The organism is Mycobacterium sp. (genome assembly GCF_052145595.1).
Taxonomy (GTDB): Bacteria; Actinomycetota; Actinomycetes; order Mycobacteriales; family Mycobacteriaceae; genus Mycobacterium.
In genome coordinates this window covers 1-48599 of record NZ_JBKQOI010000032.1, presented here as the reverse complement: position 1 = coordinate 48599, position 48599 = coordinate 1, and the positions used below count along the sequence as shown (strand labels likewise).

The window sequence follows — 48599 nt, the reverse complement described above, 5'->3', positions numbered from 1 at the left end:
CGACTCAGCGGGTGCGACTGGGCACGTCGGTGGTCCAGCTTTCCGCCCGCACCCCCACCGCGTGCGCGATGGCCGCGCTGACGCTCGACCACCTCAGCGGAGGCCGGCACATTCTCGGGCTCGGGGTATCCGGGCCGCAGGTCGTGGAGGGCTGGTACGGGCAATCGTTTCCCAAGCCGCTGGCCCGCACCCGCGAATACATCGACATCATCCGGCAGGTGTGGGCTCGGGAAGCGCCGGTGACCAGCGACGGGCCGCACTATCCGCTGCCGCGGACCGGCGAGGGCACCACGGGCCTGGGCAAGCCGCTCAAGCCCATCACCCACCCGCTGCGCGCCGACATCCCGATCATGCTGGGCGCCGAGGGACCCAAGAACGTCGCGCTGGCCGGTGAGATCTGCGACGGCTGGCTGCCCATCTTCTACACGCCGCGGATGGCCGACACCTACAACGAATGGCTCGATGAAGGGTTCGCGCGCCCCGGCGCGCGCCGCAGCCGCGAGGACTTCGAGATCTGCGCGACGGCCACCGTCGTCATCACCGACGACCGGGCCGCCACATTCACGGCCATGAAGCCCTATCTGGCCCTCTACATGGGCGGCATGGGCGCAGAGGACACCAACTTCCACGCCGACGTCTATCGCCGGATGGGCTATTCGGAAGTGGTCGACGATGTGACGAAGCTGTTCCGCAGCAACCAGAAGGACAAGGCCGCAACGGTCATTCCCGACGAGCTTGTCGACGACGCCGCGATCGTCGGCGACATGGACTACGTGCGTAAGCAGGTCAAGGTCTGGGAGGCCGCCGGTGTCACGATGATGGTTGTGAACGGGCGCAATGCTGAGCAGATCCGCGAGCTCGCGACGCTGGTTTAAGCCCTCCTTGCCAGGGCATTAGAACGCGTTCTAGATTGGCCCGATGACAGCCTCGCAGCACACCATCGCGGGCACGGTGATCACGATGCCGGTGCAGATCCGCTCGGCAAATCAGCACATGGCGATGTTCTCCGTCGACGCCGACGCCGCGCAGCACCTGATCGACTACAGCGCCCTGCAGGTCTGCCGTTACCTGCCCGGGCGCGCGATCGTGGTGCTGATGCTGATGCACTACATCGATGGCGACCTGGGTCAGTACTACGAATTCGGCACCAGCGTGATGGTCAACCCGCCAGGGTCGAACGCGAGCGGGCCGCGGTCGCTGCAGTCAGCCGGCGCCTTCATCCACCACCTGCCCGTCGACCAGGCCTTCACGCTGGAGGCGGGAACCAAGATCTGGGGCTACCCGAAAGTGATGGCGGACTTCACCGTTCGAGAGGGTCGTCAGTTTGGTTTCGACTGCAGCGTTGACGGGCAACTGGTCATCGGCATGGAATTCCGCCCCGGCCTGCCCTTCCGGCTGACCCCGCGCCAGCAAGCGCAGCGCAGCTATTCGCATCGCGATGGCGTCACCCGCGAAACGGCCTTCGAACACACGCTGGACGGTGTGCGCACCCGATTCGGTGGGGTACGTGTCAAACTGGGCGATCATCCCTACGCGAAAGAATTGGCATCGCTGGGCCTTCCGAAACGCGCGATGTTGTCCAGTTCTGCCGAGCACGTACAAATGACGTTCGGCGATGCCCAGGAGATCTCATGACAGTGACTTCAACGACCAGACCCGACGTGGATCTGACCGACGGCACGTTCTACGCGGGTGACTCCCGGGCCGTGTACCGCTGGATGCGGGAGAACGAGCCGGTGTTCCGGGATCGCAACGGGCTGGCCGCCGCGTCGACATACCAGGCGGTCATTGAGGCCGAGCGCAAACCCGAGCTGTTCTCCAACGCCGGCGGCATCCGGCCCGACCAGCCCGGCGTCGAGATGATGATCGAGATGGACGACCCGCAACACCTGTTGCGGCGCAAGCTCGTCAACTACGGCTTCACCCGCAAGCGCGTGAAAGATCTGGAATCCAAGATCAATTCGCTATGCGACACGCTGATCGACGCGGTATGCGAACGCGGCGAGTGTGACTTCGTCTGGGACCTGGCCGCGCCGCTGCCGATGGCGGTCATCGGCGACATGCTCGGTGTGCGTCCGGAAGAACGCGAGATGTTCCTGAAGTGGTCCGACGATCTGGTCAGTTCGTTGAGCAGCACTGCTGCCGAAGCGGATATCCAGGTCACCATGGATGCCTTCGCCGCTTACAGCGGATACATGATGGGGATGATCGAGGCCCGCAAGTCGGAGCCGACCGACGATCTGGTCAGCGTCCTGGTGCACGCGGAGGTCGAAGGATCGAAGCTAGAGGACCACCAGATCGTCACCGAGGTGTTGCTCTTGCTGATCGGCGGCGACGAGACCACCCGTCACACGCTTTCCGGCGGAACACGGCAGCTGCTGCTGCACCCCGATCAGCACCGGCGTCTGGTCGACGACCTTGGGCTGCTTCCCAACGCGATCGAGGAGATGTTGCGCTGGACCGCGCCGGTGAAGAACATGGCGCGCACGATCATCGCCGACACCGAATTCCACGGCACCGCTTTGCACCAGGGCGAAAAGATGATCCTGCTGTTCGAGTCGGCGAACTTCGACGAGAAGGTGTTCGAGGACCCGGAGAGCTTCAACATCGAGCGCTACCCGAATAACCACCTCGCGTTCGGCTTTGGGACGCACTTCTGCCTGGGCAACCAGCTGGCCCGGCTGGAGCTGTCGATCATGCAGACCCGCCTCCTGCAACGCATTCCGGACATGCGGCTGGTGTCGGATGCCGCGCTGCCGCTGCGGCCGGCGAACTTCGTGTCCGGCCTCGAGAAAATGCCGGTGGTCTTCACCCCGAGCGCGCCTCTCGGCTAGCTCTTGCCGCGACCGTAACGCCACGGCGAAAATCCGGCCGCGAAAATTCGCAGTAGCGTTACGCTCGCGGCGAAAAGAGGTGAAGAAGCGCGGCTAGCGGTTCTGGAAGTTGGGCTTGCGCTTCTCGGCGAACGCCCGTGGGCCTTCCTTGGCGTCGTCGGACAGGAACACCTTGATACCGATCTGGGTGTCGATCTTGAAGGCGTCGTTTTCGGCCAAGCCCTCGGTTTCGCGGATCGCCCGCAGGATCGCCTGCACGGCCAGCGGTCCGTTGTTCTCGATGATTTCCGCGATCTCGAGCGCCTTGGTCAGCGCCCGCCCGTCGGGGACGACATATCCGATGAGCCCCATCTCCTTGGCCTCGGCTGCGGTGATGTGCCGGCCGGTGAGCAGCAGGTCGCAGGCGACCGTGTAGGGGATCTGCCGCACCAGTCGCACGGCCGATCCGCCCATCGGGTACAGGCTCCATTTGGCCTCCGAGATGCCGAATTTGGCGCTCTCGCCGGCGACCCGGATGTCGGTGCCCTGCAGGATCTCGGTGCCGCCGGCGATCGCGGGTCCTTCGACGGCCGCGATCAGCGGTTTGCTCAGCCGGCGACCCTTCAGCAAGGCGTCGATCCGCGACGGGTCGTAGCTACCGTCCTTGAATGATTCACCCGGCGGCTTCTTGGTTGCCGCTTTCAGGTCCATGCCGGCGCAGAAGTAGCCACCGGCCCCGGTCAGGATGCAGCATCGGATGTCTGGATCGTTGTCGACGCGATCCCAGGCCTGCACCATGATTTCCATCATTTCGGTGCTCAGGGCGTTGCGGGCGTGTGGCCGGTTCAACGTGACGATGAGAGTGTGACCGCGCTGGTCAACCAGCGCGTCAGGCCCCGGTTGTTCGTTTGCTGACGCCTCGACCACGGCTACCGCCTTTCCCTCGATAACGAGCACGAGCTTGTCAAGAAATGTAACACGTTCTAGTTTGGTGGCCGTGGCCCTGAATATTGCCGATCTCGCCGAGCACGCCATCGACGCTGTGCCTGACCGTGTCGCCTTGATCTGCGGCGACGAGAAGTTGACCTACGCCGAACTTGAGGAGAAGGCCAACCGCCTCGCGCACTACCTGATCGATCAGGGCGTGAAGAAGGACGACAAGGTCGGACTGTACTGCCGCAACCGCAACGAGATCGTCATCGCGATGCTCGGCATCGTGAAGGCGGGCGCCATCCTGGTGAACGTCAACTTCCGCTACGTCGAGGGCGAACTTCGTTACCTGTTCGACAACTCCGACATGGTCGCGCTGGTGCACGAACGCCAGTACTCAGACCGGGTCGCCAACGTGCTACCGGACACCCCCGAGGTCAAGACGATCCTCGTCATCGAGGACGGGAGCGACAAGGACTCTCAGGACTACGCGCGCTACGGCGGCGTCGAGTTCTACTCGGCGATCGCACAGGGCTCACCCGAGCGCGACTTCGGCGAGCTTCTAGGTGAGCGGAGCGCCGACGACATCTACCTGCTTTACACCGGCGGCACCACAGGCTTCCCCAAGGGAGTGATGTGGCGGCACGAGGACATCTACCGGGTGCTGTTCGGCGGAACCGATTTTGCGACAGGCGAATTCGTCAAGGACGAGTACGACCTGGCCAAGGCCGCCGCGCAGAACCCGCCGATGATCCGCTATCCGATCCCGCCAATGATCCACGGCGCCACGCAGTCGTCCACCTGGATGTCGATCTTCGCGGGCCAAACCACTCTGCTCGCACCGGAATTCGACGCCGACCAGGTGTGGCGGACGATTCACGATCACAAGGTGAACCTGCTGTTCTTCACCGGCGACGCCATGGCGCGGCCGTTGCTTGACGCGCTGGACAAGGACCACGACTACGACCTGTCGTCGCTGTTCCTGCTCGCCAGCACGGCGGCGTTGTTCTCGCCGAGTATCAAGGAGAGGCTGCTCGAGCTGCTGCCGAATCGGGTCATCACGGACTCAATCGGCTCCTCCGAGACCGGGTTTGGCGGCACCAGCGTCGTCGCTGCGGGTGCGCCGCACAGCGGCGGACCACGCGTGGCCATCGACCATCGCACCGTCGTCCTCGACGACGAGGGCAACGAGGTGCAACCGGGCTCGGGCGTGCGCGGCTTCATCGCCAAGAAGGGCAACATTCCGGTCGGCTACTACAAAGACGAGAAGAAGACGGCCGAGACCTTCCGCACCATCAACGGTGTGCGCTACGCCATCCCCGGTGACTACGCAGTGGTCGAGGCCGACGGGACCGTCACCATGCTGGGCCGCGGTTCGGTGTCGATCAACAGCGGCGGGGAGAAGATCTACCCCGAGGAGGTCGAGGCCGCGCTGAAGGGCCATCCCGACGTCTTCGACGCCTTGGTGGTCGGTGTGCCCGATCCCCGTTACGGGCAGCACGTGGCCGCCGTCGTGCAGCCCCGCGCGGGGTGCCGGCCGTCGCTGGCGGAGCTGGACAGCTTTGTGCGTTCCGAGATCGCGGGATACAAAGTGCCGCGCAGCCTTTGGCTGGTCGACGAGGTAAAGCGTTCGCCCGCAGGCAAACCCGACTACCGGTGGGCAAAGGAACAGACCGAGTTGCGGGCCGCCGACGACGTGCATGCAAGCCACGTGACGGCCTGATGCGCTCCGAGGTGTAGGCCGGTCGCGGGGTGACCGACTTCGTCAAGCACCACCCCGGCGCGCCCACCGGCTTCTTCGCTTGGGAAGCGGCAGGGTTGCGATGGCTTTCAAGTGTCGACGGCGGCGCGCCTTGCGCGCAGGTTGTTTTCGTTGGCGCGACGAGCCTGACCCTGCGGCGGCTTGATTCGGTGGCTCCGAGCTCCGAGGCGGCGTACACGTTCGGCAGCCAACTGGCCGTCACGCACGACGCGGGTGCCGCGGCGTTCGGCGCGGGGCCCGCCGGGTGGAACGGGCCCGGGTTCTTCGGGCCGTTATCGCAGCCTTTGCCGATGTCGCTGCGGCCGCACCGGCGCTGGGGCGATTTTTACGCCGAAGAGCGGCTGGTCCCAATGGCCGAGCTCGCGGCGGCGCAACTCGACGCTTCCACCCGTGCCGCGATCGACGCCGTCGCGGCACGATGCCGCGCGGGTGACTTCGACGACGATGACCAGCCGGCCCGGCTGCACGGCGATTTGTGGAGCGGCAACGTGATGTGGACGCCCGACGGGGTGGTGCTGATCGACCCGGCTGCGCACGGCGGTCACCGTGAGACCGACCTGGCGATGCTCGCGCTGTTCGGCTGCCCGCACTACGACGCCGTCCTCGCGGGTTACCAGCGGATGAGAACGCTGACACCCGGCTGGCGCAGCCGCATCGGGCTGCACCAACTCTTCCCGCTGCTGGCGCATGTCGTGTTATTTGGCGGCGGGTACGCGCGGCAGACGGAAGCCGCCGCTCGCGCCGCGCTGGCCGCCTAACCGGCATCGCCGACGGCCCCGGCGGGGCGTCTACTTTCCAATTGCCGGCCTTCTCCTCCCGCCGCTTCGCGGCGCGCTAGTGTCGAAGCGCGATGACGATCGATGCCTGGATGCAGCATCCGACCCAACGGTTCCTGCGCAGCGAGATGTTGGCCTCGCTGCGGCGCTGGATCGGTGGGGCGATCCCCGACACCGAGATCCCGATCGAGGCGACCGTCGCGTCGATGGACGCCGCCGACGTCGACCTCGGCCTGCTCAGCGCGTGGCGCGGTCCGGGCGGGCAGGACCTGATCTCGAACGACGAGGTCGCCGAATGGGTCCGGTTGCACCCGAACCGATTCGCCGGCCTCGCCACGGTCGACCTCGATCGTCCGATGGCGGCGGTCCGTGAGCTGAGGCGCCGGGTCAGTGAGGGCTTCGTGGGTCTGCGGGTCGTGCCGTGGCTGTGGAACGCGCCGCCCACCGATCGCCGTTACTATCCGTTGTTCGCCGAATGCGTGGAGTCCGCGATGCCGTTCTGTACCCAGGTCGGGCACACCGGCCCGCTGCGGCCATCGGAGACCGGACGCCCGATTCCCTACATCGACCAGGTCGCCCTCGATTTCCCTGAGCTCGTCATTGTCTGCGGTCACGTCGGCTATCCCTGGACCGAGGAGATGGTCGCGGTGGCCCGGAAACACGAGAACGTCTACATCGACACCTCGGCCTACACCATCAAACGGCTCCCGGACGAGCTCGTCCGGTTCATGAAAACCGGTACCGGACAACGGAAAGTCTTGTTCGGCACGAACTACCCGATGATCGCCCACTCGCACGCTTTGGCGGGGTTGGATGAACTCGGCCTGACCGACGAGGCCCGCCGAGACTTCCTGCACGGCAACGCCAAGCGCGTCTTCAGACTGGAGGCAATCAAGTGAACGGTGCCCGGGCCCTGATCAACACCCTGGTCGACGGCGGCGTCGACGTGTGCTTCGCCAACCCCGGCACGTCGGAGATGCACTTCGTGGCCGCGCTGGACACCGTTCCGCAAATGCGTGGTGTGCTAGCCCTTTTCGAGGGTGTGGCCACCGGCGCGGCTGATGGTTACGCCCGCATCGCCGACCGGCCGGCCGCGGTGCTGCTACACCTGGGCCCGGGGTTGGGTAACGGACTTGCCAACCTGCACAACGCGCGCCGCGCCCGGGTTCCGATCGTGGTTGTCGTCGGCGACCATGCCACCTATCACAAAAAGTACGACGCCCCACTGGAATCCGACATCGACGCGCTGGCCGGTAGCGTCTCGGGATGGATGCGCCGCACCGAAGACAGCGCCGACGTCGGATCGGATGCCGCCGACGCCATCGCCGCCAGCCGGTCCGGCACGCAGATCTCGACGCTGATTCTGCCCGCCGACGTGTCTTGGTCCGACGGGGCGCAGCCCGCGTCCGCCGTGCCCGCGCAGCCGGCGGGTGCCGACCCGTCGTTGGCGCGTGAAGTACTGGAGGTGCTGCGCTCGGGGGAACCCACGGTGGTCATGATCGGCGGCGACGCCACCCGCGGGCCAGGGCTGGCCGCGGCCGCGCGGATCGCCCAGGCAACCGGGGCCCGGTTGTTGTGCGAGACATTTCCCACGCGGTTGGAGCGCGGCGCGGGCGTCCCCGCCGTCGACCGGCTCGCGTACTTCGCCGAAGCTGCCACGGCCCAACTCGATGGCGCCAAGCATCTGGTGCTGGCCGGCGCCAAGTCGCCGGTGTCCTTCTTCGCATACCCCGGCGCGCCCAGCGACCTGGTGCCGGCTGGCTGCGAGGTGCACGTGCTTGCCGAACACAGCGGTGCGGCAGACGCTTTAGCCGCAATGGCCGACGAGGTGGCGCCCGGGACGGTGGCACCGGTGGCGGCGGCCTGGCGCCCGCAGCTGCCGGCGGGTGCCCTGACGTCCGCGTCGGCCGCCGACGTGATCGGAGCGCTGATGCCCGAACGCGCGATCGTCGTCGACGAGTCGAACACGTCCGGTCTGCTGCTTCCGCAGGCCACCGCCGGGGCGCCGGCCCATGATTGGCTGACGCTGACCGGCGGGGCGATCGGCTACGGGATTCCGGCCGCGGTGGGTGCCGCGGTGGCCGCCCCCGATCGTCCGGTGCTCTGCCTGGAATCCGACGGGTCTGCGATGTACACGATTTCGGGGTTGTGGACCCAGGCACGCGAGAACCTCAATGTGACCACCGTGCTCTACGACAACAGCGCCTACGACATTCTGCGGGTCGAGCTGCAGCGCGTCGGGGCCGGTTCAACTCCCGGCCCCAAGGCGCTTGATCTGCTCGATTTGTCGCGTCCCACAATGGATTTCGTCAAGATGGCCGAGGGCTTGGGAGTTCCGGCGCGTCGGGTCAGCACCGCTGAGGAGTTGGCCGACGCGTTGCGCGCAGCTTTCGCCGAACCGGGACCCCACCTGATCGACGCCGTGGTGCCGTCACTGTTCGGTTAGCTTTCGCGGGCAGTGCTGCCTGTACGTCAGGCATCAAAGATTGTGGTCCCGACAGCGGTGGGGTCATAGCTGATGTACACCGGCTGCTGCGCGAAGGGCTCATACCCGGTATTCATGTCGCCTCCCGACGTAACCGTCGGACTGTTGGTCGCGGTCGTCGTGTACGAGTACAGCAGCGTCTGACCCGTGCTGTCGTAGACCGAAATGGTTGTTCCCGCAGGCACGGCTCCCGAGACCTGGCCCGTCCCGAGCAGGGATGACGGGATGGTTCCGTACACACCACCGGAATCGATGAACACGGAAGTGGTTTGGAGAGGCCCGTTATTGATCCGGACGTCCACGGGGGCAATCGGCGCCCCGGTAACCGAGATGCTGCTCGGCAGCGGGTTGGGACCGAACTCCAGCACGCCCTGGGATTCGTTGATGAGCACACCGTTGTTGAGCAGGCCCGGCAATGCCGGGATCACGGTGCTGGTGCCCGGGAATCCGTTGTTCGGCCCAATACCCAAAACGCCATCCACGCCAGCGGCGGCGAAATATTGCTGGAAGGCTGCCTCCGATCCCGCGCTGACGACGTTGACGCCGGTCGGCAGGGTGACGATGCCGTTCCCGAAATTCACCGTCGTCGAATACGAGGTGTAGCTGTAGGTCAGCCCGCCGCTGTAACCGGCCGAACCCGACCCGATGGCGGAGCCGAGGTTTAGTGTTGGGACGTATGGGTTTTCCATAACGAGACCGGTGGATCCGGTGTCAACCAGCACGGGCACCATCTGGCCGCCGTTTACGGAGATGTATATCACCGGCTCGGTGACATCGTTCATGTGCAGTGCGACGGTGGCGTTTGTCAGGGTGCTGTTGCCCGTGCCGCCCGTCGCGCCCGGGGTGCCGGCGTTGCCGGTGTTGCCGTGCAGAGTGCCGGCTCCTCCGGTGCCGCCGGCGCCGTTGGTGCCGTAAACGCCGTCTGGGCCGCCGCTGGCGCCGTCGCCGCCGTTGCCGCCGTTGCCGCCGTTGGCGCCATTGCCGCTGGCGCCGCCGCTGCCACCGGTGCCTGCGGCGCCGCCGTTGCCGGCGGCTCCGGCGTTGGCACCGTTGCCGCCGGTGCCTCCGGTGCCGCCGTAGGAACCTGTGCCGGTGTATTGCGCGGTGCCGCCGTCGCCGGCGTTCGCGCCGGTGCCGCCTTGGCCACCATTGCCACCGGTGCCGCCGTTGGCGCCGACGCCGCCGGTGCCGCCTTGGCCGCCGACGCCGCCGACGCCGCCGGCACCGGCGTTCCCGCCGTTGGGTCCTTGGCTGTCGTAATTGCCGCTGCCGTCGCCGCCGGTTCCGCCGGTGCCGCCTTGGCCGCCGTTGCCACCTTGGCCGCCGTTGAAGCCGTTGTCGCCTTGCCCGCCGTTGCCCCCGGTGCCGGCGGCCCCGCCGGTACCGCCGGTCCCGCCGGTGCCGATGGGCAGCGCTTCGCTTCCAGGCGCGGAGTCGTAGCCGTTGCCGGGTGCGCCGCCCGCGCCGGCCGCCCCGCCGCTGCCCCCGTTTCCTCCGGTGCCCCCGACGGTGCTGTTGCCGGTGCCTCCGTTACCGCCATTGCCGGCGGCGCCGCCATTGCCGCCCGGACCGCCGTTGCCGTTGAACCCAAACAGCCCGTGGTCGTTTCCGTTGGGCTGGTTCGCCGCGCCGCCCTGGCCGCCCTGGCCGCCCTGGCCGCCGCTACCGCCGGCGAAGCCGGGGTTATCGCCGGTCGCGCCGTTGTCACCATTGCCGCCGGCACCACCGTTGCCGCCGGCACCACCGTTGCCGCCGGTGCCGAAGAACACTGAGTTGTTTATGTTGTCTTGTTTGCTGGCACCTAGGCCGGGGTTGCCGCCGGCGCCACCGCCGCCGCCGTCGCCGCCGTTGCCCCCGCTGCCGCCGACGCTGCTGATGCCCGCGCCCCCGCTACTCCCTTGGCCACCTGCGCCGCCGTTACCACCGTTGCCGGCGCTGCCCCCGGCGAGGCCGCCGCTGCCAATGCTGCCGCCGTTGCCGCCCGCGCCCGCATCGCCGCCGTTGCCCCCGTTGCCGCCGGAACCGCTGCCGGTGGGCGCCCCACCGCCGCCGCCGACGCCGCCGTTGCCGCCGTTGCCGCCGGCGCCGCCATTGCCAGAGGCGCCGCCGGTGCCGCCTTGGCCGCCGGCGCCGCCCACGCCCCCTTGGCCGCCGGCGCCGCCGTTGCCGTTAGTGGCGATGGCGTTGCTGCCGGTGCTGCCTTGGCCGCCGGTGCCGCCTTGGCCGCCGGCGCCGCCGGTCGCATTCGCGCCGCCGGTGCCTCCAATGCCGCCCTGGCCGCCAGCCCCACCGCCACCGGCCACGCCCACCGCGCCGGTGCTGGATCCGCTGCCGCCTTGGCCGGCGCTGCCGCCGGTGCCCCCGGTGCCGCCCTGACCTCCGGTGCCGCCAACCACTCCGGGGTTGGCGGTGTTGTCGGTGCCCGCGCCGCCTTGGCCGCCGCCCCCGCCGAGGCCGCCGGTGCCGCCCTGGCCGCCGACGCCCTGGCTGCCGTCTCCACCGGAGCCGGCCGCCCCGCCGAGCCCGCCGGTGCCGCCGGCACCGCCCGCGGCGCCCTGACCGCCATGCCCGCCGCCGCCGGCCCCGGTGCTGCCCGCACCGCCGTTACCGCCGGTGCCCCCCTGGCCGCCGGCCCCACCGCCACCGGCCATGCCGACCGCGCCGGTGCTGGATCCGCTGCCGCCTTGGCCGGCCGTCCCGCCGGTGCCGCCGGTGCCGCCGAGGCCACCCGCTCCGCCGGCCACACCTTGGGCTCCGTTGGTTCCGCTGCCGCCTTGGCCGCCGACGCCGCCGAGGCCGCCGGTGCCGCCCTGCCCGCCGACACCTTGGCTGCCGCCGCCACCAGAGCCGGCCGTCCCGCCGAGCCCGCCGGTGCCGCCGGCACCACCCGCGGCGCCGAGGCCACCCTGCCCGCCGCCGGCCGCACCCTGGCTGCCCGCGCTGCCTTGGCCGCCGGTGCCGCCCTGGCCACCAGCCCCGCCGGACCCGGCGGTACCCGCCGCGCCGGTGCTGGATCCGCTGCCACCTTGGCCGGCCGCCCCGCCGGTGCCGCCGGTGCCGCCGAGGCCGCCGGTGCCGCCGACCACTCCGGGATTGGCGCTGTCGTCGGTGCCGGTGCCGCCTTGGCCGCCAATCCCGCCTTGGCCGCCGCCGCCGCCCTGCCCGCCGATGCCCTGGCTGCCGCCGCCGCCGACACCGGCCGCTCCGCCGAGCCCGCCGGTGCCGCCGGCACCGCCCGCGGCGCCCTGGCCGCCCTGGCCGCCCTGGCCGCCGCCGGCCGCCCCGGTGCTGCCCGCGCCGCCATTACCGCCGGTGCCGCCTTGGCCGCCGACGCCACCACTACCGGCGGTGCCCGCCAGCCCGGTCGAAGAGCCGCTGCCGCCTTGGCCGGCCGCCCCGCCGGTGCCGCCGGTGCCGCCGAGGCCGCCCACGCCACCGGCCACACCTTGGGTTCCGTTGATGCCGGTGCCGCCTTGACCGCCGACCCCGCCGAGGCCGCCGCTGCCGCCCTGCCCGCCGACACCCTGGCTGCCGCCGCCACCGGCACCCGCCGCCCCGCCGGTACCGCCCACACCGCCGGCACCCCCGCTGGCACCTTGACCGCCCTGCCCACCACCGGCGGCCCCCGCGCTGCCCACCCCGCCATTACCGCCGGTGCCGCCAGTGCCACCGCCGCCACCGTTACCGGCGATGCCCGAAGCGCCCTGGGTGAATCCCGCACCCCCGGCTCCGGCTGCCCCACCACTGCCCCCGGTGCCGCCCTGGCCCCCGGTACCGCCCGCCACCCCGGGATGGGCGCTGTTGTCGGTGCCGGTGCCACCGACGCCGCCGAAACCGCCGAGGCCGCCGCTGCCGCCCTGCCCGCCGACACCCTGGCTGCCGCCGCCACCGGAGCCGGCCGCCCCGCCGAGTCCGCCGGTACCGCCGGCACCACCCGCGGCGCCCTGGCCGCCCTGCCCGCCACCGGCGGACCCCGCGCTGCCCACCCCGCCGTTACCGCCGGTGCCGCCCTGGCCACCAACACCACCGGACCCGGCCAAGCCGGCCGCGCCGGTGCTGGATCCGCTGCCGCCTTGGCCGGCCGTCCCGCCGGTGCCGCCGGTGCCGCCGAGGCCGCCGGTGCCGCCGACCACTCCGGGATTGGCGCTGTTGTCGGTGCCGGTACCGCCTTGGCCGCCAATCCCGCCTTGGCCGCCGCTACCGCCCTGCCCGCCGATGCCCTGGCTGCCGCCGCCACCGGAGCCAGCCGCCCCGCCGACTCCACCGGTGCCGCCGGCACCACCCGCGGCGCCCTGGCCGCCCGGCCCACCACCGGCGGAGCCCGCGCTGCCCGAGCCGCCACTACCGCCGGTGCCGCCCTGGCCACCAATGCCACCGGACCCGGCCAAGCCGGCCGCGCCGGTGCTGGATCCGCTGCCGCCTTGGCCGGCCGTCCCGCCGGTGCCGCCGGTGCCGCCGAGGCCGCCCACGCCGCCGGCCACACCTTGGGTTCCGTTGATTCCGCTGCCGCCTTGACCGCCGACCCCGCCGACGCCGCCGCTGCCTCCTTGCCCGCCGACACCCTGGCTGCCGCCGCCACCGGAGCCGACGGCTCCGCCGAGCCCGCCGATTCCGCCGGTACCCCCTGCGGAGCCCTGGCCGCCCTGCCCGCCGCCGGCCGCCCCGGCGCTGCCCGCGCTGCCTTGGCCGCCGGTGCCGCCGCGTCCGCCAGCTCCACCGGACCCGGCAGCACCGGCCGCACCGGTGCTCGATCCGCTGCCGCCTTGGCCGGCGCTGCCGCCGGTGCCGCCGGTGCCGCCGAGGCCACCTACGCCGCCGGCCACACCTTGAGTTCCGCTGCTGCCGGTGCCGCCGACCCCGCCGACCCCGCCGAGGCCGCCGTTGCCGCCCTGCCCGCCGGCGCCCTGGCTGCCACCGCCACCGCCACCGGCCGCGCCGCCGAGCCCACCGGTGCCGCCGGCACCGCCCGCGGCGCCCTGGCCGCCCTGCCCACCGCCGGCCGCCCCCACGCTGCCCGCACCGCCGGTGCCGCCGGCACCGCCTTGGCCGCCGACGCCACCGCTACCGGCGGTGCCCGCCAGCCCGGTCGAAGAGCCGCTGCCGGCCGCGCCGGCCGCCCCGCCGGTGCCGCCAGTGCCACCGAGGCCACCCACGCCGCCGGCCACACCCTGGGTTCCATTGCTGCCGGTACCACCGACACCGCCGACACCGCCGACCCCGCCGAGGCCGCCGTTGCCGCCCTGCCCGCCGGCGCCTTTGCTGCCACCGCCACCGGCACCGTGCGCCCCGCCGGTGCCACCCGCCCCGCCGGCACCGCCCGCCGCGCCCTGACCGCCCTGCCCACCACCCGCCGCCCCGGTGCTGCCCGCACCGCCGGTGCCGCCGGCACCGCCTTGGCCGCCGACGCCCCCGCTCCCGGCGGGGCCCGCCAGCCCGGGCGAAGAGCCGGTGCCGCCGGCGCCGGCTGCCCCGCCAGTACCGCCGGTGCCGCCCTGGCCGCCCGTGCCGCCCGCGACTCCGAGACCGGCGCTGTTGTCGGTGCCGGTGCCACCGACGCCACCGACCCCGCCCAGGCCGCCGGTGCCGCCCTGCCCACCGACACCCTGGCTGCCGCCGCCACCGGCACCGTGCGCCCCGCCGGTGCCACCCGCCCCGCCGGCACCACCCGAGGCGCCCTGACCGCCCTGACCGCCACCCGCCGCCCCGGCGCTGCCCGCACCGCCGGTGCCGCCGACGCCGCCTTGGCCGCCGATGCCGCCGGTGCCGGCGGTTCCCGCCAGCCCGGTCGAAGAGCCGGTGCCGCCCGCGCCGGCCGCCCCGCCGATACCTCCGGTGCCGCCCTGGCCGCCCGTACCGCCCGCGACTCCGAGACCGGCGCTGTTGTCGGTGCCGGTGCCACCGACGCCACCGACCCCGCCCAGGCCGCCGGTGCCGCCCTGCCCGCCGGCACCCTGGCTCCCACCGCCGCCGACACCGGCCGCCCCGCCGGTACCGCCGGCACCACCGCCACCACCCAGGGCGCCTTGGCCACCCTGACCGCCACCCGCCGCCCCGGCGCTGCCCGCACCGCCGGTGCCGCCGACGCCGCCTTGGCCGCCGATGCCGCCGGTGCCGGCGGTTCCCGCGAGCCCGGTCGAAGAGCCGGTGCCGCCCGCGCCGGCCGCCCCGCCGGTACCGCCGGTGCCGCCCTGGCCGCCGGTGCCGCCAACCACCCCGGGATTGGCGCTGCTATCGGTGCCGGTGCCGCCGACGCCGCCGACCCCACCAACGCCGCCGGTGCCGCCCAGCCCGCCGACACCCTGGTTGCCTCCGACACCGGCACCGGCCGCCCCGCCGACCCCGCCGGTGCCGCCGGCACCTCCAGCGGCGCCCTGACCGCCCTGCGCACCACCGGCCGCCCCGACGCTGCCCGCCCCGCCATTGCCGCCGGTGCCGCCCTGGCCGCCGACGCCGCCGCTGCCGGCGATGCCCGAAGCGCCCTGAGTGAAGCCCGCGCCGCCGGCGCCGGCGATCCCGCCGCTGCCCCCGGTGCCGCCGAGGCCGCCCACGCCGCCGGCCACACCTTGGGTTCCGTTGGTACCGGTGCCACCGACGCCACCGGCACCACCAACGCCGCCGCTGCCGCCCTGCCCGCCGACACCCTGGCTGCCACCGCCACCGGCACCGGCCGCCCCGCCGACCCCGCCGGTGCCGCCGGCACCCCCTGTGGCACCCTGACCGCCCTGCCCGGCACCGGACGCCCCCACGCTGCCCGCCCCGCCATTGCCGCCGGTGCCGCCCTGGCCGCCGACGCCGCCGCTGCCGGCGCTGCCGCCGCTGCCGGCATTGGCGTCGCCGCCTTGGCCGGCGGCGCCGCCGACCCCGCCGTTGCCGCCGATAAAGCCAATGTTGCCGCCGACCGCGCCAGTGCCGCCGGCCCCGCCGTTGCCGCCGACCCCGCCGGCGCCGCCCTGACCGCCCGACCCGCCGAACATCCCGCCGTTACCGCCCGCCCCGCCGGTCCCGCCGGCCCCACCCGCTTGGCCGGCAGCGCCCACACCAGCCGTGCCGGCCCCACCAGCCCCGCCGGCCCCGCCAACTCCGCCGTTGCCGAACAGCCCGGCATCACCGCCTCGGCCGCCGGCCCCGCCGGGCGTGCTGGGCGCCCCGGGCACGCCGGACCCGCCGTTGCCGCCGTTGCCGAACAAAATCCCGCCAGGGCCGCCGGCCTGCCCGGTCCCGGGCGCCCCATTGGTGCCGTTGCCGATCAGCGGACGCCCGAGCAGCACCTGGGTGGGCGCGTTGATCACGTCCAGCGCATCCTGCACCACCGTCTGCCACGCCGTGGCCGCCAGCGCTTGCAACGGCGCGGTGTTGGCCGCCTCGGCGACGGCGTAGGAAGTCGCGCTGGCCATCAGGGAGCGCGTGAACTGGTCGTGCAACTCGGCGGCCTCCGCGGCAAGCTTCTGGTAGCCCAAAGCGTATTGGGAAAACAGCGCCGCGATGGCCGTCGATACTTCGTCGGCCGCGGCACTGGTCACGGCGGTGGTCGCGCCAGCCGCGGCCGCGTTCCCGCTGGCCAAGGCCGCGCCGATGCTGTCCACATCCGCGGCCACCGAGCCCACGATCTCCGGTGAGACGAGCAGATACGTCATCTGGGACCTCGCCGCACCTTCTAGACGAGCTGGCAATCACCGGCAAACATCGGAGCAATCATTGAGGAGCGTATCGCGCAGCGGGCCTGCATCAAGCATTTCCGCTGAAATACCGTCCTTTCACCAAAATCGGGTTGTGGCAGATGAATTGAGCGCAGCCAGATCGCCGAGGGTAATGGGGGTTCCCGCGCGTCGCGTCACCACCGCCGATGAGCTAGTCGACGCACCGCCGCCGTCACTGTTGGGTTAGCGCCGGAAGGTGGCTGATCAGCCACTCCGTCATCGTGTTGAGGACATCGACTCCGCTCTCGAACGCGTTGGCTTCGGCAGCCAATGCGACACCGACTGGTCCGGAATCTTGTGGCATGATCCCGAACTGCCGGACCAGATAGTCACCGTGTACGCCCGGACCCCAACCGCCCTTGGCGGCGAGGCCTTTGGCGGCCAGACCCCAGCACTGTTCGGTGGTGAGGCGGCGCATCAGGTCGATGACGGTGGACGCGTCACCGATGTGTGGCAGCCCCGCGGCAAAACGCGCCTGCTGACCGAGGGTCCATCGCGTTTGACCAAATGCGGTGAAACCCTGGCGAAGTCGACGTGATTCGACCACGGTGCCGGTGTCACCGGCTTCGCTGATTACGGCTTGAACCTGTCGCGCCGCATCCACCGGCTCGCCCAGCTGGCACCACAACTTCTCCGATGCGGGGTTGTCGGATTCGGTAATCGCCTTGACTACCAAATCTTTTGCCAGCGAGCGGTCTCTCCGCAGTGCCGCGATTGCCAACGGCACCTTGATTGTCGACCAGGCGACACCGCCCGACCAGCTGCCCAACGACAACACCTGGGCCAGACGGGGTTCCGCGACCGCGATGCCGATGGTCGCCGGAACCCCGCCGGCAAGCTGTTCAAACTCCGATTCAAGTGTTGGTGGCCGACTTGGTTGGGTCATGTCCTGCCTGGTTGCGGTGGGCTAACCATTTGAGGCTAATACGAATTCGAAGCGGCGTCGCGCTGGTCGCGGATCGGGCGGTCACATGCGGCCGGCGCCTCCGTTGCCAATCCGCCCGACATCGGTGGCCACCGATGCCACTGTCTCCGGCGGGACAAGAAAATACAAGACCGGGCACCTCGCGGCCGATCAGGCCAACCTAGGACCGGATCGCGACGCGGGCTGCGCAGCTCATTGGATGTTTCCGCCCAATCCGCCGAATATCTGCCGCGTGGCCAATGCGAGCACGGAACCGGCCCGGGCTACCGGCGAATCGGCCATACCCGATCACCGCAGTCGACACCCTGGGTCGACAACTGCCGTTTGAGCACCTTGAAGGTCACCGTCCGCGGCAGCTCCGCGCTGATCCGCACATATGACGGCCACTGCTTGGGCCCCAAGTCGGGCTGCTCGGCCAGGAAGGCCCGGAACTTTTCGGGATCGAACTCGGTGTCCGGCGCCATCACCAGTGCGGCCATCACCTGGTCGCCGACGACGGGATCGGGCACCGCATACACCGCCACCTCGGTCGCGTCGGGGTACCGCAGCAGCACCCGCTCGATCGGTGCCGCACCGAGGTTTTCGCCGTCAACGCGCATCCAATCGCCAAGCCGCCCAGCGAAATAGACGTAGCCAGCGTCATCGCGATAAGCGAGATCGCCGCTGCGGTAGATTCCGCCCGCCATCCGCTCGGCCTCGGCGGCCGCGTCGTTGTAGTAGCCCTCGAAACGACCCGGCCCGGCGGTGTTCACCAGCTCGCCGACCACACCGGGCGGGCATGGCTTGCCGGTGTCGGGGTCGACGATCTCGATCCCCGTCGGCAGCGGACCCAGCGAACCCGCCGGCGAATCGGGGGTGCGCGCGATCGCGACCCCGCCTTCGGTGGACCCGAACCCGTCCTGGACCACACAGCCGAACCTGCGGCCGAAACGCTCGATGTCGTCGGGCACGCCCTCGTTGCCGTACACCGCCCGCAACGGGTTGTCCGTATCGTCGGGCCGTTCGGGTGTGGCGAGCACATAGGACAACGGCTTGCCCACGTAGTTGGCGTAGGTGGCGCCGTAGCGGCGGACATCGACCAAAAAGTTCGATGCAGAGAACTTGCGCCGCAACGCCATCGAGCCCTGGCACGCCGCCGCAACCGCCCAGCCGACCAACACCGCGTTGGAATGAAACAACGGCATCGACACGTAGCAGACGTCGTCGCGGCCGAGACCGAACCGCTGCGTCATCGTCACGCCGGCGATCGCGACCTTGCCGTGGCTGCACTTCACCGCTTTGGGCTCACCGCTGGTACCCGAGGTGAAGATCAGCATGAACAGGTCTGCAGCCGATGCGGACTGAAAACGCAGCTCGGCATCTCGATGTGCGGCCACCTCATCGGCCCACCCGGCGGAATCTACGTTGAGATGCTCGATATCGCCCAGTGGCGCAGCGGAATTCGAGTCGGCCAGCACCAATTGGCAGTCGGCGCGGGCGATGTCGCTTGCCAGCGCTTCGCCGCGGCGCACCGGGTTGAGCCCCACCGGCACGATCCCCGACATGCCCGCAGCCACGAGCATCGCCGAGAAGAACGGGGTGTTCTCCAGCAGCACGCCGACATGCGGCGGCTTCGCCGGGTCGAGGCGTTCACGCAGCGTCGCCGCGATCGCGGCGCCTTGCCGGAGGTGATCACGCCAGTTGATAAACGAGTCCTCGAAATAGACACCGCGATCGTCGATCTCGGTCAGCGGGACCAGGAGTTTGGTGACGTTTGGGTCAGCCGGAATCACGAAACCCAATTAGCCCGCTCCTCGTTGGTCCGTCGAACTCGAGCGTGACGCTGGGTTCACGTTCGCCACCGCCGGATGCTAGGCGGGGGTTTCCGCCAGTTCACGGCCGATCCGGCGCAGCTGCCAGGTGGCACCGCGCAGTGCGAACTCTATTTCCTTGGCGGCCAGGAAGTAGCGGTGCACCGGGTGGTCGGTGTCGACGCCGACTCCGCCGTGCACGTGTACGACGGTGTGCGCCACCCGATGCCCGGCGTCGGCGGCCCAGAATGCCGCGCTGGCCACGTCGATCTCGGCGGGGATGTCCTCCGACACGCGCCAGGCCGCCTGGATGAGGGTGAGCCGCAACGCCTTGACGTCGATGTAGCCGTCGGCCAGCCGCTGCGCCACCGCCTGGAAGCTGCCGATGGGGCGGTCGAACTGCTCACGGGTGCGCGCATACTCGGCAGTCAATTGCAGGCCCCGCTCGAGCACCCCGAGCTGAAATGCGCTGCGGCCCAACGTGGCCAGTGTGTCGAGCCAGGTCGCGACGACGCCTTCGCCGACCTTTCGCCCGCCGTCCACTTCGGTCCCGTCCAGCTTCAGGTGCGCGATGCTGCCCAGGCCGGTCGTTTCCAGCGGCGTCACCGTTACCCCAGGATCATCGGCAGTGACCAGAAAAACGGCTGTGCCGGAATCGGTTTCGGCCGGAACGAGGAAGGCGTCAGCCACCGGGCCGTAGCCGACCTGGGTGCGAGTGCCGGTCAGTCGGTAGCCATCACCGGCGCGGGCGGCCTGCACGGGCCCGTCACCCATTTCGCCGTCGAGCGCGACGGTGAGGATCTTCTCGCCGCTGACGGCCGGCACGCCCCAGCGCTGCTGAAGTTCCCCGGAGCCGAATCGGGCCAGCGCCCCGGCGGCCAGCATCACCGACTCCAGGTAGGGCACCGCGGCCAGTTGGTGGCCCAGCGCCACCAACACCGCGACCTGCTCGAGGACTCCGAACCCGTCTCCGCCCAGCGATGCCGGCGACGCGCTGGTCAAGATGTCGGCCTCGATGAGCTTGCGCCACAGCCCACGGTCGAATCGCTGGTCGAGCCCGTCCAGCTCACGCTGGTGCTCCGGTGTACACACCGAGTCCACGATCGTGTCGACCAAACCACCGAGGTCTTGTGCGGCTTCGGTTGTCGTGAAATCCATGAATTCTCGTCCTTAGGGTCCTGAAAGAAGAAGCTCAGCGGTTGGCTCGGGGCAAACCCAGCGCGACCATCCCGATGATGTCGCGCTGCACTTCGTTGGTGCCGCCGCCGAAGGTCAGGATCAGACACGCCCGGTGCATCCGCTCGACCCGGCCGCGCAGCAACGCACCCGGCGAGTCCTGGCGCACGGTGGCGCCGGTACCCAATACCTCCATCAGCAGCCGGTAGGCCTCGGTGGCCAGCTCGGTGCCGTACACCTTGGCGGCCGACGCGTCAGCAGGTCCCAGGGTGTCACTTTCGGACCCACCTTGTTGAGAAGCCAGCTCCCAGTTGATGAGCTTGAGGACCTCGGCCTTGGCGTGCACCCGGGCCAGGTTGAGCTGCACCCACTCCGAGTCGATGAGCCGGGCTCCGCTGTCGTCCTTGGTGTTTTGCGCCCACTCCCGAACCTCGCGCAGGCCCATGAAGATCGGTGCCGGCGACACCAGGGCGACCCGCTCGTGGTTGAGTTGGTTGGTCACCAGCTTCCAGCCGCCGTTTTCCTCACCGACGAGGTTGGTCACCGGCACGCGCACGTCGGAGTAGTAGGTGGCGCTGGTGTCGGGGCCGGCCATGGTGTGCACCGGCGTCCAGGAGAAGCCCTCAGCGGTCGTCGGCACTACCAGCATCGAGATGCCGCGGTGCTTCTTGGCCTCGGGGTTGGTGCGGACGGCCAGCCACACCCAGTCGGCGTACGGGATCAGGCTGGTCCACATCTTCTGGCCGTTGATGACGTAGTCGTCACCGTCGCGGACCGCCGTGGTACGCAGGTTGGCCAGGTCGGTGCCGGCGCCCGGTTCCGAGTAGCCGATCGAGAAATGCAGGTCGCCGGCCGCGATCTTGGGCAGGAAGAACTTTTTCTGTTCCTCGGTGCCGAAGGCCATGATCGTCGGCGCCACGCTGTTGATCGTCAGGAAGGGAACCGGCGCGCCGGCGATGGCCGCTTCATCGGTGAAGATCAGCGAGTCCATCGGGGACCGGTCCTGACCGCCGTACTCCTTGGGCCAGTTCAGGGTGAGCCACCCGTCCTTGCCCATCTGCGCGACGACCTCGCGGTATGCATTGCCGGTCCCGATCTCGCCCTGGACCGAACTTAGCGCCTCGCGGCGCTCCGGCGTCATGAGCGTGGTGAAGTACGACCGCAGCTCGCGGCGCAGCTCCTCCTGCTCGGGCGTGTAACTGATGCGCATTCCAAGCCGTCCTCGAAGTCAACGTCTGTCTAGATCAAAGCCACGTCACACGCCGTAGCTCAACCAACGGCTACCCGTTCGCCTTCCCGGTTGTAACACGTTCTAGTCTGGGAATCCAGCGACCGTTCCCCCCGACGCATCGGGCCCCTATGGTGGAGCTAACAAACTGATGGGGCGCGTGCTCAGATTGAAGGCCAGGTTCAAGGAGGGTGCCGTGCGGGTGATCGTGGATCGTGACCGGTGTGAAGGTAACGCGGTGTGCTTGGGAATCGCGCCGGACATCTTCGACCTGGACGATGAAGACTATGCCGTCGTGAAGCTTGACCCGATCCCGCGCGACCAAGAGCAACTGGCCGAACAGGCAATCGCGGAGTGTCCGCGCGCCGCGCTGCAGCGCCAAGACTAGAGGTATTCATAAATTGACTAGCAGCACAAACGCGACCGATCTCTCCGGGAAGGTCGCGGTGGTGACCGGTGCGGCCGCAGGCCTGGGGCGGGCCGAGGCGCTCGGCCTGGCACGGTTGGGCGCCACCGTCGTCGTCAACGACATCGCCACCGCGCTGGACGCCTCCGATGTCATCGACGAGATCAATGCCGCCGGCTCCAAGGCGGTCGCGGTGGCCGGAGACATCAGTCAGCGTGCAACCGCCGACGAATTGGTCGCCTGCGCCGACGGGCTGGGCGGCCTGGACATCGTCGTGAACAACGCTGGGATCACCCGCGACCGGATGCTGTTCAACATGTCCGACGAGGAATGGGACCTCGTCATCGCCGTGCACCTGCGCGGGCATTTCCTGCTGACCCGCAACGCGGCCACCTACTGGCGCACCAAAGCCAAGGACTCAAGCGGAAAGATCTTCGGCCGGCTCATCAACACCGCGTCGGAGGCCGGCCTGGTGGGTCCGGTGGGGCAGGCCAACTACGGGGCGGCCAAGGCGGGCATCATCTCGCTTACCCTGACGGCCGCGCGGGCGCTGGGCCGCTACGGCGTGTGCGCCAACGCGATCTGCCCGCGGGCGCGCACCGCAATGACCGCCGACGTGTTCGGAGCCGCGCCAGAAGTAGAAGCGGGCGGCATCGACCCGCTGTCGCCCGAGCACGTGGTGAGCCTGGTCAAGTTCCTGGCGTCCCCGGCGGCCGCGGAGGTCAACGGTCAGGTGTTCATTGTTTACGGCCCCCAGGTGACGCTGGTTTCGGCGCCGACCGTGGAGCACAAATTCAGCGCCGGGGGGCCGGCGTGGGAACCCACCCAACTCAGCAGCACACTGCGGGAATACTTTGCTGGGCGTGATCCTGAGCGAAACTTTTCCGCGGTCGGCCTGATGGAACAATAAGCGCGGAAAAGCTACTTATCGGGGGAAAACCGGCGAGTAGAACATGTGTCAGATTGGTAATGCCATAATGGCTCTGACCTGGACAAATTAACGCTCCGTACAAAGAATGCTGTTCATTGACACTGGGAACTTCCATCTGAGTTAATGAGATCCGGCTCAAACCGAGCCGCATGCGACCGAAGACAACGCAAAGGCGACATGCAGGCTTCGCCGCGAGCAGCAAAGGGGGGTGGCCAGTTGATCGAACAACTTGCGGTCCCCGCCCGTGCTGTAGGCGGGTTCTTCGAAATGATGATCGAAACCGGCCGTGCGGCTTTCCGCCGGCCGTTTCAATTCGGCGAGTTCTTGGAGCAGACGTGGATGATCGCCCGCGTGTCGCTGGTCCCGACGCTGCTGGTGTCCATCCCGTTCACGGTGCTGGTGGCTTTCACCCTGAACATCCTGCTCCGTGAAATCGGCGCGGCCGACTTGTCCGGCGCCGGAACGGCATTCGGCACCATTACCCAGCTGGGCCCGGTGGTGACCGTGCTCGTGGTGGCCGGCGCCGGCGCCACCGCGATCTGCGCCGACCTGGGGGCCCGAACCATCCGTGAAGAAATCGACGCGATGCGGGTGCTCGGCATCGATCCGATCCAACGGCTCGTCTTACCACGGGTTTTGGCGTCGACGGTGGTCGCGCTGCTGCTCAACGGCTTGGTGTGCGCCATCGGTCTATCCGGTGGCTACGTGTTCTCTGTCTTCCTTCAGGGCGTCAACCCCGGCGCGTTCATCAACGGGTTGACCGTGCTCACCGGACTGCGGGAGTTGGTTCTCGCCGAAGTCAAAGCGCTGCTGTTCGGCCTGATGGCCGGGCTGGTCGGCTGCTACCGGGGCCTGACCGTCAAGGGCGGGCCCAAGGGCGTCGGCAACGCGGTCAACGAAACCGTCGTCTACGCGTTCATCTGCCTGTTCGTCATCAACGTGGTCATGACGGCCATCGGCGTGCGGACCTCGGCTAAGTGATGGCGCGATGAGCTACGACCTCGCCTACCGGCTGCGCACCTTGGTCGCGAGGCTGCAAGGGCCGGTTGACGACTTCGGTGAGCAGGCGTTGTTCTACGGCGAAACCGTGCGCTGCGTCCCCAACGCGCTAACCCGGTATCGGAAGGAGACGATCCGGCTGATTGCCGAGATGACGCTGGGCGCAGGGGCGCTCGTCATGATCGGCGGCACCGTCGGGGTTGCGGCCTTTCTGACGCTGGCCTCCGGTGGGGTCATCGCCGTGCAGGGATACTCGTCGCTGGGCAACATCGGTATCGAGGCGCTGACCGGCTTTCTGTCGGCGTTCCTCAACGTCCGCGTCGTCGCGCCGGTGATCGCGGGGATCGCGTTGGCGGCCACCATCGGTGCCGGCGCCACCGCCCAACTGGGTGCCATGCGGGTGGCCGAGGAAATCGACGCCGTCGAATGCATGGCGGTGCACTCGGTGTCCTACCTGGTGTCAACCCGGCTGATCGCCGGCCTGGTCGCGATCATTCCGCTGTACTCGCTGTCGGTGCTCGCCGCGTTCTTCGCCGCTCGCTTCACCACGGTGTACATCAACGGGCAGTCCAAGGGCCTCTACGACCACTACTTCAATACCTTTCTCATCCCGTCCGACCTGCTGTGGTCGTTCCTGCAGGCCATCGTGATGTCGATCGCAGTGATGCTGGTCCATACCTATTACGGCTACAACGCCAGCGGCGGTCCGGTCGGCGTCGGCATTGCGGTCGGCCAGGCCGTGCGGACCTCGCTGATCGTCGTGGTCGTCATTACGTTGTTCATCTCGCTGGCCGTTTACGGCGCGTCCGGTAACTTCAACCTCTCCGGGTAAGGGGGCCCCCTAAAGAAACATGGCAGACGGATCGCGACGCACATCTGCTCGGCTGGCAGCGGCGCTGCTGGCCAGTTTGATTGTGGCCTTCGCGGTCGTGACTTACCTTTCCTACACAGCGGCTTTCGCCTCTACCGACACCGTCACCGTCTCGGCGCCGCGCGCCGGGCTGGTGATGGACAAGGGCGCCAAGGTCAAGTACCGCGGTGTCCAGATCGGCAAGGTCGAAGACATCAGCTACTCGGGCGACCAGGCGCGGCTGACGCTGGCCATCAACAGCGACGCGATGGGATTCGTCCCGTCCAACGCGACGGTGCACATCGCGGGTAACACCATCTTTGGGGCCAAGTCGGTGGAATTCATTCCGCCGCAGGCGCCTTCGCCGACGTCACTGCGTCCGGACGCGCATGTGGAGGCCTCGGCGGTGGCGCTGGAAGTCAACACCCTGTTCCAGTCGCTCATCAACCTGCTGCACAAGATCGACCCGGTCGAATTGAACGGGACGCTGAGCGCGCTGTCCGAAGGCCTGCGTGGTCATGGCGACGACCTGGGCTCCCTGTTGTCGGGACTGAATACGCTGGCGCGACAGGCGAATCCGAAGCTGCCCGCGTTGCAGGAGGACTTCCGCAAGACCGGGGTCGTCACCAACATATACGCCGACGCCGCCCCCGACCTGAACACCGTCTTCGACAATTTGCCGACGATCAACAAGACGGTCGTGGACCAGCAGAACAACCTCAACGACACGCTGCTGGCCACCATCGGCCTCGCCAACAACGCCTACGACACGTTGGAGCCCGCTGAACAGAACTTCATCGACGCCATCAACAGGCTGCGAGCCCCGATCAAGGTGGCCCACGACTACTCGCCCGAATTCGGTTGCCTGTTCGCGGGAGTCGAGCGCGGTATCAAGGAGTTCTCCCCGTTGCTCGGTGTCCGCAAAGCGGGTCTGTTCACGTCTTCGAGCTTCGTCTTGGGCGCGCCGTCGTACACGTATCCGGAGGCCCTCCCGCTAGTCAACGCCTCCGGGGGTCCGAATTGCCGCGGATTGCCCCACATCCCGACCAAGCAGACCGGTGGGTCCTTCTTCCGCGCGCCGTTCCTGGTCACCGACAACGCCAACATTCCGTACGAGCCGTTCACCGAACTGCAGTTCGACGCACCCTCTACGCTGCAGTTCTTGTTCCACGGCGCGTTCGCGGAACGGGACGACTTCTGATGGCCGGCGCGCGCGGCATGCCTTCGCACCGGTCGATGGTGATCAAGGTCAGCATCTTCGCGGTGGTCATGCTGCTGGTGTCCGCGGGCCTGGTGGTGGTCTTCGGTGACTTCCGGTTCGGTTCCGAAAGCACTTACCACGCAACGTTTGCCGACGTGTCGCGGTTGAAGGCCGGCCAGAAGGTCCGCATCGCCGGAGTGCCGGTCGGTGCGGTGTCGGGTGTGAAGCTCAACCCGGACAACACCATCGACGTGAAGTTCGGGGTCGACCAGCGTTACACGCTGTACTCGTCGACGCGCGCGGTGATCCGCTACGAAAACCTGGTCGGCGACCGGTTCCTGGAGATCACGTCGGGGCCGGGGGAGCTGCGCAAGCTGCCACCGGGCGGGACGATCAACTCCCAACACACCCAGCCTGCTCTGGATCTGGACGCGTTGTTGGGCGGACTACGGCCGGTGCTCAAGGGGCTGGACGCGGACAAGATCAACACGATCAGCAGCGCCGTCATCCAGTTGTTGCAGGGCCAGGGTGGCGCGTTGTCGAATGTGTTGGCCGACACCGGCGCGTTCACGTCGGCGCTGGGCCAGCGCGACCAGCTCATCGGTGACGCGATCACCAACCTCAACACGGTGCTTTCGATCATCGACCAAAAGAGCGCGCAGTTTGCGGCCAGCGTCGACCAGCTGCAGCAATTGATCACCGGACTGGCCAAAAACAAGGACACGATCGCGGGCGCCATCCCGCCGCTGGCGTCCACGACGACGGATCTGACCGAGCTGCTGAAGAATTCACGCCGGCCGCTGCAAGGCATCCTGGAAAACACCCGGCCGCTGGCCACCGAGCTGGACAACCGCAAGGCCGAGGTGAACAACGACATCGAGCAGCTGGGCGAGGACTATCTACGACTGTCCGCTCTCGGCGCCTATGGATCGTTTTTCAACGTCTACTTCTGCTCGGTGACGATCAAGATCAACGGGCCGGCCGGCAGCGACATCTTGCTGCCGATTGGTGGCCAGGTGGATTCCAGCAAGGGGAGGTGCGCTTTTGTCAAGTAGTTCAAAGCGTGAGCGCGACCCGCTGCGCACCGGCATCTTCGGTGTGGTGCTGGTGGTCTGCGTCGTGCTGCTCGCATTCGGCTACGCAAACTTGCCATTTTGGCCGCAGGGAAAAATCTACGACGCCTACTTCACCGACGCCGGCGGCATCACGCCCGGCAACGCCGTCTACGTGTCGGGCCTCAAGGTCGGCAAGGTGCAGTCCGTCGGTCTGGCCGGAGACAGCGCCAAGGTCAGCTTCAGCGTCGACCGGCACGTCGCCGTCGGCGACCAGTCGCTGGCCGGGATCCGCACCGACACCATCCTCGGCGAGCGCTCCATTTCGGTGACCCCGGCCGGCGGCGGCAAGGCGACCACCATTCCGCTGAGCCGGACGACCACGCCGTACACGCTGGCCGGCGCGCTCGAGGACCTGGGTCAAAACGCCAACAACCTGAACAAGCCGCAGTTCGAGCAGGCCCTGAACGTTCTCACCGACACGCTGCACGACGCCACCCCGGAGCTGCGCGGTGCGCTGGACGGGGTGACGTCGCTGTCGCGCACCCTGAATCGCCGTGACGAGGCCCTGCAAGGCCTGCTGGCGCACGCGAAATCGGTGACTTCGGTGTTGTCGGAGCGCGCCCAACAGGTCAACAAGCTGGTCGACGACGGGAATGAGTTGTTCGCCGCGCTCGACGAGCGCCGCGCGGCATTGAGTGAGCTGATCTCCGGTATCAGCGATGTCTCAACGCAGATTTCCGGCTTCGTGGCCGACAACCGCAAGGAGTTCGGCCCGGCCCTGAGCAAGCTCAACTTGGTGCTGGACAACCTCAACGAGCGCCGCGACTACATCACCGAGGCCCTCAAACGGTTGCCCACCTACGCCACCGAGCTGGGCGAGGTGGTCGGTTCCGGTCCCGGATTCAACGTCAACGTCTACGGTGTGATACCGGCGCCGCTGCTTGCGACGATGTTCGACTTCTTCTACCAACCGGGCAAGCTGCCGGCCAGCCTGGCCGACTACCTGCGCGGGTTAATCCAGGAACGCTGGATCATCAGGCCTAAGTCACCATGATCAAGGGGCCCAAGACTAGAGGGGGCGGCAGCCGGGGGCTGCGCTACGCCACCGTCATCGCGCTGGTCGCGGTGCTGGTGGGGGGCGTGTATGCGCTTTCGTCGCAAGGCAATAACCGCACTATCGTCGGCTACTTCACGTCCGCCGTCGGGCTCTATCCCGGAGACCAGGTCCGCGTGCTGGGAGTCCCGGTCGGCTCGATCGACACGATCGAACCGCGGCCTTCCGACGTCAAGATCACCATGTCGGTGTCCAAGGACGTGAAGATCCCGAAGGACGCCAAGGCCGTCATCATCTCGCCGAACCTGGTGTCGGCGCGGTTCGTTCAGCTCACCCCGGCATACACCGGTGGGGCGGTGCTGCCGGACGGCGGAAGCATCGAGCTGGCCCGCACCGTGGTCCCGGTGGAGTGGGACGAGGTGAAGGAGGCGCTGACCCAACTGTCCGTCCAGCTGGGTCCGACGACGGGATCGATGCAGGGGCCGTTGGGTGCGGCGATCAACCAGGCCGCCGACACGCTCAACGGCAAGGGCGAATCGTTCCACAATGCGTTGCGCGAGCTCTCGCAAGTCGCTGGGCGGCTGGGGGATTCGCGCAGCGACATCTTCGGCACGGTCAAGGACCTGCAGGTACTGGTCGACGCGCTGTCGGCGAGTAACGAACAGATCGTGCAGTTCGCCGGAAATGTCGCGTCGGTGTCGCAGGTGCTCGCCGACAGCTCGCGCCATCTGGACAACACCCTGGGCACGCTCAACAACGCGCTCTCGGATATCCGGGGGTTCCTGCATGAAAACAACTCGACGCTGGTCGATACGGTCAACAAGCTCAACGACTTCGCGCAGACGTTGAGTGACCAGAGCGACAACATCGAGCAGGTGTTGCACGTGGCGGGCCCCGGTATCAGCAACTTCTACAACATCTATGATCCCGCGCAGGGCGCGCTGAGCGGCTTGTTGTCGATACCCGAATTCGCCAACCCCGTGCAATTCATCTGCGGTGGGTCCTTCGAGACCGCCGGCGGACCGAGAGCGCCCGACTACTACAGGCGCGCCGAGATCTGTCGTGAGCGGCTCGGCCCGGTGCTGCGCCGGCTCGCCGTGAACTACCCGCCGCTCATGTTCCACCCGCTCAACACGATCACCGCGTACAAGGGTCAGATCGTCTACGACACCCCGGACACCCAGGCCAAGTCGGCCACCCCGATTCCGCAGCTGACCTGGATACCGGCTAAAGGTGCCCAAACTTCGCCCCCCGCCCAGAACCCGACGGATCTGCAGGCCCTGCTGGTCCCGACGGCGCCGCAGACCGGCCCCCTTCCGGGCCCGCCGCCTGCCGCGACCCCTGCTCCCGCCCCCGGCTCGGCGTTCGGTCCCCTGCCGGGGCCCCCGCCGAGCCAGGCGCCCGGCACGCCGCCGCCGACCGAGCAGGCGGGTGGCGGATGAACCGAATCTGGTTGCGCGGCAGCGCTTTAGCCGCAGGCAGCGCGCTGCTGGCCGGTTGTCAATTCAATGGGCTGAACTCCCTGGCGATGCCCGGGACCGCCGGTCATGGCGGTGGCGCATACTCGGTCACCGTCGAAATGCCCGACGTGGCGACGCTACCCCAGAACTCGCCGGTCATGGTTGACGATGTCACCGTCGGCAGTGTCTCCGGTATTGCCGCCGAACAGCGCTCTGACGGATCCTTCTATGCCGCAGTGAAGTTGGCGTTGGACAAGAATGCGGCTTTGCCGGCCAACGCGACGGCGACGGTCGCCCAGACGTCGCTGCTGGGTTCGATGCACATCGACCTGGCTCGCCCCAAAGACAAGCCGGCGGTCGGCAGGCTGACCGACGGTTCGAAGATCCCAGAATCCAACACGGGCCGTTATCCCACCACCGAAGAGGTGCTTTCGGCGCTCGGTGTCGTGGTCAACAAGGGCAATGTCGGTGCCTTGGAAGAGATCACCGACGAGACGTACCAGGCCGTCGCGGGTCGGCAGGACCAGTTCGTCGACTTGGTCCCCAGACTCACGGAATTGACGGCAGGACTCAACCGACAGGTCAACGACATCATCGACGCGGTCGACGGCTTGAATCGATTCTCCGCGAGCCTGGCGCGCGACAAGGACAACCTGGGCCGGGCGCTGGACACGCTTCCCGAAGCGATTCGGGTACTCAACAAGAACCGGGATCACATCGTTGACGCGTTCGCCGCGCTGAAGAAGCTGGCGATGGTCACGTCCCATGTGCTGGCAAAAACCAAGGTGGACTTCGCCGAAGACCTCAAGGGCCTGTACTCGGCCGCCAAGGCCCTCAACGACAACCGGAAGAATTTCGTCACCTCGCTGCAGCTGTTGCCGACGTTCCCGTTCCCCAACTTCGGTATCAAGCAGGCGGTGCGTGGCGACTACCTGAACGAGTTCACCACCTTCGACCTCACCCTGCGCCGGCTCGGTGAGACGTTCTTCACCACGGCGTATTTCGATCCGAACATGGCCCATATGAGTGAGATCCTCAATCCGCCGGACTTCCTGGTCGGCGAAACGGCGAACCTGTCCGGACAGGCGGCCGACCCGTTCAAAATCCCGCCCGGCACGGCGTCAGGGCAATAGGGGGCGGCGCAGATGATCGACAGACTGACCAAGGTCCAGCTGGCCATGTTCGCGGTGATCACCGCGATCACGCTGACCCTGATGGCGATCTTCTACCTGCGGCTGCCCGCCACGTTCGGCATCGGGACCTATGGCGTCAGTGCCGACTTCGTCGCGGGCGGAGGCCTGTACAAGAACGCCAATGTCACCTACCGCGGCGTCGCCGTCGGGAGGGTGGAGTCGGTGGGGCTCAACCCCAACGGCGTCACCGCCGAGATGCGGCTCAACAGCGGCACTCCCATTCCGTCGAACGTCACCGCCACCGTGAAAAGCGTGTCGGCAGTTGGTGAGCAATACATCGACCTGGTGCCGCCGGGCAACCCGGCATCGACCAAGCTGCGCAACGGATCTCGGATCGAGCGGCAGAACACCCGGATCGGCCAGGACGTCGCCGAACTGTTGAAGCGGGCGGAGTCGCTGGTCAACAGCATCGGCGACACTCGGCTGCGCGAGCTGTTGCATGAGACGTTCATCGCGGCCAACGGTTCGGGTCCCGAACTGGCCCGGCTGATCGAGTCCGCCCGGTTGCTGGTGGACGAGGCCAACGTCAACTATCCGCAGGTCTCGGAATTGATCGATCAGGCGGGGCCGTTCCTGCAGGCCCAGATTCGCGCCGGCGCCGACATCAAGTCGCTGTCTGATGGGTTGGCGCGGTTCACCTCCGAGGTGCGCCAGGCCGACCCGCAGCTTCGCTCGACGTTGGCCAACGCGCCGAGCGCGGCCGACGAGGCCAGCACCGCGTTCTCCGGTATCCGCCCCTCCTTCCCGGCGCTGGCGGCCAGCCTGGCCAACCTGGGCCGGGTGGGCGTCATCTACCACAAGTCGATCGAGCACCTGCTGGTGGTCTTACCGGCGCTGTTCGCCGCGATCACCACGGCCGCCGGCGGCGCGCCGCAAGACGAGGGCGCCAAGTTGGACTTCAAGCTCGATCTGAACGACCCGCCCCCATGCGCCGTCGGCTTCCTGCCCCCACCGCTGATGCGCACACCGGCCGACGAGACGCTGCGCGAGGTCCCGAAGGACTTGTACTGCAAGGTCGCCCAGAACGATCCCAGCACCGTGCGCGGTGCCCGCAACTATCCCTGCCAGGAATTCCCCGGCAAAAGGGCACCGACGATCCAGCTGTGTCGCGACCCGAAGGGCTACGTGCCGGTCGGCCGCAACCCCTGGCGCGGTCCTCCGGTCCCGTACGGCACACCGGTGACAAACGGGCTGAACGTGTTGCCGCCCAACAAGTTCCCGTATATACCGCCGGGCGCCGAACCCGACCCGGGCACGCCCATCGTCGGGCCGCCCCCTCCCGGTGTGGTGCCCGGGCCTGGGCCGATGCCGAACCGCCAGCCGGCCTACGATCCGCCGCCCCCCAACGACAATGGGCCGCCACCGCCGTTCACGTCGTGGCAGCCGCCGGGGGTTCCGCCGGTGCCGCCCCAGGTCCCGTACCCGAAGTGGCTGCCGCCTCCGCCACCGCCGGAGGGTACCGGCCCGGCGCCCCAACCTGCTCCCGCTCCCGCTCCCGCGCCGGCGCCCGAAGCCGCGCCCGGCCCGCAGCCGCAGGCCAGCGGCCCGTCCTACACCACCTATGACCAACGCACCGGAGCCTTCGCCGACCCGGCGGGTGGCACTGGTATTTTCGCGCCCGGCGCTAGCGGTGCATCCAGCGCCGAGAATTGGGTGGACCTCATGCTTGATCCAAGGCCGATGTAGTGGAGCCCGCAGTGGCAGACGAACAAACGACGACACAACGCGTTCGGCGGCGGGCGTCACGCGCGGCGGGCCCGGCCAAGAGTGAGTCCAACGAGGCCGCCACGGTAGGGGTCGGCGTTGCGGCCCCCCCGAAGCAGCCGGCGAAACCCAGCGTCAAGGCGGTCAAGGGCCTCAAGCCCGTCAAGCCGCCGCCACGGCGACAGCCGCACCGCGTCCTCGTCGGGTGGATCTCGTTTGCGGCCGCGCTGTTGGCGATCGGCGGCTTGGCCGGCGGCCTGGCCTTCCTCGTCGTCCAGCAGCGGCACGCCGAGGCCCAACAGGCGCGAGATCAGCGCTTCGTCGACACCGCGACGCAGACGGTGGTCAACATGTTCAGCTACAAACAAGACAACATCGACGACAGCGTGAACCGGTTCTACAACGGCACCAGCGGCCCGCTGCGCGGCATGCTCGGCGCCAACAACAACATCGACAACCTCAAGGGCCTGTTCCGCTCCACCAACGCGACATCGGAAGCCGTCGTCAACGGTGCGGCGCTGGAGGGCATCGACACGGTCACCGACAACGCGTCGGTGCTGGTATCGGTGCGGGTCACCGTCGCCGACATCGACGGAACCAACAAGCCGTCCATGCCCTATCGGCTGCGGGTCATCGTGCACGAGGACGATCAGGGACGGATGACCGGCTACGACCTGAAATATCCCGACGGGGGCAACTGATGCGATGGCCGCAGTTTCTGAGCTGGCTGACCGCCGTCGCGGGCTACCTGGGTGTCGCGGCTTTCGTCGGGTTGTCCGCGGCGGGTGGCTGGGTCTACTGGGACCGGGTCCAGACCCGGGGCGAGGCGGCGGCGCGGGCGGTGGTGCCCCAGCTGGCCGCCAAGGAGATACCCGAGGTGTTCGCCTACGACTACCAGACCGTCGAGCGCAGCCTCTCGGCCGCCTACCCGTTGCTGACGCCCGACTACCGCCAGGAGTTCCAGAAGAGCGCCAACACGCAGATCATCCCGGAGGCCAAGAAGCGCGAGGTGGTCGTCCAGGCCAACGTCGTCGGCGTCGGGGTCATGTCTGCCAAGCGGGATTCGGCGTCGGTGATGGTCTACATGAACCGCACCGTGACCGACAAGTCACGCCAGCCCCTCTATGACGGCAGCCGGTTGCGGGTGGACTTCAAGAAGATCGGCAAGCAGTGGCTGATCGCCTACATCACGCCGATCTGAGCCAAGGCCACCCAGCCACGCCGGCACCGTCAGACCTCTCCTACCCAAAAGGCGGAATCGATATCACATGCGATATCGAATTCGGAAGGACAGCACACCCGCTCTGCCGCGACGGCCCAGGCCAGGCTTCAGTAGCACATCGCAATGCCGTTGCAGTACAACGGATAACGCTGGATCGGGCTGGGTGGGGGCCCGGCGAGCTGCAGCGAAAACGGTTGCTTGCTCATCGTCGGCTCCAAGCCGCACTCGGCCCCGTGCAGACTCGTGTGGGTGCCGGTTAGCGTTTCGTCGCTGAACGCGTAGGTTTCCGTCGACGGCGCGGTGCCGCCGCCCGGACACGACACGCCGTCTGCCTTATCCACCTTGAAGGTCCAAAGAACGCTGGACAGCCGCGCCCTGCCGTTGAAGTTCTGCAGCTTGTCGGCAGGGGTGATCTGCTCGGGCGTCGAACTCACGATGTTCAGTGCACAGTTGAACGCAAAAACGACCGGATCGGAATAGTCGTTCATGTTGCGGGTTCCGGATGGCTGATCGCACAGCGCCGTGATCGTCCAGGTAACCCCCGACACGCCCGCCTCGTTGAAGGTGTAGGTGCCATCCGCCGGTGGTCCGAGCGCGTGCGCCGGGTCACCCGATTCCAGCGCGATTCCCAGCGCGACGGCCGAGAAGACGCCGGCGCCGGCGGCCAGCCCGTGACGGAGCTTCACAGTGCCCTCCCTTCAGCGCTGCATCGAGTATCACAGCGTTTCGGTGGCGACACCATGGGTTGGCCGGAGCTGAATCGCGCTAAACGGCGCTGTGCGCGTGCGACTCTGCGAGCGCGTCAAGAAACGACCGCGCCCAGCGGTCCACGTCGTGGGCGAGCACCTGGCGTCGCAGCGACCGCATCCTGCGCCGGCCCTCCTCGACCGGCTGGTTGAGTGCCGCTTCGATCGCGTCCTTGACCCCTTCGGGGTCATGCGGGTTGACCAGATAGGCCTGCCGGAGTTCGGCGGCGGCGCCGGTGAATTCGGACAGGACGAGTGCACCGCCGAGATCGCTGCGGCAGGCCACATACTCCTTGGCCACCAGGTTCATCCCGTCGCGCAGCGGGGTGACCAGCATGACGTCGCTGGCCACGAAGAACGCGATGAGCTCGTTGCGGGGAATCGGACGATGCAGGTAGTGCACCACCGGATGACCGACCTCGGCGTATTCGCCGTTGATGTGGCCGACCTCGCGTTCGATGTCGTTGCGCAGGATCTGGTAACTCTCCACCCGTTCGCGACTCGGAGTCGCCAGCTGAACCAGCACGGTGTCGTCGCGCTTCGCGCGCCCCTCGGCGAGCAGCTCGGAAAAAGCTTTCAGCCGGACGTCGATGCCCTTGGTGTAGTCGAGCCGGTCGACGCCGAGCAGGATCTTGCGGGGGTTGCCCAGCTCGGCCCGGATCTCGCGGGCGCGGCGCCTGACGTCGCGGTTGCGGGCGGCATGGTCGAGCTCCCGGGAGTCAATGGAGATCGGAAAGGCGCCCACCTGAACCGTGCGGGACTCCAGCTGCACCACGCCGAGCCGCGACCGCACCCCGACCGCTCCGCGCGAGGTATTCGCGCCGAGCAGCTGCCGGGACAGGAACAGGAAATTCTGCGCACCGCCGGCCAGATGAAATCCCACCAAGTCGGCGCCGAGCAGACCTTCGATGATCTCGGTGCGCCACGGCAGCTGCATGAACAGTTCCACCGGCGGGAACGGGATGTGCAGGAAGAAACCAATGGTCAGGTCGGGCCGCAGTGTGCGCAGCATCTTCGGCACCAATTGCAGCTGATAGTCCTGCACCCAGACCGTCCCGCCGCGGGCGGCGGCGCGTGAGGTCGCTTCGGCGAAGCGGCGGTTGACTTCGACGTAGCGTTCCCACCATTCGCGGTGGAAGATCGGTTTGACGATCACGTCGTGGTACAGCGGCCACAGCGTGGCGTTGGAGAAGCCCTCGTAGTACTGGGCGACGTCGTCGGCGCTCAGTCGTACCGGGTGAAGTTGCAGTTCGTCCTGGACGATGGGCTCGTCATCGAGGTCCACCTCAGCGTCGTCATCGGCGACACCAGGCCAGCCGACCCATGCCCCGCGCTGGCGACGCAACAACGGCTCCAGGGCCGTGACCAAGCCCCCGGGGCTGCGCTTCCAGGCTGTGGTGCCATCAGGAAGCCGCTCCAGATCGACCGGCAGCCGATTGGCGACCACCACGAAATCGGAATCCCCGAAGCTCTCAGCCTGTGATGTCTCGGTCGAAGGCCGGCCTCCCCTGGGAGCCATTTATGCGTCGAGTTTCGACGGCCCAATACCGAGCATGGACAAGAAAATGCGGCACTCGTCGGCGTCGTTCGCATACGCGGCGACGACTCGCCTCGCCTGGCTTGCGGTGCTGTCGGCCAGGGGCTCCACATCGCCGATTTCGCCAGGATCAGATTTTGTAGGCATGACACAACTGTAGGTGACGCGCCTGTTCGCCCGCAGCCGTCCTTCTTGGTCGGGCGACGACGGGCGACGACGGGGGGCAGCTGAAGGAAGAGAACGCAGAACTCACTCGCTCCCCGGGGGCCTGCTCAAGGCCGCCGCGGCTCTCCTCGCGGCCGCACTGGATCGGCCGTAATCGGCCCCGTGGCGGGAGCCCTACGGCGGCGGATCAACCCAACGGGGACTCGATTACACACACGCCGTAATGTGTAAACAAGGCGAGATCTGACAAACAAGCGAGGTTGGGCGGAATGACACTCTCGGAGGAAGCCAGCGCTCAAGCTGGTTCCAACGCCACCAACGGTGACGTCGATGGGCTGGTGGCCTACGAAACCCTGGACGAGGGCCGCGTCGCCCGGATCTGGCTGAATCGGCCCGAGGCCCACAACGCGCAATGCCGCGGTCTGTTGGTTCAGCTCGACGAGGCGTTCTTGCGTGCCGAGGCCGACGACACCGTTCGCGTGGTGATTCTGGCGGCGCGCGGCAAGAACTTCTCTGCCGGTCACGACCTGGGCTCCGAGTTGGCGCTGGCGGAGCGGCAGCCCGGACCCGAACAGCTCCCGAGCTTCCGCATAAACGGCGCCACCCGCGACTCGATCGCGGAAAAGACTTACCTGCAGGAGTGGCATTACTTCTTCCAAAACACCTGCCGCTGGCGCGATCTGCGCAAGATCACCATCGCCCAGGTGCAGGGCAACGCGATCTCGGCGGGCCTGATGCTGATCTGGGCGTGCGACCTGATCGTCGCCGCTGACAATGCGAAGTTCAGCGATGTGGTCGCCGTGCGCATGGGCATGCCCGGGGTCGAATACTACGCCCACCCTTGGGAATTCGGTGCCCGCAAGGCCAAAGAGCTGCTGTTGACCGGTGACGCACTGGACGCCGACGAGGCCTACCGGCTTGGCATGGTGTCCAAGGTTTTCCCGGTCGACGAATTGGCGGACAAGACTCTGGAGTTCGCGCGCCGCATCGCCGAGCGGCCCACGATGGCGGCGATGCTGATCAAGGACTCGGTCAACGCCGCCTCCGACGCAATGGGATTCACCGAGGCGCTGCGGCACGCGTTCCACATTCACGAGCTGGGGCACGCGCACTGGGCGGCCCACAACGAGAACAGGTACCCGGTCGGCCTGCCGCCCGACGTCGAGGACTGGCGTAACGCCAAGCCGACGAAGCTTGCCCGCCGCGATACGCCCTAGCGCAGTTGCCATAGGCGAGGTCCGACGCGGGTCCCGTCGACCAATAGGCAACGCGCAAAAGCGATATCACGGGCGATATCGCTTTTGAGGATCGGGTGGTGGTCCCCGCACGGTACTCATGTGGTTGATGCGGCCGCTGGGACAATAACTCGGCCAGCCCGGTGATTGGTGTGGCGGATGTGTCCGCAGCGACGCCCGCATGGTTCGATGGCTCTTGTGCAGCTTTCTTTCGACAACCGGACGTACCTGGTCACCGGTGGTGGCAGCGGAATCGGCAAGGGGGTGGCCGCCGGGCTGGTCGCGGGCGGGGCCTCCGTCATGATCGTCGGCCGCAATGCCGACCGGCTGGCGGCCGCCGTCAAAGACATCGAAGTACTCAAGGCTGACGGCTCGATCCGCTACGAGCCCGCCGACATCACCAGCGAGGAAGAGGCCGCCCGTGCGGTTGAGGCCACCACGGCGTGGCACGGCCGGCTGCACGGTGTGGTGCACTGCGCGGGCGGGTCGGAAACCATCGGCCCGATCACGCAGATCGACTCGGAGGCCTGGCGACGCACGGTCGACCTCAACGTCAACGGCACCATGTACGTGCTCAAGCACGCCGCGCGCGAACTGGTGCGCGGCGGCGGCGGCTCGTTCGTCGGCATCTCGTCGATCGCGGCCAGCAACACCCACCGCTGGTTCGGCGCCTACGGGGTCTCCAAGTCGGCCGTCGACCACATGATGAAGCTGGCGGCCGACGAGCTCGGCCCGTCGTGGGTGCGGGTCAACAGCATCCGCCCCGGCCTCATCCGCACGGATCTGGTCGCGCCGGTGACAGAGTCGCCGGAGCTTAGTGCGGACTACCGCCTCTGCACGCCGCTGCCACGGGTGGGTGAGGTGGAGGACGTCGCCAACCTGGCAATGTTTTTGCTTAGCGATGCGGCTAGCTATGTCACTGGACAGGTCATCAACGTCGACGGCGGGCTCCTCTTGCGACGCGGCCCGGACTACTCGGCGATGTTGGAACCGATGTTTGGCGCCGACGGGCTACGCGGGGTGGTGTGAGCCTGACGTGGAAGCGTTACCGGCGTCCCGGTCGGCGAGCGCAGACACCGCCGACCAATCCAGTTGCCCGCCGCCGGTTGCCACCAGGGTGAGGAAGCGGTCGCGCAGCAGGCTGGCCACCGGCAGTGGCACCTGCAGCTGGTCCGCGGCGGCAAGCACCAGCCGGACGTCTTTGAGGCCGAGGCTCGCCGCGAAACCGGCCGGCTCGAATTCCTGCCGCGCGATCAGCCCGCCATAGGTCTTATATGCGGGCGCGGCGAACAACGTCGAGGTGAGGACGTCGACGTACTGCTGTCTGTCCACGCCGGCCTTGGCGACCAGTGCGACGGCCTCGCCGACGGCCTCGATCGCCGACGCGATCAGGAAGTTGCCGCTCAGCTTCACCAGGTTTGCGGTGTGCGGCTGCTCGGACACCACGAAGGTCCGCTGGCCGATCGCGTCGAACAACGCGGACAGCGGCTGCAGCACCTGCGGGGCCCCGGCCGCGATGACGAAAAGCTTTGCCGCTGAGGCCGCTTCGGGTCTGCCGAACACCGGCGCCGCGGCATACCGCTGACCGGCTTCGGCGTGCGTGGCCGCCAGGCGCTGCGACAGGGCGACGCTGATGGTGCTCGACGACACGTGCGTGGCGCCCGGCGCCAACGCAGCCACGATGCCGTCTCCAAAGTCGGGGTGGCCGAACGTCACGGCCTCGACGGCCTGGTCGTCGGACAGCATGGTGAACACGACCTCACCCCTGCAGGCTTCGGCGACGGTGCGCGCCGTGGTTGCGCCCAGCTGCACGAGGGCCTCCGCCTTGTCGGGGGAGCGGTTGTACACGGTGACGCGGTGACCCGCCTTCACCAGGTTGCCGGCCATGCCCCGGCCCATGTTTCCCAGGCCGATGAATCCGATGTCCATGCATCCACTCTGCCCTGTTTCGGGCCTTGTTTTCGGCCTGAAGTAGGGACCTGTTTGGTCTGCTCCTTACGATGATGGGCACGCCTAGTGACCGGACAAGCACGGGAGAAGCGGATGAAGCGGCTCGAAGGCAACCGGATCCTGGTGACGGGCGCCGCGTCGGGGATCGGCCAGGCCACCGCGCTGCGGTTGCTCGACGAGGGTGCCACCGTGGTGGCCACCGATATCGCGGCCGACGGCCTGGGCATCACTCGGGACCGGGCAGAGCAGGCCGCAACCGCTGACCGTCTCACCACCATGCCGATGGACGTGGGTAACGAGGATTCGGTGATCGACGGCGTGTGCTCGGCCGTCGAAACAATCGGCGGCCTGGATTCGCTGGTCAACGCGGCCGGCATTTTGCGTGCCGCGCACACTCACGAGACCAGCCTCGAATTGTGGAATCAGATCGTCGGCGTCAACCTGACCGGGACCTTTCTGGTGGTTCGTGAAGCGCTTCCGGCGCTGCTGGCCAATCCGCGCAGCGCGATCGTCAACTTCAGTTCCACGTCGGCCTCTTTCGCCCATCCGTACATGGCGGCCTATGCGGCGAGCAAGGGCGGGATCCAGGCCTTCACCCATTCGTTGGCACTCGAATACGCGCGCGAGGGCCTGCGCGCCGTGTGTGTGGCGCCGGGCAGCATCAAGTCCGGGATCACCGATGCCACCGGCGGATACATTCCGAAAGACGCTGACTGGGCACTGTTTTCCAGGCTGATGCCGATCCTGCCCACCACGCTGGAATCCAGCGGCGCCGGGATGGCCGATCCCGACGTGGTCGCCGGCGTGATTGCCATGCTGGTGTCGCAGGACGGCGCGTTCATCACCGGCACCGAGATCCGCATCGACGGCGGCACCCACGCCTGAGGCGATTTAGTTAACGCAGGGCACACCGCCGCCGTCGATCGGTTTTCCCTCATTGGGCGTCGGGTAGGTGGTCAGCGTGCCGTTGTAGTAATAAGTGTTGGCCTTGCTGGTCGTCGTTGTCGTTGTTGTTGTTGTTGTTGTGGTGGTGGTGGTGGTGGTGGTCGTCTCGTCCGTAGCGTTGTCGTCCGGTGTCGGCATCGAGAAGTTGGTGTCCACAGTCACCCTGATGTGTCCGGGCTGGAGGTTCGGGTCGGGTTGGTTGGGGGCATCCAGGCCGAGCAGGGTGGCCACGCTATGCGCGTCGGTCTCCGCTCCTGCGCCGTACCCGATCGTGGTGGCGGTCGGCTCGCCCGAATTGCGGTCGCGGACCTGGCCCGCGGTGTAGCCGTGCTTTCTCAGCGCGCTGGATACCTCGGTGGCGAGGCCGCTCATGCTGCCGGAATTGATCACATCGACGACGGTCGATGGGCTGGGCTTGGCGGCCGTCGTGGCGGGCGTGGTGGTCGGTGGGGCAGCGCCGATCGCAGCGGCCACCTCAGCCTTGATCGCGGCCGGGTCGACGATGTTGACGTCCAGGCCGTCGATGTTGTCGTAGCGCACCACGGGCAGTGTCCGGAATTCCACGTTTCCGCCGGCGAGTTGACCCAATCGCTGGATCATGTCCTCGTCCCAACCGGACGACAGCACGACGTCCTTGCGCGCCACTGCCATCAGGTTCTTGAGCTTGTCCAGGTCGGTGAAGGTACCCGTGGCCTGCAGTTCCTGCATGACCGACGAAATGAATGCCTGCTGTCGGTGGGTGCGGTCGAGGTCCCCGTTTTCCAGTTCGTGGCGTTGCCGGACGAACGCCAGCGCCTGGGAAGCATCCAGTCTCTGTCGACCGGCCGGGAAGTCCGCACCGGAATACGAGTCGTAGACGGGGTGGTTGAGGCACACATCGACACCGCCCAAGGTCTGCGCCAAGTCGAAGAAGCCCGCCAAATTGACCTCGGCAAAGTAGTCGATCGGAACACCGGTCAGACTGCGCACCGCGCGCAGGGTCGCCGCCCGGCCGGCCTCGCGGCCCTTCGTCTCGAGTTCCTTCTGGCTGCTCGTTCCCTGGTTGGCGAGCTTCTGCGCGACGTACTGCTTGGTAAGGCCGTATGCCTCTTTGATTTTGATGTGGTTGTATCCGGGAACACCGTTGAACGCCACCCAGTCGTCGCGGGGGATCGAAAACGCGACAACCTTATTGTCGACTCCGACGTGGACCAATATCAGGGTGTTGGTGTTGTAGCCACCGTCATCGGAATCGCCCGCGTGCAAATGCTTCAAGATCGACCAGGGCAAATCGTTGCCGTCCTGGTCTTTGCGTGAGTCCAGCCCGATGAGCAAGATGTTCATGTTGTTGCCGCTGGATCGCGGGTCCTCGGGCGACAGCGCCTGCGAAACGGTGATGCCGCCCAGCGCGCCATGCGCCACGTAATATCCCGCACCGGTCAACAAGACCGCCGCAACCGACACCAGCGCCATGAGGCCACGCGTCAGCCCCTTGCGAAGGGCCGACGGTTGACGAACGGCGCGATGGCGATGATGTGCACCGCCAGAACGTGCCATCAATAACCTCGTCCTGTTACCAGCGCACCACCCATCGCCGCAATAGGGACTTGCGGTGATGTGGCTTGCAGCATGGCGTCAAGTATGCGTGAGCTTGCTGTGAAGCCTCCAATTGAGTACGTCGATGTGGGCAGGCTCACCCCGCCGAACGGGCGGACTTCCCGGCTTCGATCTTCCCGCTACCAGCACGTTTGGCTAGAATGCGCCGAGCTTGGCGCCGAGGGCATGTCGGGAAGGTCTCAGGAGGATCACGTGGCCTCGAAAATGCACAGACGATCGAGCCCATTTCTTCACCGGGCGGAGATCACCCCATCAGACGGCCCATCAAAAATGCCGCTCCGACGCCTCCCGGCCACGGCTTGGTTGGTGAGCCCGACGCTGACTGTCACCTCTCAGCCCTACGCGGCGCGGATCCGTCACGGCTAGCGAAACACGCACTGGTTGAACGTCATTCAGCAATACATGTATTCGATGTGCCATCGGCCGTTCACATAGTCGGCGCGGTACTGGCCGCCCAGTTGCGGATTGGCGTCGTGGATGACACCGGAACCCCCGACGTTTGGCGCGAAGCCGGGAGGATCCCAGGTGAGGGACTGGGGATTGGGCGGCAGATCTGGCGTGCAATTGACCTGCTTTTTGATGTAGCCGTCGATGACCTTCTGCTCCGCGGTGGCTTGATCACCACCATCGGGTGCCGGATCGGTGGCGCACAGAGAAGTTGTGCCGCAGACGGTTTGGCGTACGTTGACGAGCGCCACATCGCTGACGGGTCGGCCGAACGTCAGCAGGGTCGCCACGACCAGTCCCGATGCTGCGGCGGCGCCGGCGTGTTTGAACATGTTCTCTGCCAGGGTCACAGCTATCGGACCTTCACCGAGTCCTCGCCCGACGTGCAATAGAAACGAATATCCGATTGCATACCGTGCAAACGCGGCAGGCGTTGAACAATGTCCACCTTGCGAGTGTAAGCGCCTCACCAGGCGGTCGTAACGTTGTCGGACGGCGCCGGCGTTACAAACAACCGTGGTGCCGTGCGAGGATGTCGACCATGACCGTGGTTCTGGTGCATGGCAATCCGGAGACCGACGCTATCTGGGGGCCGTTGGTTGATGCCCTCGGGCGCGACGATGTGGTGCGGCTGTCACCGCCGGGGTTTGGAGCCCCGCTGCCGGAGGACTTCCCGGCGACCTACCTCGCTTACCGCGACTGGCTTGAACGCGAGTTGGCGCGAGTCGACGGACCGGTCGACCTCGTCGGGCACGACTGGGGCGGCGGCCACGCGGTCACCGCGGTGATGCATCGACCGGAACTCGTGCGCAGCTGGGCCAGCGACGCCCTCGGGTTGTTCGACCCGGACTATGTCTGGCATGACCTCGCGCAGGTGTGGCAGACACCGGGTGACGGCGAGCTGCTGGTTGACACGATGCTCGGCGGCACGGTCGGCGACCGCGCGGACCGGATGACCGCGTTGGGCCTCCCGATGGACATCGCGGCCTCGATCGCCATGGCCCAGGGTCCGGAGATGGGTCGGGCGATCCTGTCGTTGTACCGCTCGGCGCGCCAGCCCGCGATGGCCGAGGCCGGCCGGGCGTTGGGGAACGCCGTGGCCCGGTCCGGGCTTTCGCTGCTGGCCACCGAGGACCCCTACATCGGCCCCGCCGAGAACCGGCGCCGGGCCGCCGACCGCGCCGGGGCCCGCACGGAGGTGCTCGACGGGCTCGGACACTGGTGGATGGTGCAGGATCCGGCCCGCGGTGCGGAGGCTCTCACCCGCTTCTGGGAAACGGTTGGCTAAGCCAGGCGGATCGGTTCACCATTTGAACCTGGTGGCGTCCACCGGCGGTCACTAGAATTGCGTTGCGCCAGTAGCTTGTGAATCGAACCCGGTACGGCGGTGAGCAGTAATGACCAGCGCAACCCACAACAAGCACGTCCAACACGATCATGTGCACGGAGAAGGATGCGGCCACGTCGCGATCCCACACGGGGGTCACGTCGACTTCGTGCACGAGGGTCACCTTCATCGACAGCACGAGGATCACTACGACGAATGTGAGGCATCCGGCCACGCGGTGCACGAGGGTCATGGCCACGTCCACGGTGAAGGGTGTGGTCATGTCGCGGTCCCGCACGGGGATCACGTCGATTATGTGCACGACGGGTGCCGGCACGCGGCTCACGGCGAGCACTACGACGAGCACTAAGACCCACGCGCTTGCCCCCTGATATCGTTGTGCCCGTTGAGGATTCGGGCGCAGACGCGGTACGGATCGCGGATTTGGTCGCGGTTGGGTCCAGCCGCCGCAAGTGTGTCGTGTCGCGGTGTCCCGGTGCACAGCCGGCGCGCTGACATACTGGGACGGTGGCAACGCTGAAGTCTGGGCGCAGGCTGCGCGTCGGGTCGATGGAAGTGCTGGTGGCCATCCTGCTGGCCTGCGCTTTGTCGGCGACGATGCTGCGTAAAGCGGTCCTCAGCAGCGAGGCGTTGTCGACGGCCGGCACCGTGTTCTGCGGGGTTTTCGTGCAGGCGGTCCCCTTCCTTGTGCTCGGGGTGGTGGTCAGCGGGTTGATTGCTGTCTTCGTGTCACCGGAGCGGTTGGCGCGCTGGCTGCCCCGTCGTCCCGCGGTGGCGGTGTTGGCCGCCGGTGTGGGCGGGGCGGCGTTGCCGGGTTGTGAATGCGGTTCGGTGCCGGTGGCGCGGCGATTGTTCGGCGAAGGAGGGGCGACGGGCGCCGCGGCGCTGACGTTCATGCTGGCCGCGCCGGCGATCAACCCGGTGGTACTGGTCGCCACCGCGGTGGCGTTTCCCGGTGCGCCCAGGATGGTCCTTGCCCGGCTGGGGGCGTCGCTGCTCACCGCGGTGATCATGGGCTGGGCGTGGGCGCGGTGGGGCCGCCCCGAGTGGATCACCCGCCGCCTTCCCCCTACGGGCGCTCACACCGAATCACGGTGGGTGGTGTTTACCGAGGCGGCCCGGCACGACTTCCTGCAAGCCGCGTCCTACCTGGTGGTGGGTGCCGCCGCGGCGGCGATGCTGCATGTGGTGGTGCCGCAGTGGGTTTTCGCGCACCTGGCGGCACACCTGATCCTTGGGGTGGCGCTGATGGCCGCCCTGGCGGTGGTGCTGGCGTTGTGTTCGGAGGCCGACGCGTTCGTGGCCGCCAGCATGACGATGGTGCCGCTGCTGCCCCGGCTGGTGTTTCTGGTTGTGGGCCCGGCCGTCGATGTGAAATTGTTCGCGATGCAGGCGGGCCTGTTCGGCCGGGCCTTCGCGGCGCGCTTTGCCCCCTGCACGTTGCTGGTTGCAACGGCGAGCGCGTGTGTGGTCGGACTGTTTCTTCTCGGTGGTCGCTAGTGCGCCGCGAAACCGAGAACACCGTCTTGCTGCTGGTGGGCATTAGCGTCGCCATCATCACGGTGTCGGGCGCGTTCACCCGCTACGTCAAGCCCGCACTGCTGCCGTGGCTGGTCGGGTCGGCGGTGCTGCTCATCGCCTTGGCGCTGGTGGCGATCATCGGCGATATCCGCCGCGGCGGACCGCGCAGCGCCGATCCGACCGGCGATCACGGCGACGCGCACTCCCATAGGACAGGCATCGTGTGGCTGCTCGTCATCCCGATCCTGATCCTGATTTTCGTGACGCCGCCGGCATTGCGGCCCTCAGCCGCTGCCCCGTCTGTGACGTCGGTATCCAATGACGTTCTGAATCGGGCATTTCCGCCGCTGCCACCGGGTCGGGCCCCCGACGTGTCGCTGCCTGACGTCCTGATGCGCGAGGCGCACGACACCACCGGCTCGTTGACGAATCGGACGATCACCGTGACCGGCTTCGTCCTGAACGAGGCGCAGGGCATCGACCTTGGTCGCATCGTCATCATCTGTTGCGCCGCCGACGCTCAGTTGGCCCGCATCCATCTGCGTGGCCCGGCCGCCGGCGCCGCCGCCGGTGTACCCGACAACACCTGGCTTCGAGTCGAGGGGCAGGTCATACCCGGGCCGCGGCAACCGCATTCGGCAACGATTCCGACGCTGCAGGCCACCACGGTCGACCGCATCGATGCCCCGGCCAACCCGTACGCCTACCCCCATTAGGTCAATTCCTTCGACCGGAGCTGCGAGTCCGGTGCCCGGCCGGTCACTTGGCAACGCGCGGGCACTGTGCACCTCCTGGACTCGGCCAGCCGCTTATTGGGAATCATTTTCGACAAGTTAAATCGGACGCGGTACCGTACCGGTAGCTGTAATTGAAAATCGTTACTAATAAGGAGGCTGAGGGGGCCGTTACGACGATCGCAGAGCACCTCGCCCAGTCGTTATGAAAACGGTTATCGTTCTCCGCGTGAGCGTCTTGCCTTTCCGCTTTCGCCGCGGATGCCTCGCTGGCGCCGCCGTGCTGGCACTCGCTATAGCGGGTTGCTCGACGAACCAGACCAACACCTCCGGGTCTTCCGGCGCCACCCACAGGCCGGCGGGAACCGGTAGCAGCGCCGCGGCCGCCTGCCCGGCTGCCCCCGTTGCCGTTGTGGTCAGCGTGGATCAGTGGGGCGATATCGTCTCCGAACTCGGCGGCTCGTGTGCGAACGTGAAAACGGTGCTGGCCAGCTCCTCCGTGGACCCGCACGAGTACGAGCCCTCACCGGCCGACGCGGCGAGCTTCACCGGCGCCAAACTTGTCGTGGTCAACGGCGCGGACTACGACTCGTGGGCATCCAAGTTGGCGGCCACCTCCGCCGCCGGCGCCCACGTGTTGAGCGCCGCCGAAGTCACCAACACACCGATCGGCGCCAATCCACACCTGTGGTATCAGCCCTCGGCGGTGACCGCGGTCGCGGATGCCGTGACCGCCGAGTTGAGCAAGATCGACCCGCAGGCCGGTAACTATTTCAGCCAGCGCCGATCTGAGTTCACCGCCACAATGGCGCCTTACACGAGCCTCATCGGCAAGATCAAGGCCGCGGCGGCGGGCAAGTCCTACGCGGCGACAGAAACCGTCTTCGACTACCAGGCGCAGGCACTGGGTCTGATCAACAAAACTCCGGAGGGCTATCGGCGGGCGTCGGCCAACGAGTCAGACCCGGCGCCGGGCGACATCGACGCGTTCCGCACCGCGCTGGCCGGGCGCCAGATCGACGTCTTGATCTACAACACACAGACCGAGGGTTCGGTGCCCCAGCAGATCCGCTCGGCTGCCGAACAAGCCGGGGTGCCCGTCGTCAACGTGACCGAGACCGTGCCGCCCGAGCAGACCTCGTTCGAAGGCTGGCAATACGCCCAGCTGGTCGCGTTGGGCAAGGCACTCGGTGTTGATGTCTGAGCCTGCCGCCACGCCTCCCGCGCTGGCGTTCACCGACGTCCGCGCGGTCCGCGGCGGCCGGCTCATCTGGTCGCAGGCCAATTTCACCGTGCCCGCCGGCGGCATCGTTGCTGTCATCGGACCAAACGGGTCCGGCAAAACCACGCTCTTACACATGGTCCTTGGCCTGGTCCCGGCTGCCAGTGGCCACCTCGAAGTGTTCGGCCGCCCACCTGGCCAGGCCAACGACAGCATCGGCTACGTGCCGCAACACTATGCCGAGAGCTCGGGGGAAGCCATCCGCGCCACCGATGTGGTATTGCTCGGACTCACCGGGCGCCGGTGGGCGTTCGGGCGCAGCACGGCGGCCCAACGGAGGCAAGTCGCCCAGGCATTGGCCGCTGTCGAGGCCACCGAAATCGCCAGGCGGCGGCTGTCGACGCTTTCCGGCGGGCAACGCCAACGCATCGCACTTGCCGAGGCCCTGGTGGGACAACCGAAGTTGCTGATCCTCGACGAACCGCTGGCGTCACTGGATCTTCATAGCCAGCGTGACATCGTCGCACTGCTGGCCCGACTGCACGCTGAGCTGGCCGTGACCATCCTGTTGGTCGCCCACGACCTCAACCCATTGCTGCCCATCCTCGACAGCGCGATCTACCTGCTCGACGGGCATCCGCACTACGCACCGATCCACGATGTCGTGGACGAAGAGCTGCTGACCCACCTGTACGGCACTCCAATCCAAGTCGCGCACACCCCGCACGGGGAGCTGTATATGCGGAGCACGCTGTGACCGCCCACCTGGAAGCCCTGGCCTATCAACCCAATTGGTGGCCGATTCTGACATCGGCGTTCATGGGCAACGCCCTGATCGGCGGCACCATCGTCGCTCTGGCCGCGGGGTTGATCGGCTACTTCGTCGTGGTGCGACAAACCGCCTTCGCCGCACATGCCTTGGCCCACATCGGATTTCCCGGCGCGACCGGCGCGGTCCTGCTGGGCATGCCCGTAGCCGCCGGGCTGGGGGTGTTCTGTGTCGGCGGGGCACTGGTGATTGGCGTGTTGGGCAAGCGCGCCGCCGAGCGCGAGGTGGTCACCGGGACGGTGCTGGCCATGGCGAGCGGTCTCGGGTTGTTCTTCAACTCGATGGCCACCAAGAGCTCCAGCACGGTAACTAACGTGTTGTTCGGCAACCTGCTGGCCATCTCCCACAATCAACTGGTCAGCTTCGCGATCTTATTGGTGGTGCTGGGGCTCAGCGTCGGCATCATCTACCGGCCCCTGCTGTTCAGCTCGGTCAACGCTCAAGTCGCCGAGGCCAAAGGCGTGCCCGTGCGTGTCCTATCCATGATGTTCATGGTTCTGCTCGGGCTCACCGTGACGATGGCCGTACAGGCCGTCGGCACGCTCCTGCTGTTCGCTCTGGTCGTCACTCCTGCCGCAACCGCGATCATGCTGACCCCCCGCCCGGTCATGGCCATGGTCGCCTCGACGGCGATCAGCTTGAGCGCGGTGTGGCTTGGACTGGGCGC

Annotated in this window: 41 protein-coding genes; 29 read left to right on the top strand and 12 right to left on the bottom strand. The window is 67.7% G+C overall.

All coding sequences use genetic code 11. From position 1 onward, the window contains the following. From ACLP4W_RS02290 to ACLP4W_RS02280, 3 genes are all read left to right on the top strand, one after another. Positions 1-875 (top strand): LLM class F420-dependent oxidoreductase (locus tag ACLP4W_RS02290; RefSeq protein ID WP_442383714.1); only part of this gene is annotated, 875 nt, incomplete at its 5' end. A 43-nt stretch (positions 876-918) separates the two neighbouring features. After that, positions 919-1635 (top strand): acetoacetate decarboxylase family protein, encoded by a 717-nt coding sequence (locus ACLP4W_RS02285; RefSeq protein ID WP_442383712.1) that lies wholly within the window; start codon positions 919-921, stop codon positions 1633-1635. Continuing rightward, on the top strand, positions 1632-2834 hold the full coding sequence (locus ACLP4W_RS02280) for a cytochrome P450 (RefSeq protein ID WP_442383710.1): 1203 nt from the start codon (positions 1632-1634) through the stop codon (positions 2832-2834). Before ACLP4W_RS02285 ends, ACLP4W_RS02280 begins: the two co-directional genes overlap by 4 nt. Before the next feature lie 93 nt (positions 2835-2927). Here the strand turns inward: ACLP4W_RS02280 and ACLP4W_RS02275 are convergent, their stop codons facing one another. Continuing rightward, on the bottom strand, positions 2928-3740 hold the full coding sequence (locus ACLP4W_RS02275; RefSeq protein ID WP_442383726.1) for a crotonase/enoyl-CoA hydratase family protein: 813 nt from the start codon (positions 3738-3740) through the stop codon (positions 2928-2930). Between the two features lie 64 nt (positions 3741-3804). Here ACLP4W_RS02275 and ACLP4W_RS02270 point away from each other — a divergent pair, with 64 nt between their 5' ends. The 4 genes from ACLP4W_RS02270 (at position 3805) to ACLP4W_RS02255 (ending at position 8727) form a co-directional block, all read left to right on the top strand. Beyond that, a complete protein-coding gene (locus tag ACLP4W_RS02270; protein WP_442383708.1) occupies positions 3805-5466 on the top strand; it encodes an acyl-CoA synthetase in 1662 nt (553 codons plus the stop codon). Positions 5467-5495: 29 nt separating this feature from the next. Beyond that, a complete protein-coding gene (locus ACLP4W_RS02265; protein ID WP_442383706.1) occupies positions 5496-6263 on the top strand; it encodes a fructosamine kinase family protein in 768 nt (255 codons plus the stop codon). Positions 6264-6355: 92 nt separating this feature from the next. Further along, positions 6356-7180, top strand: coding sequence for an amidohydrolase family protein (locus ACLP4W_RS02260; protein WP_442383704.1), 825 nt, complete (start codon positions 6356-6358; stop codon positions 7178-7180). Next, entirely contained in the window at positions 7177-8727 is a 1551-nt protein-coding gene (locus tag ACLP4W_RS02255) for an acetolactate synthase large subunit (protein WP_442383702.1), read from the top strand. The genes ACLP4W_RS02260 and ACLP4W_RS02255 overlap by 4 nt, the downstream gene beginning before the upstream one ends. 26 nt (positions 8728-8753) lie before the next feature. Here the strand turns inward: ACLP4W_RS02255 and ACLP4W_RS02250 are convergent, their stop codons facing one another. From ACLP4W_RS02250 to ACLP4W_RS02230, 5 genes are all read right to left on the bottom strand, one after another. Further along, positions 8754-16400 carry a PE domain-containing protein gene (locus ACLP4W_RS02250; protein WP_442383700.1) on the bottom strand — a complete coding sequence of 2549 codons (7647 nt, stop codon included), beginning with the start codon at positions 16398-16400 and terminating at the stop codon, positions 8754-8756. A gap of 235 nt (positions 16401-16635) precedes the next feature. After that, entirely contained in the window at positions 16636-17349 is a 714-nt protein-coding gene (locus ACLP4W_RS02245; protein WP_442383698.1) for a hypothetical protein, read from the bottom strand. Positions 17350-17651: 302 nt separating this feature from the next. Continuing rightward, on the bottom strand, positions 17652-19157 hold the full coding sequence (fadD17, locus tag ACLP4W_RS02240) for a long-chain-fatty-acid--CoA ligase FadD17 (protein ID WP_442383724.1): 1506 nt from the start codon (positions 19155-19157) through the stop codon (positions 17652-17654). Between the two features lie 81 nt (positions 19158-19238). Beyond that, complete coding sequence (locus ACLP4W_RS02235) at positions 19239-20336, bottom strand: acyl-CoA dehydrogenase family protein (protein WP_442383696.1); 1098 nt, start codon at positions 20334-20336, stop codon at positions 19239-19241. A gap of 34 nt (positions 20337-20370) precedes the next feature. Continuing rightward, positions 20371-21564, bottom strand: a complete 1194-nt coding sequence (locus tag ACLP4W_RS02230) for an acyl-CoA dehydrogenase (protein WP_442383694.1) — start codon at positions 21562-21564, stop codon at positions 20371-20373. A gap of 214 nt (positions 21565-21778) precedes the next feature. Here ACLP4W_RS02230 and ACLP4W_RS02225 point away from each other — a divergent pair, with 214 nt between their 5' ends. The 12 genes from ACLP4W_RS02225 (at position 21779) to ACLP4W_RS02170 (ending at position 33636) form a co-directional block, all read left to right on the top strand. Continuing rightward, complete coding sequence (locus ACLP4W_RS02225; RefSeq protein ID WP_442383722.1) at positions 21779-21970, top strand: ferredoxin; 192 nt, start codon at positions 21779-21781, stop codon at positions 21968-21970. A 13-nt stretch (positions 21971-21983) separates the two neighbouring features. Further along, positions 21984-22898, top strand: coding sequence for a 3-oxoacyl-ACP reductase (locus ACLP4W_RS02220; RefSeq protein WP_442383692.1), 915 nt, complete (start codon positions 21984-21986; stop codon positions 22896-22898). Between the two features lie 237 nt (positions 22899-23135). Continuing rightward, positions 23136-23900, top strand: coding sequence for an MlaE family ABC transporter permease (locus ACLP4W_RS02215; protein ID WP_442383690.1), 765 nt, complete (start codon positions 23136-23138; stop codon positions 23898-23900). A gap of 7 nt (positions 23901-23907) precedes the next feature. Continuing rightward, a complete protein-coding gene (locus ACLP4W_RS02210) occupies positions 23908-24750 on the top strand; it encodes an MlaE family ABC transporter permease (RefSeq protein WP_442383688.1) in 843 nt (280 codons plus the stop codon). 19 nt (positions 24751-24769) lie between these two features. Beyond that, a complete protein-coding gene (locus ACLP4W_RS02205) occupies positions 24770-25969 on the top strand; it encodes an MCE family protein (RefSeq protein ID WP_442383686.1) in 1200 nt (399 codons plus the stop codon). After that, positions 25969-27024: a virulence factor Mce family protein gene (locus ACLP4W_RS02200; protein ID WP_442383684.1), complete on the top strand. Its 1056-nt coding sequence runs from the start codon at positions 25969-25971 to the stop codon at positions 27022-27024. Before ACLP4W_RS02205 ends, ACLP4W_RS02200 begins: the two co-directional genes overlap by 1 nt. Further along, positions 27014-28078: a virulence factor Mce family protein gene (locus ACLP4W_RS02195; protein ID WP_442383682.1), complete on the top strand. Its 1065-nt coding sequence runs from the start codon at positions 27014-27016 to the stop codon at positions 28076-28078. Before ACLP4W_RS02200 ends, ACLP4W_RS02195 begins: the two co-directional genes overlap by 11 nt. Beyond that, positions 28075-29520, top strand: coding sequence for a virulence factor Mce family protein (locus tag ACLP4W_RS02190; protein WP_442383680.1), 1446 nt, complete (start codon positions 28075-28077; stop codon positions 29518-29520). Before ACLP4W_RS02195 ends, ACLP4W_RS02190 begins: the two co-directional genes overlap by 4 nt. Further along, on the top strand, positions 29517-30671 hold the full coding sequence (locus ACLP4W_RS02185) for a virulence factor Mce family protein (protein WP_442383678.1): 1155 nt from the start codon (positions 29517-29519) through the stop codon (positions 30669-30671). The genes ACLP4W_RS02190 and ACLP4W_RS02185 overlap by 4 nt, the downstream gene beginning before the upstream one ends. Positions 30672-30683: 12 nt before the next feature. Beyond that, the gene (locus tag ACLP4W_RS02180; RefSeq protein WP_442383676.1) at positions 30684-32417 is read left to right on the top strand and encodes a virulence factor Mce family protein; all 1734 of its coding nucleotides are present in this window, start codon (positions 30684-30686) and stop codon (positions 32415-32417) included. Beyond that, positions 32417-33136 (top strand): mammalian cell entry protein, encoded by a 720-nt coding sequence (locus ACLP4W_RS02175; RefSeq protein ID WP_442383674.1) that lies wholly within the window; start codon positions 32417-32419, stop codon positions 33134-33136. The genes ACLP4W_RS02180 and ACLP4W_RS02175 overlap by 1 nt, the downstream gene beginning before the upstream one ends. After that, the gene (locus tag ACLP4W_RS02170; protein ID WP_442383672.1) at positions 33136-33636 is read left to right on the top strand and encodes a mammalian cell entry protein; all 501 of its coding nucleotides are present in this window, start codon (positions 33136-33138) and stop codon (positions 33634-33636) included. Before ACLP4W_RS02175 ends, ACLP4W_RS02170 begins: the two co-directional genes overlap by 1 nt. Before the next feature lie 128 nt (positions 33637-33764). Here ACLP4W_RS02170 and ACLP4W_RS02165 read toward each other — a convergent pair whose 3' ends face one another. From ACLP4W_RS02165 to ACLP4W_RS02155, 3 genes are all read right to left on the bottom strand, one after another. After that, the gene (locus ACLP4W_RS02165; RefSeq protein ID WP_442383670.1) at positions 33765-34343 is read right to left on the bottom strand and encodes a hypothetical protein; all 579 of its coding nucleotides are present in this window, start codon (positions 34341-34343) and stop codon (positions 33765-33767) included. Positions 34344-34422: 79 nt separating this feature from the next. Then, positions 34423-35922 carry an alpha,alpha-trehalose-phosphate synthase (UDP-forming) gene (locus ACLP4W_RS02160; RefSeq protein ID WP_442383668.1) on the bottom strand — a complete coding sequence of 500 codons (1500 nt, stop codon included), beginning with the start codon at positions 35920-35922 and terminating at the stop codon, positions 34423-34425. Then, positions 35923-36087, bottom strand: a complete 165-nt coding sequence (locus ACLP4W_RS02155; RefSeq protein WP_442383666.1) for a hypothetical protein — start codon at positions 36085-36087, stop codon at positions 35923-35925. It lies immediately after the preceding gene. Between the two features lie 287 nt (positions 36088-36374). Here ACLP4W_RS02155 and ACLP4W_RS02150 point away from each other — a divergent pair, with 287 nt between their 5' ends. Together ACLP4W_RS02150 and ACLP4W_RS02145 are read left to right on the top strand one after the other, a co-directional pair. Then, a complete protein-coding gene (locus ACLP4W_RS02150) occupies positions 36375-37322 on the top strand; it encodes an enoyl-CoA hydratase (protein WP_442383664.1) in 948 nt (315 codons plus the stop codon). 216 nt (positions 37323-37538) lie between these two features. Beyond that, positions 37539-38369 (top strand): SDR family oxidoreductase, encoded by an 831-nt coding sequence (locus tag ACLP4W_RS02145; protein WP_442383720.1) that lies wholly within the window; start codon positions 37539-37541, stop codon positions 38367-38369. On the opposite strand, the gene ACLP4W_RS02140 is transcribed toward ACLP4W_RS02145, so the two are convergent. Beyond that, positions 38352-39269, bottom strand: a complete 918-nt coding sequence (locus tag ACLP4W_RS02140) for an NAD(P)-dependent oxidoreductase (protein WP_442383662.1) — start codon at positions 39267-39269, stop codon at positions 38352-38354. The genes ACLP4W_RS02145 and ACLP4W_RS02140 overlap by 18 nt on opposite strands. A gap of 114 nt (positions 39270-39383) precedes the next feature. On the opposite strand from ACLP4W_RS02140, the gene ACLP4W_RS02135 reads away from it, so the two are divergent. Then, positions 39384-40175: an SDR family NAD(P)-dependent oxidoreductase gene (locus ACLP4W_RS02135; protein WP_442383660.1), complete on the top strand. Its 792-nt coding sequence runs from the start codon at positions 39384-39386 to the stop codon at positions 40173-40175. 6 nt (positions 40176-40181) lie between these two features. Here the strand turns inward: ACLP4W_RS02135 and ACLP4W_RS02130 are convergent, their stop codons facing one another. Together ACLP4W_RS02130 and ACLP4W_RS02125 are read right to left on the bottom strand one after the other, a co-directional pair. Next, positions 40182-41771, bottom strand: a complete 1590-nt coding sequence (locus tag ACLP4W_RS02130; protein ID WP_442383658.1) for an LCP family protein — start codon at positions 41769-41771, stop codon at positions 40182-40184. Between the two features lie 452 nt (positions 41772-42223). Next, positions 42224-42628, bottom strand: coding sequence for an integrase (locus tag ACLP4W_RS02125; protein ID WP_442383656.1), 405 nt, complete (start codon positions 42626-42628; stop codon positions 42224-42226). Between the two features lie 191 nt (positions 42629-42819). On the opposite strand from ACLP4W_RS02125, the gene ACLP4W_RS02120 reads away from it, so the two are divergent. From ACLP4W_RS02120 to ACLP4W_RS02090, 7 genes are all read left to right on the top strand, one after another. After that, on the top strand, positions 42820-43566 hold the full coding sequence (locus ACLP4W_RS02120) for an alpha/beta fold hydrolase (RefSeq protein WP_442383654.1): 747 nt from the start codon (positions 42820-42822) through the stop codon (positions 43564-43566). A gap of 109 nt (positions 43567-43675) precedes the next feature. After that, positions 43676-43975: a hypothetical protein gene (locus ACLP4W_RS02115; protein WP_442383652.1), complete on the top strand. Its 300-nt coding sequence runs from the start codon at positions 43676-43678 to the stop codon at positions 43973-43975. A gap of 158 nt (positions 43976-44133) precedes the next feature. Next, the gene (locus ACLP4W_RS02110; RefSeq protein WP_442383650.1) at positions 44134-45126 is read left to right on the top strand and encodes a permease; all 993 of its coding nucleotides are present in this window, start codon (positions 44134-44136) and stop codon (positions 45124-45126) included. Next, positions 45126-45863 (top strand): TIGR03943 family putative permease subunit, encoded by a 738-nt coding sequence (locus ACLP4W_RS02105; protein WP_442383648.1) that lies wholly within the window; start codon positions 45126-45128, stop codon positions 45861-45863. The genes ACLP4W_RS02110 and ACLP4W_RS02105 overlap by 1 nt, the downstream gene beginning before the upstream one ends. Positions 45864-46293: 430 nt before the next feature. Beyond that, complete coding sequence (locus ACLP4W_RS02100) at positions 46294-47085, top strand: metal ABC transporter solute-binding protein, Zn/Mn family (protein ID WP_442383718.1); 792 nt, start codon at positions 46294-46296, stop codon at positions 47083-47085. Next, positions 47078-47860 carry a metal ABC transporter ATP-binding protein gene (locus tag ACLP4W_RS02095; RefSeq protein ID WP_442383646.1) on the top strand — a complete coding sequence of 261 codons (783 nt, stop codon included), beginning with the start codon at positions 47078-47080 and terminating at the stop codon, positions 47858-47860. Before ACLP4W_RS02100 ends, ACLP4W_RS02095 begins: the two co-directional genes overlap by 8 nt. A gap of 62 nt (positions 47861-47922) precedes the next feature. Beyond that, positions 47923-48599 (top strand): metal ABC transporter permease (locus ACLP4W_RS02090; protein WP_442383716.1); only part of this gene is annotated, 677 nt, incomplete at its 3' end.

Coding starts and splice junctions, on each gene's coding strand:
- ACLP4W_RS02235 (WP_442383696.1), bottom strand. CDS start 20,336: ATGGATTTCACGACAACCGAAGCCGCACAAGACCTCGGTGGTTTGGTC.
- ACLP4W_RS02230 (WP_442383694.1), bottom strand. CDS start 21,564: ATGCGCATCAGTTACACGCCCGAGCAGGAGGAGCTGCGCCGCGAGCTG.
- ACLP4W_RS02115 (WP_442383652.1), top strand. CDS start 43,676: ATGACCAGCGCAACCCACAACAAGCACGTCCAACACGATCATGTGCAC.
- ACLP4W_RS02180 (WP_442383676.1), top strand. CDS start 30,684: ATGATCGACAGACTGACCAAGGTCCAGCTGGCCATGTTCGCGGTGATC.
- ACLP4W_RS02200 (WP_442383684.1), top strand. CDS start 25,969: ATGGCCGGCGCGCGCGGCATGCCTTCGCACCGGTCGATGGTGATCAAG.
- ACLP4W_RS02130 (WP_442383658.1), bottom strand. CDS start 41,771: ATGGCACGTTCTGGCGGTGCACATCATCGCCATCGCGCCGTTCGTCAA.
- ACLP4W_RS02155 (WP_442383666.1), bottom strand. CDS start 36,087: ATGCCTACAAAATCTGATCCTGGCGAAATCGGCGATGTGGAGCCCCTG.
- ACLP4W_RS02150 (WP_442383664.1), top strand. CDS start 36,375: ATGACACTCTCGGAGGAAGCCAGCGCTCAAGCTGGTTCCAACGCCACC.
- ACLP4W_RS02285 (WP_442383712.1), top strand. CDS start 919: ATGACAGCCTCGCAGCACACCATCGCGGGCACGGTGATCACGATGCCG.
- ACLP4W_RS02210 (WP_442383688.1), top strand. CDS start 23,908: ATGAGCTACGACCTCGCCTACCGGCTGCGCACCTTGGTCGCGAGGCTG.
- ACLP4W_RS02250 (WP_442383700.1), bottom strand. CDS start 16,400: ATGACGTATCTGCTCGTCTCACCGGAGATCGTGGGCTCGGTGGCCGCG.
- ACLP4W_RS02170 (WP_442383672.1), top strand. CDS start 33,136: ATGCGATGGCCGCAGTTTCTGAGCTGGCTGACCGCCGTCGCGGGCTAC.
- ACLP4W_RS02185 (WP_442383678.1), top strand. CDS start 29,517: ATGAACCGAATCTGGTTGCGCGGCAGCGCTTTAGCCGCAGGCAGCGCG.
- ACLP4W_RS02160 (WP_442383668.1), bottom strand. CDS start 35,922: ATGGCTCCCAGGGGAGGCCGGCCTTCGACCGAGACATCACAGGCTGAG.
- ACLP4W_RS02245 (WP_442383698.1), bottom strand. CDS start 17,349: ATGACCCAACCAAGTCGGCCACCAACACTTGAATCGGAGTTTGAACAG.
- ACLP4W_RS02260 (WP_442383704.1), top strand. CDS start 6,356: ATGACGATCGATGCCTGGATGCAGCATCCGACCCAACGGTTCCTGCGC.
- ACLP4W_RS02280 (WP_442383710.1), top strand. CDS start 1,632: ATGACAGTGACTTCAACGACCAGACCCGACGTGGATCTGACCGACGGC.
- ACLP4W_RS02120 (WP_442383654.1), top strand. CDS start 42,820: ATGACCGTGGTTCTGGTGCATGGCAATCCGGAGACCGACGCTATCTGG.
- ACLP4W_RS02140 (WP_442383662.1), bottom strand. CDS start 39,269: ATGGACATCGGATTCATCGGCCTGGGAAACATGGGCCGGGGCATGGCC.
- ACLP4W_RS02095 (WP_442383646.1), top strand. CDS start 47,078: ATGTCTGAGCCTGCCGCCACGCCTCCCGCGCTGGCGTTCACCGACGTC.
- ACLP4W_RS02205 (WP_442383686.1), top strand. CDS start 24,770: ATGGCAGACGGATCGCGACGCACATCTGCTCGGCTGGCAGCGGCGCTG.
- ACLP4W_RS02190 (WP_442383680.1), top strand. CDS start 28,075: ATGATCAAGGGGCCCAAGACTAGAGGGGGCGGCAGCCGGGGGCTGCGC.
- ACLP4W_RS02135 (WP_442383660.1), top strand. CDS start 39,384: ATGAAGCGGCTCGAAGGCAACCGGATCCTGGTGACGGGCGCCGCGTCG.